At 45.6% G+C, this 57,671-nt stretch carries 46 protein-coding genes and 2 rRNA genes (1 of these 48 running past the window's edge); 21 read left to right on the top strand and 27 right to left on the bottom strand.

Annotated features, from left to right (window positions below; all coding sequences use genetic code 11):
- The first annotated feature begins 254 nt into the window (after window positions 1–254).
- The 3 genes from LDX50_RS29595 to LDX50_RS29605 all read left to right on the top strand — a co-directional run bounded on the left by LDX50_RS29595 (window position 255) and on the right by LDX50_RS29605 (window position 5,098).
- Window positions 255–3,147, top strand: a 23S ribosomal RNA gene (locus tag LDX50_RS29595).
- Window positions 3,148–3,266: 119 nt separating this feature from the next.
- Window positions 3,267–3,378, top strand: a 5S ribosomal RNA gene (gene rrf / locus LDX50_RS29600).
- A gap of 169 nt (window positions 3,379–3,547) precedes the next feature.
- The gene (locus LDX50_RS29605; RefSeq protein WP_225699924.1) at window positions 3,548–5,098 is read left to right on the top strand and encodes a M20/M25/M40 family metallo-hydrolase; all 1,551 of its coding nucleotides are present in this window, start codon (window positions 3,548–3,550) and stop codon (window positions 5,096–5,098) included.
- Window positions 5,099–5,227: 129 nt separating this feature from the next.
- Here LDX50_RS29605 and LDX50_RS30915 read toward each other — a convergent pair whose 3' ends face one another.
- Window positions 5,228–5,350 (bottom strand): hypothetical protein, encoded by a 123-nt coding sequence (locus tag LDX50_RS30915; RefSeq protein ID WP_255647453.1) that lies wholly within the window; start codon window positions 5,348–5,350, stop codon window positions 5,228–5,230.
- Window positions 5,351–5,464: 114 nt separating this feature from the next.
- Between LDX50_RS30915 and LDX50_RS29610 the strand changes: the two genes are divergently transcribed.
- Window positions 5,465–7,870 (top strand): ABC transporter permease, encoded by a 2,406-nt coding sequence (locus LDX50_RS29610; RefSeq protein WP_225699925.1) that lies wholly within the window; start codon window positions 5,465–5,467, stop codon window positions 7,868–7,870.
- On the opposite strand, the gene LDX50_RS29615 is transcribed toward LDX50_RS29610, so the two are convergent.
- Entirely contained in the window at window positions 7,871–9,292 is a 1,422-nt protein-coding gene (locus LDX50_RS29615) for a Gfo/Idh/MocA family protein (RefSeq protein ID WP_225699926.1), read from the bottom strand.
- A 17-nt stretch (window positions 9,293–9,309) separates the two neighbouring features.
- Complete coding sequence (locus LDX50_RS29620; protein WP_225699927.1) at window positions 9,310–9,966, bottom strand: ATP-binding cassette domain-containing protein; 657 nt, start codon at window positions 9,964–9,966, stop codon at window positions 9,310–9,312.
- Between the two features lie 502 nt (window positions 9,967–10,468).
- Between LDX50_RS29620 and LDX50_RS29625 the strand changes: the two genes are divergently transcribed.
- A complete protein-coding gene (locus LDX50_RS29625; protein WP_225699928.1) occupies window positions 10,469–13,219 on the top strand; it encodes a hypothetical protein in 2,751 nt (916 codons plus the stop codon).
- Window positions 13,182–14,804, top strand: a complete 1,623-nt coding sequence (locus LDX50_RS29630; protein WP_225699929.1) for a mechanosensitive ion channel family protein — start codon at window positions 13,182–13,184, stop codon at window positions 14,802–14,804. Before LDX50_RS29625 ends, LDX50_RS29630 begins: the two co-directional genes overlap by 38 nt.
- Here the strand turns inward: LDX50_RS29630 and bioA are convergent.
- Entirely contained in the window at window positions 14,796–16,067 is a 1,272-nt protein-coding gene (gene bioA, locus LDX50_RS29635) for an adenosylmethionine--8-amino-7-oxononanoate transaminase (protein WP_225699930.1), read from the bottom strand. The genes LDX50_RS29630 and bioA overlap by 9 nt on opposite strands.
- Window positions 16,068–16,240: 173 nt before the next feature.
- Here bioA and LDX50_RS29640 point away from each other — a divergent pair, with 173 nt between their 5' ends.
- From LDX50_RS29640 to LDX50_RS29655, 4 genes are read left to right on the top strand one after another with little or no spacing between them, the layout of a single operon-like run.
- Window positions 16,241–16,735, top strand: coding sequence for a nuclear transport factor 2 family protein (locus LDX50_RS29640; RefSeq protein ID WP_225699931.1), 495 nt, complete (start codon window positions 16,241–16,243; stop codon window positions 16,733–16,735).
- An 18-nt stretch (window positions 16,736–16,753) separates the two neighbouring features.
- Entirely contained in the window at window positions 16,754–17,203 is a 450-nt protein-coding gene (locus LDX50_RS29645; protein ID WP_225699932.1) for a DUF2214 family protein, read from the top strand.
- Window positions 17,204–17,224: 21 nt separating this feature from the next.
- On the top strand, window positions 17,225–18,511 hold the full coding sequence (locus tag LDX50_RS29650; RefSeq protein ID WP_225699933.1) for a DUF2157 domain-containing protein: 1,287 nt from the start codon (window positions 17,225–17,227) through the stop codon (window positions 18,509–18,511).
- The gene (locus tag LDX50_RS29655) at window positions 18,498–19,079 is read left to right on the top strand and encodes a GDYXXLXY domain-containing protein (protein WP_225699934.1); all 582 of its coding nucleotides are present in this window, start codon (window positions 18,498–18,500) and stop codon (window positions 19,077–19,079) included. Before LDX50_RS29650 ends, LDX50_RS29655 begins: the two co-directional genes overlap by 14 nt.
- Here LDX50_RS29655 and LDX50_RS29660 read toward each other — a convergent pair.
- Window positions 19,076–20,092: a metallophosphoesterase family protein gene (locus LDX50_RS29660; protein WP_225699935.1), complete on the bottom strand. Its 1,017-nt coding sequence runs from the start codon at window positions 20,090–20,092 to the stop codon at window positions 19,076–19,078. The two genes, LDX50_RS29655 and LDX50_RS29660, sit on opposite strands and share 4 nt — an antisense overlap.
- Window positions 20,093–20,204: 112 nt before the next feature.
- On the opposite strand from LDX50_RS29660, the gene LDX50_RS29665 reads away from it, so the two are divergent.
- The gene (locus LDX50_RS29665) at window positions 20,205–22,058 is read left to right on the top strand and encodes a DUF3604 domain-containing protein (protein ID WP_225699936.1); all 1,854 of its coding nucleotides are present in this window, start codon (window positions 20,205–20,207) and stop codon (window positions 22,056–22,058) included.
- A gap of 4 nt (window positions 22,059–22,062) precedes the next feature.
- Here LDX50_RS29665 and LDX50_RS29670 read toward each other — a convergent pair whose 3' ends face one another.
- The 3 genes from LDX50_RS29670 to LDX50_RS29680 are packed head-to-tail and all read right to left on the bottom strand — an operon-like array spanning window position 22,063 to window position 26,818.
- A complete protein-coding gene (locus LDX50_RS29670) occupies window positions 22,063–24,471 on the bottom strand; it encodes a CehA/McbA family metallohydrolase (RefSeq protein ID WP_225699937.1) in 2,409 nt (802 codons plus the stop codon).
- A complete protein-coding gene (locus tag LDX50_RS29675) occupies window positions 24,468–25,988 on the bottom strand; it encodes a M20/M25/M40 family metallo-hydrolase (RefSeq protein ID WP_225699938.1) in 1,521 nt (506 codons plus the stop codon). The genes LDX50_RS29670 and LDX50_RS29675 overlap by 4 nt, the downstream gene beginning before the upstream one ends.
- Before the next feature lie 50 nt (window positions 25,989–26,038).
- Entirely contained in the window at window positions 26,039–26,818 is a 780-nt protein-coding gene (locus LDX50_RS29680) for an SDR family NAD(P)-dependent oxidoreductase (protein WP_225699939.1), read from the bottom strand.
- Window positions 26,819–26,947: 129 nt separating this feature from the next.
- Between LDX50_RS29680 and LDX50_RS29685 the strand changes: the two genes are divergently transcribed.
- Both LDX50_RS29685 and LDX50_RS29690 read left to right on the top strand, forming a co-directional pair.
- On the top strand, window positions 26,948–27,667 hold the full coding sequence (locus LDX50_RS29685; RefSeq protein WP_225699940.1) for a hypothetical protein: 720 nt from the start codon (window positions 26,948–26,950) through the stop codon (window positions 27,665–27,667).
- Entirely contained in the window at window positions 27,667–28,377 is a 711-nt protein-coding gene (locus tag LDX50_RS29690) for an acetolactate decarboxylase (RefSeq protein WP_225699941.1), read from the top strand. Before LDX50_RS29685 ends, LDX50_RS29690 begins: the two co-directional genes overlap by 1 nt.
- Here the strand turns inward: LDX50_RS29690 and LDX50_RS29695 are convergent.
- The 8 genes from LDX50_RS29695 to LDX50_RS29730 all read right to left on the bottom strand — a co-directional run bounded on the left by LDX50_RS29695 (window position 28,371) and on the right by LDX50_RS29730 (window position 36,385).
- On the bottom strand, window positions 28,371–28,937 hold the full coding sequence (locus LDX50_RS29695) for a PepSY-associated TM helix domain-containing protein (RefSeq protein ID WP_225699942.1): 567 nt from the start codon (window positions 28,935–28,937) through the stop codon (window positions 28,371–28,373). The two genes, LDX50_RS29690 and LDX50_RS29695, sit on opposite strands and share 7 nt — an antisense overlap.
- Before the next feature lie 181 nt (window positions 28,938–29,118).
- Entirely contained in the window at window positions 29,119–29,859 is a 741-nt protein-coding gene (locus LDX50_RS29700) for a membrane or secreted protein (protein ID WP_225699943.1), read from the bottom strand.
- 57 nt (window positions 29,860–29,916) lie between these two features.
- Complete coding sequence (locus tag LDX50_RS29705) at window positions 29,917–30,753, bottom strand: maleylpyruvate isomerase N-terminal domain-containing protein (RefSeq protein WP_225699944.1); 837 nt, start codon at window positions 30,751–30,753, stop codon at window positions 29,917–29,919.
- 40 nt (window positions 30,754–30,793) lie between these two features.
- Window positions 30,794–31,732 (bottom strand): CPBP family intramembrane glutamic endopeptidase, encoded by a 939-nt coding sequence (locus LDX50_RS29710; RefSeq protein ID WP_225699945.1) that lies wholly within the window; start codon window positions 31,730–31,732, stop codon window positions 30,794–30,796.
- A 37-nt stretch (window positions 31,733–31,769) separates the two neighbouring features.
- A complete protein-coding gene (locus LDX50_RS29715; RefSeq protein ID WP_225699946.1) occupies window positions 31,770–32,234 on the bottom strand; it encodes a hypothetical protein in 465 nt (154 codons plus the stop codon).
- 4 nt (window positions 32,235–32,238) lie between these two features.
- Complete coding sequence (locus LDX50_RS29720; RefSeq protein ID WP_225699947.1) at window positions 32,239–33,414, bottom strand: hypothetical protein; 1,176 nt, start codon at window positions 33,412–33,414, stop codon at window positions 32,239–32,241.
- A gap of 6 nt (window positions 33,415–33,420) precedes the next feature.
- Window positions 33,421–35,745: an alpha-L-rhamnosidase-related protein gene (locus LDX50_RS29725; protein ID WP_225699948.1), complete on the bottom strand. Its 2,325-nt coding sequence runs from the start codon at window positions 35,743–35,745 to the stop codon at window positions 33,421–33,423.
- 169 nt (window positions 35,746–35,914) lie between these two features.
- On the bottom strand, window positions 35,915–36,385 hold the full coding sequence (locus tag LDX50_RS29730) for a hypothetical protein (protein WP_225699949.1): 471 nt from the start codon (window positions 36,383–36,385) through the stop codon (window positions 35,915–35,917).
- A 149-nt stretch (window positions 36,386–36,534) separates the two neighbouring features.
- Here LDX50_RS29730 and LDX50_RS29735 point away from each other — a divergent pair, with 149 nt between their 5' ends.
- The 3 genes from LDX50_RS29735 (at window position 36,535) to LDX50_RS29745 (ending at window position 41,570) form a co-directional block, all read left to right on the top strand.
- Complete coding sequence (locus LDX50_RS29735; RefSeq protein ID WP_225699950.1) at window positions 36,535–39,645, top strand: PVC-type heme-binding CxxCH protein; 3,111 nt, start codon at window positions 36,535–36,537, stop codon at window positions 39,643–39,645.
- Window positions 39,635–40,618: a ThuA domain-containing protein gene (locus LDX50_RS29740; RefSeq protein WP_225699951.1), complete on the top strand. Its 984-nt coding sequence runs from the start codon at window positions 39,635–39,637 to the stop codon at window positions 40,616–40,618. The genes LDX50_RS29735 and LDX50_RS29740 overlap by 11 nt, the downstream gene beginning before the upstream one ends.
- 202 nt (window positions 40,619–40,820) lie before the next feature.
- Window positions 40,821–41,570 (top strand): NUDIX hydrolase, encoded by a 750-nt coding sequence (locus LDX50_RS29745; protein WP_225699952.1) that lies wholly within the window; start codon window positions 40,821–40,823, stop codon window positions 41,568–41,570.
- Window position 41,571: 1 nt separating this feature from the next.
- Here LDX50_RS29745 and LDX50_RS29750 read toward each other — a convergent pair whose 3' ends face one another.
- Window positions 41,572–42,138 carry a hypothetical protein gene (locus LDX50_RS29750; protein WP_225699953.1) on the bottom strand — a complete coding sequence of 189 codons (567 nt, stop codon included), beginning with the start codon at window positions 42,136–42,138 and terminating at the stop codon, window positions 41,572–41,574.
- A 101-nt stretch (window positions 42,139–42,239) separates the two neighbouring features.
- Between LDX50_RS29750 and LDX50_RS29755 the strand changes: the two genes are divergently transcribed.
- Window positions 42,240–42,689 carry a PaaI family thioesterase gene (locus tag LDX50_RS29755; RefSeq protein ID WP_225699954.1) on the top strand — a complete coding sequence of 150 codons (450 nt, stop codon included), beginning with the start codon at window positions 42,240–42,242 and terminating at the stop codon, window positions 42,687–42,689.
- Here LDX50_RS29755 and LDX50_RS29760 read toward each other — a convergent pair.
- From LDX50_RS29760 to LDX50_RS29780, 5 genes are all read right to left on the bottom strand, one after another.
- Window positions 42,671–43,624, bottom strand: coding sequence for a S41 family peptidase (locus LDX50_RS29760; RefSeq protein ID WP_225699955.1), 954 nt, complete (start codon window positions 43,622–43,624; stop codon window positions 42,671–42,673). The two genes, LDX50_RS29755 and LDX50_RS29760, sit on opposite strands and share 19 nt — an antisense overlap.
- 39 nt (window positions 43,625–43,663) lie before the next feature.
- Window positions 43,664–44,026, bottom strand: a complete 363-nt coding sequence (locus LDX50_RS29765) for a hypothetical protein (protein ID WP_225699956.1) — start codon at window positions 44,024–44,026, stop codon at window positions 43,664–43,666.
- 284 nt (window positions 44,027–44,310) lie between these two features.
- Window positions 44,311–45,255: a nuclear transport factor 2 family protein gene (locus tag LDX50_RS29770; RefSeq protein WP_225699957.1), complete on the bottom strand. Its 945-nt coding sequence runs from the start codon at window positions 45,253–45,255 to the stop codon at window positions 44,311–44,313.
- A gap of 32 nt (window positions 45,256–45,287) precedes the next feature.
- Window positions 45,288–46,184 carry a phospholipase A gene (locus LDX50_RS29775; RefSeq protein WP_225699958.1) on the bottom strand — a complete coding sequence of 299 codons (897 nt, stop codon included), beginning with the start codon at window positions 46,182–46,184 and terminating at the stop codon, window positions 45,288–45,290.
- Between the two features lie 23 nt (window positions 46,185–46,207).
- Window positions 46,208–48,595 carry an LTA synthase family protein gene (locus tag LDX50_RS29780; RefSeq protein WP_225699959.1) on the bottom strand — a complete coding sequence of 796 codons (2,388 nt, stop codon included), beginning with the start codon at window positions 48,593–48,595 and terminating at the stop codon, window positions 46,208–46,210.
- A gap of 106 nt (window positions 48,596–48,701) precedes the next feature.
- Here LDX50_RS29780 and LDX50_RS29785 point away from each other — a divergent pair, with 106 nt between their 5' ends.
- A complete protein-coding gene (locus LDX50_RS29785; protein ID WP_225699960.1) occupies window positions 48,702–50,378 on the top strand; it encodes a glycosyl hydrolase in 1,677 nt (558 codons plus the stop codon).
- A 1-nt stretch (window position 50,379) separates the two neighbouring features.
- Here LDX50_RS29785 and LDX50_RS29790 read toward each other — a convergent pair whose 3' ends face one another.
- Window positions 50,380–50,814, bottom strand: a complete 435-nt coding sequence (locus tag LDX50_RS29790) for a hemerythrin domain-containing protein (protein ID WP_225699961.1) — start codon at window positions 50,812–50,814, stop codon at window positions 50,380–50,382.
- Window positions 50,815–50,895: 81 nt separating this feature from the next.
- Between LDX50_RS29790 and LDX50_RS29795 the strand changes: the two genes are divergently transcribed.
- Window positions 50,896–51,819, top strand: coding sequence for an SRPBCC family protein (locus LDX50_RS29795; RefSeq protein WP_225699962.1), 924 nt, complete (start codon window positions 50,896–50,898; stop codon window positions 51,817–51,819).
- On the opposite strand, the gene LDX50_RS29800 is transcribed toward LDX50_RS29795, so the two are convergent.
- Window positions 51,816–52,424: an alpha/beta hydrolase gene (locus tag LDX50_RS29800; RefSeq protein ID WP_225699963.1), complete on the bottom strand. Its 609-nt coding sequence runs from the start codon at window positions 52,422–52,424 to the stop codon at window positions 51,816–51,818. The genes LDX50_RS29795 and LDX50_RS29800 overlap by 4 nt on opposite strands.
- A gap of 200 nt (window positions 52,425–52,624) precedes the next feature.
- On the opposite strand from LDX50_RS29800, the gene LDX50_RS29805 reads away from it, so the two are divergent.
- Window positions 52,625–53,974 carry an OmpP1/FadL family transporter gene (locus tag LDX50_RS29805; RefSeq protein ID WP_225699964.1) on the top strand — a complete coding sequence of 450 codons (1,350 nt, stop codon included), beginning with the start codon at window positions 52,625–52,627 and terminating at the stop codon, window positions 53,972–53,974.
- Between the two features lie 61 nt (window positions 53,975–54,035).
- Here LDX50_RS29805 and LDX50_RS29810 read toward each other — a convergent pair whose 3' ends face one another.
- From LDX50_RS29810 to LDX50_RS29820, 3 genes are read right to left on the bottom strand one after another with little or no spacing between them, the layout of a single operon-like run.
- Window positions 54,036–54,557, bottom strand: a complete 522-nt coding sequence (locus tag LDX50_RS29810) for a hypothetical protein (RefSeq protein WP_225699965.1) — start codon at window positions 54,555–54,557, stop codon at window positions 54,036–54,038.
- 40 nt (window positions 54,558–54,597) lie between these two features.
- Entirely contained in the window at window positions 54,598–55,203 is a 606-nt protein-coding gene (gene bioD / locus LDX50_RS29815; RefSeq protein ID WP_225699966.1) for a dethiobiotin synthase, read from the bottom strand.
- A 39-nt stretch (window positions 55,204–55,242) separates the two neighbouring features.
- Window positions 55,243–55,776, bottom strand: coding sequence for a GNAT family N-acetyltransferase (locus tag LDX50_RS29820; RefSeq protein ID WP_225699967.1), 534 nt, complete (start codon window positions 55,774–55,776; stop codon window positions 55,243–55,245).
- 93 nt (window positions 55,777–55,869) lie between these two features.
- Here LDX50_RS29820 and LDX50_RS29825 point away from each other — a divergent pair, with 93 nt between their 5' ends.
- Window positions 55,870–57,671 carry the 5' portion of a transferrin receptor-like dimerization domain-containing protein gene (locus LDX50_RS29825; RefSeq protein ID WP_225699968.1) on the top strand. The gene runs 391 nt beyond the window's last position, so 1,802 of the gene's 2,193 nt are visible here — the first part of the coding sequence; its start codon is at window positions 55,870–55,872; its stop codon lies beyond the right edge, outside the window.

Raw genomic sequence — 57,671 nt, forward strand, 5'->3', positions numbered from 1 at the left:
AATGGCAGAAGCAGATTGGTTTTATCGAAAGAGTATTGGGTTGCCCGGAAGGGGTAACCGCATTGCGTTGCACCTGGCTTAAGGATCCTATGTGAGGGATGCTTGACCTTTGGTGGATAACGGCGCAAAAAAGTTCATTGACATGTTGTGAAAGAATTACGAGCCAGTAATACGAGAGTATTACTGAAATAGGTAGTAACGAAAAAGAAATCTAGGGTTGCGTTGAATTATGCAGACGCAACCGTAAGAAACTAGAGAAAGTAGAGAAGGGCGTATGGGGAATGCCTAGGCTCTCAGAGGCGATGAAGGACGTGATAAGCTGCGATAAGCTGCGGGGATTGGCACATACGAGTTGATCCGCAGATTTCCGAATGGGACAACCCACTTAGTTGAAGACTAAGTATCCGAGCAATCGGAGGCAAACCCGGAGAACTGAAACATCTAAGTACCCGGAGGAAGAGAAAACAAGAGTGATTCCGTCAGTAGTGGCGAGCGAACGCGGAACAGCCCAAACCCATTATGTTACGGCATGATGGGGGTTGTAGGACTGAAAAGAGTATACGTAATAGAACCTGAACCGGTTGGGAAACCGGACCAGAGAAGGTGAGAGTCCTGTAAGGGTAACCTTACGTATGCGATCAGTATCCTGAGTAGGGCGGGACAGGTGAAATCCCGTCTGAACCAGCCGGCACCATCCGGTAAGGCTAAATACTCCTGAGAGACCGATAGTGAACCAGTACCGTGAGGGAAAGGTGAAAAGTACCGTGAATAACGGGGTGAAATAGAACCTGAAACCATACGCTTACAAGCGGTCGGAGCCAGCAAGACTGGTGACGGCGTGCCTTTTGCATAATGAGCCTACGAGTTACTCCTCATTGGCGAGGTTAAGTCTTTTTAAGGACGCAGCCGGAGCGAAAGCGAGTCTGAATAGGGCGCATAGTCAGTGGGGGTAGACGCGAAACTTGGTGATCTACCCATGGCCAGGGTGAAGGTGCGGTAACACGCACTGGAGGCCCGAACCAGTACACGTTGAAAAGTGTTTGGATGAGCTGTGGGTAGGGGTGAAAGGCCAATCAAACTGAGAAATAGCTCGTACTCCCCGAAATGCTTTTAGGAGCAGCGTGGAGAGTGTTTACTAGAGGTAGAGCTACCAATAGGACTAGGGGGAGTCACATCCTACCAAATCCTGATGAACTCCGAATGCTAGTAAATGAATCTCTGCAGTGAGGGCAAGGGTGCTAAGGTCCTTGTCCGAAAGGGAAAGAACCCGGACCAACAGCTAAGGTCCCCAAATCTATACTAAGTTGAACTAAGGCGGTCCAGTTGCCGAGACAGCCAGGATGTTGGCTTGGAAGCAGCCATTCATTTAAAGAGTGCGTAACAGCTCACTGGTCGAGCGACAGGGCATCGATGATAATCGGGCATTAAGTATAGTACCGAAGCTATGGCAGTAGTAATACTGGGTAGGGGAGCATTCTATTTGCGGCGAAGCTGTGGCGTGAGCCATGGTGGAGCGGATAGAAAAGCAAATGTAGGCATAAGTAACGATAAGGCAGGCGAGAAACCTGCCCACCGATAGACTAAGGTTTCCTGATCAACGCTAATCGGATCAGGGTTAGTCGGGACCTAAGGCGAACCCGAAGGGGGTAGTCGATGGACCATTGGTTAATATTCCAATACTACCGTTAACAGCGATGGAGTGACGGAGAAGTGAAAGGCTCGCGTACTGACGGAATAGTACGTTAAAGGGTGTAGGTATTGGACTGGTAGGCAAATCCGCCGGTCTAGCTGAACCTGATAGTACCGCAATCCTTCGGGAGCGCGGATAGTGGCCCTAATCAGGCTTCCAAGAAAAACTTCTAAGTAATGTTAATGGTACCCGTACCGCAAACCGACACAGGTAGTCAAGGAGAGAATCCTAAGGTGCTCGAGTGATTCATGGCTAAGGAACTAGGCAAAATAGCCCTGTAACTTCGGGAGAAGGGGCGCTTCCTCTGTGCTTGCACAGAGAAGCCGCAGTGAAAAGGCCCAGGCGACTGTTTAGCAAAAACACATGGCTTTGCGAAATCGAAAGATGATGTATAAGGCCTGACACCTGCCCGGTGCTGGAAGGTTAAGGGGGGATGTTATTCTAATTTATTAGGAGAAGCATTGAACTGAAGCCCCAGTAAACGGCGGCCGTAACTATAACGGTCCTAAGGTAGCGAAATTCCTTGTCGGGTAAGTTCCGACCTGCACGAATGGTGCAACGATCTGGGCACTGTCTCAGCCATGAGCTCGGTGAAATTGTAGTCGCGGTGAAGATGCCGCGTACCCGCAACGGGACGGAAAGACCCCATGAACCTTTACTATAGCTTCACATTGACATTGTGTAAATGATGTGTAGGATAGGCGGGAGACTATGAACCGGCGTCGCCAGGCGTTGGGGAGTCGTTGTTGAAATACCGCCCTTTATTTATGTGATGCCTAATCCGGCAATGTCGGAGACAGTGTGTGGTGGGTAGTTTGACTGGGGTGGTCGCCTCCAAAAGAGTAACGGAGGCTTCCAAAGGTTCCCTCAGTACGGTTGGTAATCGTACGCAGAGCGCAATAGCATAAGGGAGCTTGACTGTGAGGCCAACAAGCCGAGCAGGGACGAAAGTCGGGTATAGTGATCCGGTGGTTCCGCATGGAAGGGCCATCGCTCAAAGGATAAAAGGTACTCTGGGGATAACAGGCTGATCTCCCCCAAGAGCTCACATCGACGGGGAGGTTTGGCACCTCGATGTCGGCTCGTCACATCCTGGGGCTGGAGAAGGTCCCAAGGGTTGGGCTGTTCGCCCATTAAAGTGGCACGCGAGCTGGGTTCAGAACGTCGTGAGACAGTTCGGTCCCTATCTGTTGTGGGCGTAAGAAGTTTGAGAGGATCTGACCTTAGTACGAGAGGACCGGGTTGGACTAACCTCTGGTGTACCGGTTGTGGTGCCAGCTGCACCGCCGGGTAGCTACGTTAGGAAGAGATAAGCGCTGAAAGCATCTAAGCACGAAACTCACCTCAAGATGAGACTTCTTTAAAGGGACGTTATAGACGATGACGTTGATAGGCTGCAGGTGTAAAGACAGAAATGTCAAAGCCGAGCAGTACTAATTACCCGTACACTTTCTCTGGGGCTACTGCCCTTCTTAATTCTTTCACAACACTGTCATGATTAAAAAATTGTCCCGGGTCTGACCCGGGCACCCTGTAGGTCCTGAAACAAGTTCAGGACGTTGCCAGGGCAACGCTTTATGGTGATTATAGCGTAGGGGTCCACCTCTTCCCATTCCGAACAGAGAAGTTAAGCCCTACAGCGCCAATGGTACTGCAGTAACATGTGGGAGAGTAGGTCGTTGCCAGATTTTATCAAAACCCTGTGAGGTGTTCCTTGCAGGGTTTTTTTATGCCCCGCCCTTTGATAGCACCCTTGGGCCAGGAGAGTACGTACCATCTTACCAACCACTTGTGTAATTTTCAACTGATGGAATCAGTCAATACAGTAATTTAAAGTGGAAATTAAATAAAACCACAATGAAGAAACTGTATACCCTCCTTTTACTCATCATTTTCTGGATCCCCGTCCTGGCACAGGATGCCGTCGTCGAATCAATCGTTCAGGAAGCAAATGAGAATTCACAACTGGAACGCCTCGCGCATGAGATGCTGGATGTGATCGGTCCAAGGCTCGTAGGTACCCCTGAAATGAAACAGGCCCATGACTGGGCTGTCGCCCAATATGGCAAATGGGGCATTTCCGCCGAAAATGAACAATGGGGCACGTGGAGAGGCTGGCAAAGAGGTATTACACACATCGACATGGTAAGTCCGCGACGTGCCTCACTCACTGGAACCATGCTTGCCTGGAGCCCTTCAACAGGTAAGAAAGGAGTAACAGGTGAAGTAGTCATCATTCCGGATCTTCCCGATTCAGCAGCATACGCAAACTGGCTCCCCAACGTGAAAGGAAAATTTGTGATGATATCGATGAATCAGCCAACCGGCCGACCCGATTATAACTGGGAAGAATTCGCTACCGAAGAGTCCTTTACCAAAATGAAGGAAGAACGTGAAAGCGCCGAAGCTAACTGGCGTTCACGAACCGACAAAATGGGATACGACCGCAGGTCACTTCCCAAAGCACTTGAGAAAGCCGGGGCCGCCGGTATACTCATGAGTAACTGGTCACGTGGATTTGGTGTGAACAAGATATTTGGTGCCTACACCGAGAAAATTCCAACACTGGATCTCGAACTGGAAGATTACGGCATGTTATATCGTATGGTTGAATACGGCGATAAGCCATCGATTCATGTCCTGGCAGAATCAGAAGATCTCGGAGAGATGCCAACCTTTAATACGATCGCTACCATTCCGGGATCCGAAAAACCAAATGAATACATCATCCTTTCAGCTCACTTTGATTCCTGGGATGGCGGTACAGGCGCCACCGATAACGGGACGGGTACCCTGGTCATGATGGAAGCCATGCGAATACTGAAGAAAGTATATCCTAATCCAAAGCGCACGATCATTGCAGGTCACTGGGGGAGTGAAGAGCAAGGTCTCAACGGATCCCGCTCCTATGTGGAAGATCATCCCGAAATAGTAGAGAATCTTCAGGCCTTGTTTAACCAGGATAATGGAACCGGCAGGGTTGTGAACATTTCCGGACAAGGGTATCTTCATGCCTATGAATACCTTGGACGCTGGCTAAGCGCTGTTCCTCGCGACATAACCCGTCATATTGAGACCAACTTTCCAGGGGTTCCTGGCGGTGGCGGATCCGATTATGCTTCCTTCGTTGCCGCAGGTGCTCCGGCATTCTCATTGAGCTCACTAAGCTGGTCGTACTGGAACTATACCTGGCATACAAACAGGGACACATACGATAAGATCGTCTTTGACGACGTTAGAAATAATGCAATACTCACTGCAATCCTGGCTTACATGGCAAGCGAAGACCCGGAAAGAACATCACGTGAAAAAAGCGTGCTGCCCGTCAATCCACGCACAGGTGAACAACGGGAATGGCCTTCAGCCAGGAAAGCTACACGTCGGGGTGGATTTCCCGATGAAGATTAATTGAAAATTCTTCTATCAAAAGCCGGTTGAACTTCAGCCGGCTTTTTTTGTCTTACCTTTATATACTCATCCTTTTTAGGACAATCCGTTCCTCACTGAGCGTATGCCGGATGATCCGTTTTACGCATTTTATACAATCCGGGAAGAAAGATGGTCCATATCCATAACGCCTGCCTGAGTGACATGATAGACTCTGAACTCAGAAATCTCGATTAGTACAGGTTCTACATTTATCCGTCCGAAATCAGACATGCTTGTTCATTTGCGGACAAAAATTATATCAAGACATCACTTAAATAATTGATAATCAATATGTTATATGTTTTGGCATTTGAATTGGGACTACTGCATTAAAATCCCGCCCTTATGCTGAAGAACTACATTAAGATTGCGCTAAGGAATATATCAAGATCCAGGGTGTACTCCTTCATTAATATAATCGGACTTTCCCTCTGCCTCGTAATTGGGGTATTAATATTGCTGTTCATAACCGATGAAACGGGCTTTGATCGATTTCATACTAATGGAGACCGGATATATAAAATTGTAACGCCTACTTCTGTAAACGGCGGTATGGAGACAAATTCATGGCCCGTTGCCTACAAATTGAAATCGGAATTCCCTGAAGTGGAAGAGGTTGTGTATACGCGACAGGCTTTTTCGTCGATGCTGGTTAACCACGAGGGAAAGCGATTTGAGCATAATCTTTATTTTGCTGACAATGCATTTTTCAATATGTTCTCATTTGAATTTATTGAGGGAACTCCGCAAAAGGCATTATCTGAACCTTATTCCATTGTAATGACCCGCTCCATGCGGGATCGGTATTTTGGAAGCGCAAACGCGTTGGGGCAAATTTTGACGCTTCGTGATTCAATGGAATTCAAGGTTACCGGCGTAGTGGAAGATATTCCCAAACAATCGCATATTCAGTTTGATGCGCTAATTTCATTTGCTACATATGAACAGCTGGATGCTGATTTCAATTACAGCGACGGGTGGGGAAATTTTAATGTCAGGAATTATCTGATGCTGCGGGATGGTGCTGATATCAATGAATTTTCGGCCAAGGCTGAAAATCTGTACCGTGAAAATATTGGTGAAATGATGGATAACCTGGGAGTTGAACTTTCCCTGGCTTTCATTCCACTTGAAAAAATATATCTCAATGAAACCTATTACAATGGTTTCGGACCGAACGGATCCATGGATCAGGTGTACCTTGTCGGCGCGATTGCACTGTTTGTAATCCTACTTGGATGTATAAATTATATAAACCTATCCACTGCCAGATCCGTTTATCGTGCACGAGAGGTTGGTCTGCGTAAAATAGCCGGCTCGTCGCGCAGTACAATATTCTGGCAATTCCAGGTGGAAGTTTTTGTGATCACACTGCTTTCCTTCCTGTTATCTGGAATTGTGCTGGAGTTCGCACTTCCTTTTTTCAATGATCTGATGGGTAAATCCTATACCCTTTCTTCCTTGCTGGAGCCAAAAATCATTGCCGGTGCCCTCATATTGATTTTGTTCATCACATTTCTGGCCGGATTCTATCCTTCGAGGATACTTTCTTCTTATCAGCCGTCAGATGTATTCAAAGTTCAGATGGGAAGAGACCGGAAAGGCGTTAACCTTAGGCGCATACTGGTGATTGTTCAGTTTTCTATATCAGGAATGCTGGTATTAGGAACGTTCATTGTACTCGAGCAACTGAATTTCATGAGGAATCAGGACCTGGGATTTGATAAGGAGCAAGTACTTGTACTCGACGTAACACGGGTTCCCAAAACTTCATCCCTCAATGTTTTGCAGAATAATCTGAAACAGCTTGCCGGGGTGGAACAGGTGTCATTCACCAATGCGCTGCCCGGCCGCCCCGGCTGGCAGGGCCAGTGGGCATATCCCGAAGGAGTTGAAGAAGCCGAAGGCAACCAGGTGGACACAGAATACATGGCGATTGATGAAAATTATATTGCTACGCTTGGTCTTGAATTATTGGCAGGAGAAAATTTTGATCAAAAGAATCCTGCGGCATTGTCGGAAGGTTTGATTATCAATGAAACCACCGTTAAGGAGATGGGTTGGGAAACACCTGAAAATGCTATTGGAAAACGGATCGTTTCTCCCTCCGGAACGCCGGCGGGCCTGGTGATCGGGGTGGTTAAGGATTATCATGGTGTCGGTTTGCAGGGTCGGATCTGGCCAAAAGCAATGGGTTATACAAGCAGTCGATACGGCCGTTACTTTGCCATTCGCTTTGTTACCGGCAACACATCTAACCTGATCAGCGATGTACAGAACTCATGGCAGGAAAATTTGGGTGACTATACATTTGAATTTTTTTTCCTGGACCAGGAATTTGATAAACAATATCGTTCTGAGGATCGGCTGATGAAGGTATTTACCCTCTTTGCTGTACTAACCCTGGTGTTATCTGCCATCGGTCTGTTAGGCCTTGTATCTTTCATGATCATTTCCAGAACCCGTGAAATTGGAATCCGGAAGGTTCTCGGAGCCAACACGATGGGACTGGTGACACTCCTTTCAAAGGAATTCATCTTCCTTGTATTTATTGCGAATATCCTGATTATTCCACTTGTCTGGTGGGCGGCTAATCTATGGCTCAACAATTTTGCCTATCATATGGAAGTCAATCCATGGATCTTTGCTGTAAGTATTGGTGCAATGGTCCTGCTCGCAATGGGAATTGTGTTTGTCCAGACGTTTACCGCTTCCAGACAAAATCCGATCGATACAATTCGCGTGGAATAGTTACCAGCCGGTTCTGTATTCCCGTTTTACAAAAGTATTGGCAGGTTCGAAATTAGTGATTTTCATATTCGGTCCGTCCCAAAGGAGGGTGATGTTCCGACCCGGGTACTGAATGTCATTATCTTTCTTCTCCTGGTAATCATAGCTTCGAAGCGCAAGGTTGCCCATGAGTACACTTTCTGTGAGCGGCCCGGCGATATCAAAATCGGAGCTGCACTCTTTTTTACCATAGCCTGCCATACATGCGTTTACCCACTGCAGATAATGTCCTTCAGGAACACGCGGAATCTCTTCCGGCACATTGATCTGTTCATTCCTGGAAAGGGGAATAAGGCGTGGATTTGCACCGTAGGTGCTGCACATCATCTTTCCTTCCGTTCCGATCATTAATACACCGTTACCGCCATCACCCATGATCTCATCGGCTTCAAGCTCTGATGGCCTGGCAGGCTGAATACCTCCATCCATCCAATGCATGGAAACTCCGGGTTCATCACCGCGTTCCGGAAATTCAAGGATGATATGTGAAGATGGCGGACAGCTATCCGGATAATATGCCCGCTGAAAGGGTCCGGTATAAACACTACCTACACTGCACTGTACACTGGTCGGGTAGCCCAGTTGCAGTGTTTTGAAAGCAGGTTCGATCAGGTGACAGGCCATATCACCCAGCGCGCCTGTTCCGTAATCCCACCATCCCCTCCAGTTGAATGGCACAACATTATCTACATATTCCTTATATGGAGCTGTGCCCAGCCAGAGATCCCACTTCAATTCAGCGGGTACCCCGGCAGTCTTGTCAGGCCATGCAATTCCTTGCGGCCATACGGGACGGTTGGTCCATACATATACGGTGTGTACCTTTCCAATCAGGCCGGCCCTGTACCATTCCTGCATCTGTCGTACACCGTCTCCCGACGCTCCCTGGTTTCCCATTTGGGTGACGACTTTATACCGGTGAGCGGCTTCTGTCAATTGCCGCGCTTCGTAAATATCATGTGTAAGCGGTTTTTGAACATAGACATGTTTTCCCATTTCCATCGCGGCCAATGCCTGGATGGCATGCATATGATCAGGTGTGGAGACGGAAACAGCATCAATAGAATCTCCTTCTTTCTCAAGCATTATGCGGTAATCATGATAGTAGTTCGCATCCTGGTGGTCTTTTATGGATCTCTCGGCCCTGCGATCATCCACATCACAAAGCGCCGCAATTTTTACATTCTTGCTTTTTGCAAATTCAGCGAGATCAGAGTACCCTTTGCCTCCTACACCTATTCCGGCAATCCTCAGTGTGTCTGAAGGTGCTACAAATCCGGAACCTCCAAGAACATGACGAGGGACAATACTGAAGGTGAGGCCTGTTGCGGCCAGTGTTTTGATAAACTTTCTTCGTGTACTCCGGTTTTCCTTCTTTTTCATCTTGCCGTATGCGTTAATTATTTCTTAGGAATATACCCCGATTTTCTCAAATCCTCCAAATTTTCAATCTCTCTAACCGCTCCGTTATAACATAAAAATACACGGTCGGAAATATCCGTTACTGTACGGTACTGATGATCGGTCACCAATATGGATTTTTTACTCTTTTGCTGATGTAATTCCTCACACAGAAGCTCAGTCTTTACGGGAGAAATATGTGCGAAAGGCTCATCAAGCAGTGTGAATTTTGTCGGGGAAAAGAGACATAAACAGACCTCAGTCAACCGGCGCTGTCCTCCTGATAACCCTTCGAGCTTCACAGAGGGATCAACACTGCAGATTTCCTGAAGCCTGCTGCTGTCTGCCTCATCGATCCGATATAATTCAATACAGTCCTTCAATGTGAGATATCCCGGCAAATGATTTTCCTGCGGGAGATAATTAATAAGCCATGGATCAGACGCCGGGTTTTGGATGTGGCTGCCGTTATAGCGAATGAACCGGTAGGACGCCTGCATCGAACCGGATAAGATTTTCAGAAGACATGATTTGCCGCTTCCATTTCTCCCGGCCAGTCCGGTAATGACCCCGCTCTCAAGGTACATGTAAACATCTGAAAGGATCACCCTGCCGTCAAACTCCAGGTTAACGCTGTCTATTTCAAGTTTTAACATAGATCAAATGGCTGATAAGAAAGCCTGCTACAAGTATCAGAATGTCAAGTATTATTGAGATTAAGAGAATCGTCCTCAGACGAAAACCCGCATTACGGATGGCAATAGCATGAATCCTTCGGAAATAATGAAAATATAGAATGATTCCGGCCCATGATGCTGCTTTTATCCCTGCCGAAGAAAGAATTGCCCGGGGTCCTGAATTGACATAAAGTATCATACAAAGTATGGTGGTAATCATGCTGAAGTTCAGGAATTCCCTGAAGATGATTTTTCGTATGGCTGTTTGCCGCGGCATGAGCTGTTTGGTTCAATTATCGTACCGATCTCGCCAATGCAACGATTAGGGGTAAAACGGAGTCTAATACAGGCAGGAAGACGTTTCGTAGCAGGGGTCTGTCAACAGGTGCTTCAAGACAGTCCGCAGGTCCGGAATGCTTCCTGTATTTCTGTAAATACTGATCACAAAAATTCTTTATCCTCCGTCATTTTAGCTTAATTTGTGCTAAAATTCGGAATCGGGGTGAAGAAAAGTGCATTATTAATAACCTTACTGTTGGTGGCTGCTGCGGCTGCCTATCTCCTGTATGATAAATACTATCAGCAGGAACCAACATCGCTCTGGCAACTTGTTCCTGCAAATGCAATATCCGTTTATGAATCCTCAAGAACGGCCACTTCGTGGGAACGTTTGCATGAAACTGTTATGTGGCCGTCACTCAATTCCCTTAAGGCCATCTCTGAGCTGGATAAACAGCTTCAGGCGATAGATACTATATCGGGACAGGCTGGCGGACTGGACCAGCTTCTTGGCAGTCCATTTTTGATCACGACCCATGTGGTTAAAAAGAATGCATTTGACCAATTGTTCCTGGTTGATCTGAGTAAAATTGAAAGTCAGCAGATCATCTCTACCCTTCTGTCAAGATATGAGAAGGACAGCCTGGTAAAACGCCGTACGCGCACCTATCAGGAAATGCAGATTAATGAACTGCAAAAAGGGGAGTCGGTATTTTCCTACCTCATTCATGATAATAAGCTTATAGCCAGCTATACTCCATTCCTGGTGGAAGATGTGATCAGACGAATTGCCGATCCGGAAGTTGAAGGATTTGCCAGTGAAAACGCCAATGTGCTTGCGATGCCGAAGCTGGCGCAGGATGATGGCAATCTGTACATAAATGTGAATAACATGGGCGAATTCATGGCTGCCTTTTCCAGTCCGGATCATGTGATGGAAGCCCGGGAAATCAGCCGTTTTGCACGTAATGCATTTTTGGATATTAAGATTGAGAACAACCGTGTGTTCTTCAACGGATTCACAAACAGCGGAGAAGATGGCAAGTTTCTCCATACTTTGTCTGACCAGGTTCCGGTAAAAATAGATTTTAAATTCAGGGTTCCGGTGAACACTGCCATATTTCTGCACTTTTCATTTTCAGACGCAAGTGCCTGGCATCGCAGAGCTATGACCTTCTGGGAAACAGAAGAAAAGTCATTTGTTGATGAGCGCACAGAGCAATTCGGGTTATTGAACTTTGAGATTGAGAATTTTTACAATGGCATTGGAAGTTCTGTATCCCTCATGAAACTGGAGGTTCCCGGTTCTATCGGGTTTATACCTGTGGCCATGGCAGAAACACGCGATACCAATGGCGTGATGAGCATGCTCAACCGGTTAGGGGAATCCATTGCACGGGCTGAAGGCGATTCTACCTATGTAGAACGATACGATACCTTTGAAATCAGAGAGTTGGTGATTGATGAATTTCCCCGTCAGTTGTTCGGGCCGATGTTTTCCGGTTTTGACCGAACCTATTATGCCTTTGACAATAGCGTACTTTACCTGGCACCGGATCTTGTAACTCTAAAGGAGGTTCTTTCATCCGTCCAGTCTGAAAACACCTGGGGCAGATCAGTGCTTTATAATCAGTTTGTAGACGATCTGTTGAAGGAAGCCAATCTTACCATGGTCGTGAATAACCGGAAAGCCTGGGAGAACCTGCTCTCGAAGAGTGACCCCAAATGGGAGAATTTCGCGCGGGATAATGCGGGAATGCTGAAAAATTTTGGTTTGATGGCATTTCAGTTCAGCAAGCTGGATGATTACTTCTATACCAGTATTTCGCTGCTGCATGACGGAAAAAATGTTGAGATAGTCCGGCAACCGCAGGTTGACATAAAGATGCGGGCTATGGCCACCTATCCGATTGTTACCAAGCCCTATGTGGTAAGGAATCATACCAATAATCTGTTGGAAACCGTTATTCAGGATTCTGCCAATTATTTCCATCTGGTTGGAACCAGTGGAGAAATCGTCTGGTCAAAGCAGCTGAATAGCAGGCTGACTTCAGATGTAACACAGGTTGATTTTTATCAGAATGGAAAACTACAGTATTTCTTCACGACTGAAAATGCGATTCATATCATCGACCGGTTGGGTAATTATGTAGAAGGATATCCTGTAAGCCTGACCCACAAGGCCCGCCATGCTACTGTCGTTGATTATGATAATAGCCGTCGGTACAGGTGGCTCATTGCCGATGAATTCGGCAACCTGTATCTCTATAACAAGACGGGAGTTGTTCTGGAGGGCTGGTCACCCCGTACTACCGGAGGAAGACTGTCATCAGATCCGTTTCACCTCCGGATACGCGGTCGTGATTGCCTGGTGGCCATTGAGGGCAGCGGAAAGATTCATGTAATGAACCGCAGGGGTGAGTATTACCCCGGATTCCCGCTGGACCTGGGTGTGCGAATCGAAACCAAACCGTTTGTTCAGCCCGGCGCCAATTTCAGCGAAACCCTGTTAACCGTGATTGATAAGGATGGCAAGCTGGTAACAGTAAATCTTGCTGCCAGGGTTCTTCGTTCAGAACAGCTCTATAAGCCGACAACAGATACTGAATTCCAGTTGATTCCGGATATGTTGGGTAAGACCTATATCATTGCCCGCTATGATCGCAGGCGACTGGTATTGCTCAACAGAAATCAGGAAGAACTGATGTCGAAAGACTACCTGGAAGGAAATGGTCTGGATGTCCAGTACTATGATTTTGGAAGTGATGTACAGGTATATGCAGTGGCTGATGCAGCCCAGGGTTTCACCTTCCTGTATGGAAATGAAGGAAAAATGCTCGGTGCCAGACCCCTGGACAGCGGAAAGGAGATCGCGTTATTATACTCTGAATTGAATAAGGTATTTACCATATATTATGTATCAGGAAAACAAGTCGTTGTACAAGCTTTCTAAGTATCTGTTCGTCAGCATTCTTCTTCTCATGCCGGTGGTTTCCTCGGCGCAGGACTCGGTAAATCTGACTTCACCCTATTTTACGGTATACACGCATCTGGACAATCTGCAGGAGGATAATTACTTTCCTGAAGTTGCAGCCAGGACCCTGCATCCGTCAATTCAAGATGACAGGCAGGAACTGGCCATTAAGCTTAAGCAAGTGCTCGATGGAAGCGGCATCATTATCGACATGGACGAATTGCCGCGTAATCAGGATTATTATGATTCCGCTTCGAGTAAATATCGCTACTATCTTACCGATAAATACCCGGATCTTTACCTGGAGAAATCGGGAGATAAATGGTATTATAGTGAGAAATCAGTTCGTAAGATAACCTCCTGGCATAAGGAAGTATTTCCGTTCGGCATCGATCGCCTGCTGAATGTTCTGCCAAAGATTGGTACCCGGTCTTTCCTGGGTCTTCATATCTGGCAGCTGGTCGGAATACTCCTTTTAATCATCTCTGCATTTATTCTTCATCTTGTCTTTTCATTTCTGTTTGAACGACTAATCTACCAGGTATTGGTCCGCTTTGGGTACAAGGAACTGGCTCACAATGTGGTGATGCCCATTGCGAAACCCATCAGCTTTCTGGTTATTTTCCCGCTGCTGATCCTGTTTGTTCCGGTTTTACAGCTGCCCATCATCCTTAATAAATACGTAATTCTTATCCTGCGTGCAGTATGGCCAATTTTCGCCATTGTGTTTTTCTACCGGCTTGTGGATGTCATCAGTATGTATTTTTCGCGGCTGGCGGAAAGGACTGAAAGTACCCTGGACGACCAGCTGGTTCCGCTGCTGAGGAAGGTGCTGAAGACCTTCGTTGTGATTGTTGGCGGTATCTTTATTCTGGATAACCTCGAATTTGATATTACCGGATTGCTGGCGGGTATATCCATTGGTGGTCTGGCATTTGCGCTGGCAGCCCAGGATACGATTAAGAATTTCTTCGGATCTCTGATGATCTTTGTTGACCGGCCTTTCCAGGTAGGTGACTGGATTACATCGGGTGACGTGGACGGGACGGTGGAAGAGGTTGGTTTTCGGTCAACGAGAATCAGGACTTTTCGGGATTCGCTGATGTATATTCCAAATGGCCTCATTACAAATCAGACGATTGATAACCATGGCCTCCGGAAATATCGTCGCTTTATGACAAGAATTTCGGTGACTTATGATACGCCGCCCGACCTTATCGAGGTATTTGTTGAGGGCCTGAAGAAATTGGTTGATCAGCATCCTGAAACCCGGAAAGACTACTATCAGATTCATTTCAATGATATGGGGGCTTCGTCACTCGATATTCTGTTTTATATATTTTTCGATGTACCCACCTGGACAGATGAGTTGCGCGGCCGGCATGAAATCCTGTTATCTGTCGTAAGGCTGGCCGATGAACTGGGAATCAATTTTGCCTTCCCCACACAGACCCTGCATGTGGAAACTTTTCCGGAGAAACTTGGTAATTCCCCGCGGTATGGAAACAGTAAGGAAGAGCTTCGTAAGAAACTCGATGATTTCTTCAGGGAATCCTCAGAGTGATAAGTACGCCTCAATCGCTGTATAAACAGCCTCAAGGTCCTTATCTGAAGTGACATAAGGAGGAAGCACATAAATCAGATTTCCCAGGGGACGGAGCAGAATATTTCGCTCCAGGAAGAAAGGGTATAGGCTATTTCGCATTTCACTCACATACGAACTGTCCTGATCCGTGTAAAATTCAAGGGCCAGAATGGTTCCCATGGAGCGAATATCCTTCAACCGATCATTTCCAGCATGTTTCCTCACAAAATCAGAATGAGACTGGGCAATGCGTTTTATATTTTCCAGGCAATCATCCGTTAACAGTAATTCCAGACTGGCATTGGCGGCCGCGCATGCCATAGGATTCGCGGTATAGGAGTGACCGTGAAGAAATGCCTGTCGCAGGTCGGCAGTAAGATAGGGCCTCATGATTTCGGCGGTGCAGGCCGTCGCTCCCAGGGGAAGTGCCCCACCGGTAAGTCCTTTTGACAAACAGATCAGGTCCGGGGAATGGGCCAGGAATTCGCATGCGAAAAGTCGGCCCGTACGGCCGAAACCGGTCATAACTTCGTCTGCGATACAGATAATTTCATGAGATTTAGCGATCTCAAGTAACCGGTCGAGTGTTTTGGCCGAATACATCCGCATACCGGCAGCACCCTGAACAAGTGGCTCGAAAATGAAAGACGCTACCTCACCGTCGGATATCAGGCGTTCAAATTGAGTAATAACTTCCGAATCATTCTGCCCGTCGGGTAATGGGATAAATTCTACATCAAACAGGTAGGGGAAAAAGGGTTTTGTGAAGATGCTCCGCTCACCTACAGACATGGCTCCAAATGTGTCGCCATGATAGGCGCCGTCCAGTGCAATGACCCTTCTTCTCGGCTCTCCCCGGTTTTCCCAATATTGAAAAGCCAGCTTGAGCGCCACCTCAACGGCTGTACTCCCGTTGTCGGAGTAGAAGATTCGCTCAAACGGACCAGGAAGGATTTTTAATAGGGATTCTGCCAGCTCAATAGCTGGTTTATGTGTGAAGCCTGCGAAAATCACATGCTCAAGCTCACCGGCCTGTCGCGCAATGGCTTGCTGAATATGAGGATGTGAATGTCCGTGGAGGTTTACCCACCAGGAAGAGATCGCATCCAGGATCCTGCGCCCGTCATTCGTAAATAAATACGGTCCTTCAGCCCTGGTGATCATCAGAGGTTCCGCAACACCCATTAACGGGGTGAACGGGTGCCAAACTGAATTCTTGTCCCTTTCCTGCCATTCGTTCATAAGAATACGAAATTAAGGCAAGGGTGCCCAAAATAAAAAATACGCCGGGAATAAGGATCAGAATAAATAAGGCGTAACCGTCGTCCATTTAACAATAAAAGTTTCCGTTTGACAGTTTTATTGTTGGAGATAAGCAGATAAACGATAATTTATCTTAAACATTAAATCAAAGGTTGAAAACTTGTCTGATCATAGTGCTATTCAGTTTGACCGCTGCGCTTGCCAATGGGCAGAGTAAAAAAGCAGAGGTCCCTGATAAGAAATTTGAAGAGCTGCTTTACCGGATCGACATGCTGGATTTGCCGCTGGATCTTTCAGGAAACAGCCTGGGAAAATCAATCCCGGAACAATTGGTTCAGACCCAGAACGAGGGTTACAACAACGGAGACCTTAATAATTTTATTCAGCCGTATCATGACGAGGTAGAACTCTATGTGTTTCCGGATCAGCTGATATTGAAGGGCAAAGAAAATCTTCTGCAATACAGTGCGCGTAAGCTGGATTTGTGTGAACAACAGTCCGTTGAAGTAATTAAAAGAACTGTCATGGATAATACGGTGATCGACCAGCAGCGGATTACCAGCCTGTATAACGGTGAAGAACGGGAAGAGATCGTGATATACAGGATCAGGGATGAAAAAATTTTTCAGGTGTACAAAATCCAATAGAATCGTATATTGAAGTCCATGATAGTATCTGCACTTCTTGCGTATGCCCACTACCTTTCAATTTTACTGGTGATCTCATCCCTGGTGGTAGAGGCATTTGTTTTCACAAAGGAAATGGGCCTGCGGGAAATGAAAATTTTGCAGCGTGCCGACACGTTGTATGGAATAGCGGCGCTGCTGGTTTTACTCACCGGGTTTGTACGGGTTTATTACTACGGAAAAGGTTCGGAATACTATTTTGGAAACGCAGTATTTCTCACAAAACTGAGTCTTTTCATCGTCGTTGGGTTATTATCTATCTATCCGACGGTCGCCTTCCTGAGGTGGCGTAAGCTTGATAAGCCTGAGGAGGGGATTAAATTGCCTGACAAGGAATACAGGAAAATCAGGCACTTTATTTTGCTGGAAGTAATACTGGTGCTTACCTTACCTTTACTGGCGGCGCTGATGGCGCGGGGAATAGGTTAGTTGACTTTCAGTCTTTGAAATATGGGTATTAAAAAGGACATAAGAGACCTGGTAGATAACGGGGTTATCAATGAGGATGCCGCAGAGCGGATCAGGCGCTATTATGATTCAAAGACAACTGCGAATTCCCAAAACCGGCTTTTCATCATATTCGGAATATTCGGCGGCTTGTTGGTAGGACTTGGGATTATCCTGATCATTGCGCATAACTGGGATCAGTTTAGCCGGGGGGTTAAAACAAGTTTTGCATTTCTTCCTCTTATAATCGGGCAGGCACTTTGTTTTTATACGCTTTTCAAAAGAAATGCAAGTGTTGCATGGAGGGAAACAAGTTGTGTAGTACTATTTTTTGCCGTTGGAGGAAGTATTTCACTCATTAGCCAGATCTACAATATTCCAGGAAATCTGACGAATTACCTGATGGTCTGGATGATGCTTGTACTTCCCCAGATTTATTTATTAAGGTCTTCTGCAACCTCGTTATTGTCGCTGATTGGCATAACCGCATTTGCTTTTCAAAGTGACGGACCGGGTTTTTCTGAAAAGAGTTATTTCTACTGGCTGTTTCTTGCATTTATTTTGCCCTTTTACCGCTCTCTGATCCAAAGAACCCCGGGTTCTAATTTCACTCATTTTCATCACTGGTTCATTGCTCTCTCTATTACGCTGTCACTTTGGGTTTTTGAAAGTGGAAATGGTGGTCTGCTCTATATGAATTATCTACTGCTGATGGGATTGTTCCAGTCTTTCGGGTACTGGCTGCAACATCATAAAGGCATTCATGAATTTAATGGAATGCGAATCGTGGGATCCGTCGGTACGGTTATCGTTCTTATTATTTTGAGTTTTGACGGGGCATGGCGCGAAATGAGGTTCAATGAATGGAATTTGGATTTGTTTCTGTTATCACCGGAATTTCTTGTGTTCCTGTTCATTGCAGGCCTGTTTGTAATACTCTATGTGAAGGTACGGAAGGATGGAATCCCCGACAGAGCGGCTATACCCATATGGGTGTATGGTGCTTCTCTTCTGGTATTTGTTAGTTCATTTTACTGGAACTATCCGGCTGTTCTGATAAATCTCCTGGTCCTGGCGGTTGGAATTCTGAAGATACGCGAAGGGGCAATGCGTGACCACCTGGTAATTTTAAATTTTGGTATGCTGATCATCGCATTACTGATCACATGCAGATTCTTTGACACCGATTTAAGCTTCGTGGTGCGCGGAATCCTTTTTGTCCTGGTAGGGGCCGGGTTTTTTGCAGCCAATTATTTTACAATAAAGAGGAGGAAGCATGTCGGCCAATAGAATTTATATCGGACTATTTATTCTGCTGGCAATTGCCCAGCTGTATGCTACCGGAGGAATGATCATACAGCATGACAGGGTCCTTCGGGAAGGTGAAGTGCATAAATTCCTGATCGAACCCATCGATCCATCCGATCCCTTCAGGGGTCAATACCTGATACTTGGCTTTGTTAATGATCAGGTCCTGATGAGTGATTCAGTGATGTTTGAGGAAATGGACGATGCCTATGGTATCCTGGGTGAGGACGAAAATGGGTTCAGTTACATTTCCGATCTTCAAATGGACGAGCCGGATTCCGAATATCTGAAGTTAACGATCGATTATTTATCGTCAGGAAATGATTCACAGACACGTGTGTTTGTCAAGTTTCCTTTCGACCGCTATTACATTTCTGAAAAGAAAGCCCTGCCTGCGGAAAAGATTTTGCAGGAAGCGCTTCGTGATGGCAATGATCAAAAACCATTTGCTTTAGTTCGTATCCTGAATGGTGAGGCTGTACTCGAAGATATTGTGTTGAATGGCCGTCCGATCAGTGAGATTCTGGAGGATATGGATCAGGAACCTTAGAAACATCTGCTTGCCTGAAAGCACAATGAATCACCTCCCACCGGGATATGTCCGGTTTTATCCAGTATTCCGTCGAGGCGAAGATTCAGAATATCCGGTCCGTTCTCTGTTACGGTAATGTACATGATATGATCGAAGGCTGAAGGATCATCGGCGCTTTGGGCTCCACTGGTCGTTCCGAGTATGATATGATCCCGGTTATTTTTGGTGGTATGCGCATAGGAATGAAAATGACCGTTTATGACCGTATATGGCCTGCTTTGTAACTTGTTTTCTATCGTTTTCCAGCCTTCGGCGTTTTCGCGCGACCATACAGGTTTGTGCATGAATAAAAATGTCCATCGAACATCCGGGTATCGAGCCAGTACTTCGCTGAAATATTCAGCCTGGGCGGATCGGATTTCTCCTGTCAGACGCTCATCCATATTCCAGTATTCTGTATTCACTACCTGTTCGGGGGTGTCACTCTCCAGTACTTCGATGGACCTGAGTCTGGCCAGGTGAATGTCCTGCATGCGTTCCGGATTAAAATCCTCGCTGTCCAATACCAGGAATAAGACGTTCTTGTAAACAAAATGATAGTAGCGGGCCCCGTAGCGCTCTTCCCAGAAGTTGCGCATCGTTACATTCGTGAGATCATGATTTCCCCCCGTATAGAAAAGCGGGGCGGTGAACTTCTCTGCACGCTCATCGAACCGATCCCATTCCCGAATCAGTTGAACCGTGTCTTCTGTGCCGCCATCGATCAGATCTCCAACTGTTAGAATCAATTCCGGATGCAACAGATTAACCTGTTCTATGGCTACATCAAAGATGCCGGGCCGTTCCCCGCCATACAGGTCGGAAATCACCGCAAAACTGAATTGATCCGGATGCCCATCAAAGTTTAAATGGGTCCATGGCTGATTTTCCGTGCTAAATTCATGATGGAAAATGGCCGGGGAATCTGCCTTGCGACAACCGAAGGTATTCGCAATTATCAGGAGAACAAGTATTCGGAAAAGTAGATGCATTGGTGATCTTCTGTTGAGATTGATGTTTAATATTATATGCTGATACAATATACATTTGTTTGCTGTGGGATTTACTTCCTAATTTATAATGTATTACTAATACTTTGCTGCCATGAAATATCCCCGATTACTTCTTATACTCTCTTTGTTTGCTCTGTGTGGATGTCAGAAACAATCAAACGAACAGGTATCCTCACCGGAAGATCTTTCAGTGACTGAAGAGACTGAAATCCCCCGCAATCCTATGAAGAATGCCTATTTCGGAGAAACGCACGTTCATACCATGTACTCCATGGATGCCTTTATCGGCGGCAACCGTCTGAGTACCGAAGATGCCTACTTATTTGCACAGGGCAAGGAGGTGGAGGTTAATGGTGGAAAATTGAAACTGAAAAGGCCTCTTGATTTTTGTGCGATTTCAGATCATGCCGAATTTCTGGGTGAGACCTACACCTTGACGACGGAGGGAGCTCCTGGGTATGATGATCCGGTTGCTGAAGCCATGCGAAATGCCAGGGATGATTATGATCAGGCCTTGGAATTATTTACAAAGTATGTAGTTACGGCGATGAGGACGGGTGGAGGACATCCGGAATTTTACCAGGGAATTGAATCTACCATGGCAGGCTGGAAAAATAACATTGAAGCAACGGAAGCGCAGTATAAACCAGGTAAGTTCACTACATTTCATGCTTTTGAATGGTCGGCAGCACCCCAGGGGGGAAATCTGCATCGAAATGTGATATTCAGGGATAATGTTGTCCCCGATTACCCTTTCTCAGCTATTAACAGTTCAGACCCGAGGGATCTATGGAAATGGATGATGGAAATGGAGCAAAAAGGTTCAAGGCTATTGGCCATTCCTCATAATTCAAACGGAAGTAAGGGAATGATGTTCCCGGAGAATGACCTGGACGGGAATCCCCTGTCTTCCGAATATGCCAGCATAAGGCAGCGGATGGAACCGTTGATTGAGATCATGCAAATAAAGGGTAACTCAGAGGTTTATCCGAAATTTTGGACAAATGATGAGTTTGCAAACTTCGAAAATGCAGAAAGCATTCAGAATTTCAGTGGGCGTACCTTTGAAGAAAGAAACTTCGTGCGCTCCGGGCTGAAGGAAGGACTTCGGAAGGAGCAGTCACTTGGAGTCAACCCATTTAAATACGGATTTGCGGGAGGTACCGACAATCATAACGGCACTCCAAGTAATGTCGAGGAAGACAATTACCTGGTTGGCAGTCATGGGTTAGCTGATAAAACAGCGGAAACACGCGTAACCAGCATAATTGATGGATGGGCTAATGCCTATGACATTAATCCCGGGTCACTTATGGGTGTTTGGGCTGAGGCCAATACGCGCGAGGATATCTGGGATGCTATGAAGGCCCGGGAAACTTTTGCTACCAGCGGCCCGCGGATCCAGGTGCGTATGTTTGCCGGATATTCGTTGGATGACAGCTATGCCAGTTATGCCGATATGGTATCGTCTGGAATGACGAAAGGCGTTGCAATGGGTTCTGATCTGCCGGGTTCTACCGGAGAATCTCCAAAATTCGTGGTTTGGGCTATTAAGGATCCTATGGGACCGAACCTCGATAGGTTACAGATCATCAAAGGTTGGGTTGAAGACGGTGAGGTGAAGGAAAAAATATTCAATGTAGCTGTTTCTGACGGCAGGATGGGTTCCGATGGATCGGTTATTCCAATCGAAGCGCCGGTTGATAAGGAAACCGGCGCTTTTAATACGGAAAAAGGTTCGGTGGAGTTTCTGACGGTCTGGACGGATCCTGATTTTGATCCGAATGTACCCGCTTTTTATTATTTACGGGTAATTCAGTTGCCTACCGCACGCTGGACTCGTTGGGATGAAATAAGAGAAGGCGTGACTTATCCGGAAAATCTTCCCGAACAGATACAGGAACGTGCCTGGGGTTCGCCTATATGGTACCGTCCTTCTAAATAATCCTCTATTTAGCCTCTATCAATGTATTAAGTTTTTCCCGGGCCTTGCCGAATTGTTTTAAATTATTCTCCACAGGATTATCTCCATAGCGGTTTTTGAGCATGACCTCGGCCGCATTTAGTGCGTCCAGTAATTTAACCGCTGCTGCCCTTGCAGCCTCCGGGTCTGCTGTGCCAGGCGAAGAAATCCAGACCGGACTCGATTCAGCAAAAGGATAACTATCCATAACGGGCCATACTGTCGTACCGCCATAAACCCGTGCGCTGATCCAACCGTTTTCCGGGACTGAGATTTTGCCTTTGTATGAATGTGATCCAGCCTCGACAAATCCCTTTTTTGATACTACCACTTCACCGTTTACCAGGATCTCTACCTTTTCACAGGGTACGGGTGAATGAATATCGAGTGTCCAGGAGACCTTATTCCCCCCAGAGCCAAGAACATCACCAGGCCTCATGCCATTTACCTCAAATTCAATCATCGGACCATTACTCACAAAGCTTCGGCCTTCCTTCAGAGCTTTGAGATAGTACTCCTTTGACAAAATTCCATCTGGGCGTACGTAAACGCGGGTTGCGCCGACAGCCATCGTATGATAATAATCGGTCATTACATCGCTGCCAGCCGAGGCTGCCATGGGTATTCCAAGATTTAAAAATTGATGCCACAAAGTACCGGTTCCGATCTCATCAGTCCAGAGACACGCCACCTCCAGCCAGTCGGCCTCGCCGAGAACACCGTCCGCCACGAGACTTACGGGAATTCCTGTCATGCCCTCTTCAGTAAATGGGTCTTTATCTGCTACAGGATGAACATATCCTGCCAGTCCGCCCTTATCTTGTGCGAAATGAAGGACTTCTGAATTCAGCCGGTCATCAGTGCCATAAACCTGGTAGCCTGGTCCCCAGATCCATGGCCAGAACAGCTCACTTGTTCCGATAAGACCGAGGTGGCCCAGGAAATGGGATCGTACTTCCTGACCATAAAAGATCATGGGTCCTTTTGTGTATTCCTGTCCCCAGAGGTCCTGTTCAAGGAACCTGTTGTGAAGGTTTGCAAGTAAAGGGAAGCCAACATCGAGCTGCTCGCCTTTCATCGGGAGTACCAGGTCTTCCGTGTCAAGCTGATAAGTGCCTCCATAGTTCAGGTGGAAGTGATTATCACCGGAATACCATCCGTTGGCTACTGCACTCCAGATACGATTCAGATCCATGGCAACCGTTGAGTTTTCTCCTGCCTTCGTAGTGAAAGATTCTGTTTTTGCTGTAGTTTCAAAACCCTGAACAATCGTTACAGATCCGTCACCAGCGGGCATTTCAAGGGTTATTTCCTTATCAGCATAGAAGAATACCATTCCGTTTTGTCCGTCGAACCGTACGGCTCCTTCCTCAGGGATAATGGGATGTCCGTTGGAATCTGTCACACTCATTCTCACCGGGGCAGGATTTCCATCTACAGAAGTTTTCAATGTGATCTTCCCGGTCGGGGTATTCCAGTCCCATTTCGACGGCATATATAATTCGGGCTTTCCGCCATTGAGCGAAATCCTTTTCAGCTCGGTTCTTTCCTGTGAGTTTGTTTCAGAATAATATATCCATTGTCCGTCCGGACTGAAAGCAGGCGCCATGGGCAGTCCATCGCTTTTGGTGAGCAGAATATTGGACGAGGGTATATTGATATCCATGAGCCGTAACTCGTAGTCATCATCCTGCGGCCATGTATAGGCGATATAACGTTCATCAGGAGAAACGGCAAGATCCGTCTGTGATGTGATCCAGTCCTCTGCGAGAATCGATATTTCGCCATTATTCATTTGCCTGACAATTCTGTTGGATCCGCCTTTGGCAAGGTAAACAACCGACCCGTCGCTTAATGCATATGCTTTACGCTGAACACCCCGATCCCTGGTTATTGGCTGCGTCCCTCCGGTTTCCGAATGTTTCCAGATATTTAACGGTCCGTTCTTTGCCGAAGTGAAAAGAATATCTCCCGATACAGAAAAGCTTGGATCCAGTTCCAGCACAGCCTCGTCGATGACCATGGTTTCACTGAGCGTTTCGGAATTGATTTTATAGATTCCGGTATCGTCGCCGCTGTCACGGATAAACACAATGAATTTGCCGTCGGCGGACCATTGAGGACGCGAATCCATTCCTCCTGAGGAAGTAATGCGCTTTGCGATTTTCGATTTTGTATCCATCAGCCAAAGCCAGCCTTTTGCTGAAAAGGCAATGGTTGATCCATCAGGTGAGATGGCCGGATAATTAGGTCCTGAATTTAAGACGGGCAGTTCAAATCCTTCCAGGTATACATGGTGACCGAATCCATCAACTTTCGGATAGTGATTGGTCCATTGGGCAAAACTTTCAAAAGTGCAGGCCAGAATTGCCAGCAGGAACAAACTTTTTTTCATTCTTTGGTAATTTTTGTAAGGGGTTCTGTTAAAATGGCCAGCATGGTCTGAATGCCTTCCCGGTAATTTCCAAGGCGTAGATTTTCATTCGGACTATGCTGATTATTATCAGGATTCACGGTGGGAACAAGTACCGCTGGAACATTTAGCGCATTAATGAATGGAGCAATGGGAACGGAACCGCCAGACATGCGGATAATTACTGGTTCATCCTCAAAGGCCCGCTGCATTGCGCTGCGCAGCCATATACCTGTTTCGCTATTTGGGTCCGTCCTGAATGCCTGGTACGATATTTCATAGTTGAACCTGGCTACTTTTTTATGCTGAATACGTTCTTCCTTCGTGGGATCATGGTCCACAATATAATATCCAAGTTCTTCTATATGTTCCTTTACCAAACGCACCAGCTTTTCAGGATCCGATTCAGGTACCAGGCGGATATCAATTTCTGCACGGGCCCAGGCCGGAACGATGGTGCGGACTTCCTCATTAATCCATCCGGATTGCATTCCGCGAATATTCAGTGATGGATACTGAATGGATTCCTGGTAGTAAGAACCCACTTTGTCGGTGCGGCCGAGTGCCAGCTGATTCATGACAGTAGCCTCATCATCTGGAACTGAACGAAGGATTTTCTCCGTTTCTGTGTCAATAACAACTCCATCATAATAGCCCGGCAGTGTCACCCGGCCATCATCATCCTTCATGGATGCAAGGATTTTAGCCAGTCCGAACGCCGGATTCGGTGCATAGTTGCCGTAGTGTCCGCTGTGTTGCGGTTTCGCCGGTCCGTACGTCGTTATTGTAACAGTAGCGATGCCCCGCGCGCCGAAGCTCAGACTTGGCTGATTGCTGGAATGACGGGGACCGTCAAGGATTACCAGTCTGTTCGAACTGAGTAAACCGACATTGCTTTTAACAGCAGCCTCCAGGTTGGGAGATCCGGCCTCTTCCTCAAAATCCATGATTACTTTTATGTTGTATTGTGGATTTATCCCGGCATCATTGAGCGCATCCAGGGCGGTTAACAGCATCACTGCGGGACTTTTGTCATCCGATGATGATCGGCCGAATATACGCCAGTCGTCCTCGTATTTGTCAATGTCATCCCAGGGCAGGTCTGTCCAGGTATCTTGATTCACAGGTTTTTTCAAAACCGGTAAATAGGGGCTTTTCTGATCCCATTTTGATGAATCTACCGGCTGACCATCCAGGTGGAAATAGAATAGCACCGTCTCTCCCGCACCGGGCACGATTTTGGAAGCCAGCAATAGTGGCGCAGCGGGAGTTGTGAGACGACGGGTTTCAAAGCCGCGTTTTTTAAAAGCAGCCTCTGCCCATAGCACATTTTTTTCAATTTGCTCCGGGTATAATGCGTCATTTGGCAAGCTAAGTACTTCCTTAAGTTCGGGAAAGGAACGTACTGTATAATCAGCAGCCATATTACGCAGCATTTCAGAAGTAGGCTGACTTAAGGAAAGAACCGGGATCAGCAGGAATAGGAGGGTAATTCGCATATCTGTTAAGTTACCCCTCAATATACGCTTTTGGAGTGATTTTTAATTTACTATTTCTTCTGACCGGACATATACTTATTAACCCTGCGGGTAATGCTGCGAGGTGTAAACCTGGGAGTCTGGGTGATGATTTTGTTCATTAATCCGGGAATTATAATGTCTTTTCCCTTCATCATACCATCTACCCCCTGCCTGGCTACCTCGGCGGCATCCATCTGCTTAAAGCCCTTGTAAGAATTGGATTTAAGCATTTCTTCTGTTGTAAATTCAGTATCAGTAGGTCCCGGACATAGTGCCGAAACAGAGATGCCGGTTTCAGATAATTCGGCCCGTAAAGATTCTGAAAATGAAAGCACAAACGCCTTCGTTGCCGCATAGACTGCATAATTCGGGAAAGGGAAAAAGGACAGTATTGATGCAACGTTCAGGATTCTTCCCCGATTTAATGTAACGGCATCTTCAAGAAAAAGCCTTGAGAGTGCCACCAGTGATGAAATGTTTACAGAGATCATATCAAGCGAGCGGTCCATCGGCAAATCTTTGAACTCCCCGTAATCCCCGAAACCCGCATTATTAACAAGCATGGAGACGTTAATTCCCTCGTTTCGGATTTCGTTGAACAATTCTACAGCAACCGCCGGGTTAGAAAGATCGCGATCATAAACTTTAACGTCGGTTTGATATCGGTCTTTTATTTCTTTCTGAAGCTTTTCAAGATTCGTCCTTCTTCTGGCAACAAGAATGACATCATGGTTTTTTGAAGCCATGTACCTGGCGATCTCAAGTCCGATTCCTGATGATGCGCCTGTAATGAGGGTAAATTCTTTCATGTATTGAGCCGGATCTTTTCCCGGGTATTTGACTTATGAGTAGAACAAAACATGCTGTAAATAGTTGGCCCCACAAACGAATTTGCATTCCGTACGTATATTTCCATAAATGCGATATAAAAAGGTTCAATGAAGAAAGTCTTTTGTCTGTTCTCCGTGATATTTTTGATCAGTGCTGGTTATGGTCAGGAGGTACGGACTTATTCAGATCAGATTACCACGCTGAAAATATTCTCTAACGGAATTTTTCATCTTGAGACAGTGGATCCCATATTTCCGGTATCAGGTGAAGTTTACCAGAGTGAGGGGAACTGGATTGAAACTGATGCAGGAATTCGTCTGAACCCGCAATTCGAACCACGAATCCCGGAGGTAGCGCTGCGTGTCCTTGATTCGACGAAATCCGACACGCTTGAATTGTATTTGGATTATTCTGTAACACTGTATCGGGAGAATGAAGCAGTTTCTTCGGGGGAACAAAATTTTCAAATCATCACTATCTATATCAATGGAAAGCCCTACAATCTGGTGAGGGACAACATAATACAGCATTGCGCCTGGGCGCCTAAAATTCGGAACCAACTGGTCATCGGGGAATCAAATGTTGTGCGTATTCCTGTTAAGCGAATCAAAAAATTTGAGGTGATGACCTACGGATTCGAAAAACGACAAAGGATAAGAATTGTACAAGACAGTTTTTCAAAAGCCACTCTTTCTATCGGGCTCTTTGTTGATGAGGAACGCATGCCACGTAACAGATTGGTTTTGGTTAAAAACCAGAATGCCTATTTTTACCAGGTGACCGGGAAGCCATCAAAATTTTTAACTCCACTTCAAAAAATTAAGTAATGAGGTTTTGCTTGTTGTTTCTCATCGTTGGTCTTCTGCAACCTGTTATGGCACAGAACTGGAATGGTAAAGTATATTATGCCGGTGCTTTGCGAAAGACCATGCAGGAAGGATTTACCGGTGTTGCAGCACAGCTGGATTCGGTAAGCGGGGGTGAGGACTTGTTCGGACTTGGGGCAGTCGACGGATTGAAAGGCGAATTTATTGTGATGGCTGGAGAAATTACCAGGAGTTACGTCGCCAATGGTAGTATCCGAACCGATCCTTCTTATGCCGGGGGCGTCACCCTGCTGGTTTACACAACCGTACGAGAATGGAAAGCAGTCCCACTCACCGATTCCATTGAAACCCTGGACGATCTTGAATCATTCGTGGAAAGATCCGCCTCCGGGATGGGAATCGATACTACAAAGCCGTTTCCTTTCTTGCTGGAGGGAAGGTTTGAATCTGTAAACTGGCATATCATTGACTGGCCTGAAAATGATCCTGTACATACACATGAGAAGCATAAATCATCCGGTTTGAATGGAGCACTGAACAATGAAGCGGCAAGAATGCTGGGATTTTACTCAAAACATCATAAAGGAATCTTTACGCATCATACCCGTTTTATACATATTCATGGGTTACCGGAGTCGCTTAAAGCAGCAGTACATGTCGATGACCTGGAAGCAGACGGTCGGGTCATACTCTTTCTTCCGGCTCAATGATTGAGACGGCGCATGCGTTTGGGGCCATACCAAAGCCAGAAGCCTGTGACCGTAAATGTGAGCAGCGCGAGCCCTGTAAGTGAAGTGTAAAATAGTTTGAAATATCCGCCGGGAATAATTTCAAGGTTATCAATAACCGATCCATCATGCAGGCTTTCGATAAAATCTGATCTTCGTCTTTCAACCGTCAATAATTTTCCTGTGGCCCCATCAAGCTGCACTCCCCAGTAGTGATCCTTAAATCGGATTTTCACTGTTCCTTTGTCTGGCCGTACATCAAACCGGTCAATTTCACCAGATAGAGTTGAGTCCACTTCCTGATGTAAATAAAAGACAGCCTGTGTTTCCAAAGAATCAAATGAAACCCATTTGCTCAGGTCGGTAGACGAGCCTTTCTCCGTATCGGCCAGAATATAACCTCCGCTGTTCTTTTTCCAGCCCAGCAATAGTCCGGAAATCGATATCAGGAAAAAGAGGATAAATAAAGCAGCACCGGTCCAACGGTGTACCTTTCTGAAGGTCCGAAGAACTCTTGCTTGCTGTTGACGGTTAGTTGACATGGAGCAAAGATAGGATTCCGGGTCGGTTCAGTTGAGTCCGCTCATCAAAATGAGCGGTAAAAAAGCCAACCACTGTGAGATGTCCGCCAACCCATTTATTTTACCCCCAAATAAAGGGGTTTGGGGTGGACCGTGTTTCCAGGCATGGCTAAAAACCTATATGCTGATACGGAAATTCACTTTAATCCAGGTCAGCCCTGCTCGTCCATATTTCATAAATCGGTTCACCCTTACTGCTTAGTCCGCTGTGGTGCCATTCTCCATCTTTGATTTCATATTCGAACCGAAGTGATCGGCCTACTCTTGAATTATCCCGGGAGAAGAATTCAATATTTTCGGTGTATTTCCCGTTTTCTGTGGTGTAGGTGCCTCCTCCTGTGCCAAAAAATTCTCCGGTATCTGTATTATATGCGATCCATTGAAATCTTGTGCCGGAAAGAATCTTCATGGTCTTTCGGGCACCGGGAGTGCTCCGTGAAATCTCCCCGTTGCGCTCTCGTCCTGTAATCAGCCAGGCGCCGTATAGTTCGCCCGGATTGCCATCATCGATTCGGTTCCATTCCATGTCTTCGTATCCTTCGAAGGTCAGAACATCATCATTGAGGTGAGCCGTTAACGTTTCTGATGTACCAACCTTTTCTTTTTCCGCCAGATTAAACTCATAGGTCATCTTGAATGCATTTCCAGACAATTCAATAAGACCGCCATTTGTATTTTCGAATGAACCGTCGTCGGCGCCAAAAGCCGTTGAAGTATAATATCCGTCGGAAACAATAGCCACAATCCGGATAGCCTTGCCATTGTCATCGACATAATTAGCTTCCCAGGCGCCATTCAGAGCTTCGGTATCAACCAGTAGTGGCTCCGCATTATTCATAAGATTCAAGCCGGCGAGTGTGAGGATCAGGATTACGAAATTCATAATTGGAGAGATTAGTTTGCATAATATAATCAACAATTGGCAAATCTGCCAGCTTCATCATGCCATTACGCTGATCATATTAATGATCTTTTCACCGATATTTTTCTCGCCTGTTATTACCAGATTATCATTAAGATGTGCAGGACGTAATGATTTGCTGAATAGTTTCCATGCTGCATTTGAAGGTAATCTCACTTCTGTTCGGATCCTGCCAGCCGTACTGGAGAATTGCCAACTGGAATCCTGATATTGTAAAATCCATGCTTCCTCAACTGCCCCGGTAGTTTGCAGGATAATCGTATCCCCTGATTTCAAAGAAGTATCCCTGAGTGTATGGGGAATCCCGAGCATGAAAGTCATAATCAGCGGCCTGTATAACTCAGGAGTCAGCACACCTCTGCGCCCGGTTGCATCTGCGATTTGTTGCTGATGATGCCATTTTTCAGAATATTCCCTGGACAGGTGCATCCAGTTCAGACTTTTTTCCTCTCCGGCCCATTGAACAGAAAATATGGCCTCGGCCATTGGATCCAATGACTCATAATACTCCGTTACCACTGGTCCGGTTGTTTTATGGAGCATGATAAGCACCTCTGGACTCATTCTTTTGGCGGCATGGACCCAACTGGCATTCAGTTCGTTCAGCCATTGCACGACCGTGCCAAAATCATTTGATTCGGGCGGTTTTTCGCCGAAGTGCAGGTCACGCTGTACGGAGAGTGTGCGAATGTCTCCATCAAGTAAGTGCGCAACTACGTCTTTGACCCTCCATTTTGAGGCAACGGTTGGGGTTTGCCATTCATCACCTGCCAGATCTTCAAGTAATCGAATCAGATTGTCGTGCAAGGTTGCGAAATATGGACGGGTATCTAATTGTGGCGAAGAGAAATACATTGAATTATAGTTGTTCAGTCTTCCGCGGTAAAAGGATAAGTTAGATGGTTCTGAACAGATATCCAATAAATTCCATGAGCCATGCGATACCGACGTGGATGAGGACGCCACCCCAGATAGTCTTACTTTTTAGGGAGATCACTCCTAAAATGTACCCGCCAAAAAGGGAGCTGATGGCTTCAGTCATGGGTTTCCCAAAATGAAGAAAGCAATAGGTGGCAATCATGGGAAATACGACGTACGGACCGAAGTAACGGACAAAGCCGTAAATAAGAAATCCTCGGAAGAACATCTCTACGGAGATAAAATCGGTTCCGTAGGCCAGCTCATAGACCAACACATTTAGCCAATCAGGAATTTCATGGCGCCTGGCGAAAGCTGTTCCGCCCAGTTCAAGATAACGGGGGTAGTAATCCTGGATATCTCGGAAAAATCCGCCGATAACTATTCCTATTCCGGCAAGAGAAAGAAGAATGAGGTAGGGGCGAACGTCAAATCTCTTGACTATCAAACCGTACCCGCGCCCGGGGATTGATTTTTCAAAGAATAAGGAGATAATGTATAGCGGAAATACCAGGGTAATCAGACTCAGAATGCGCTTGGAAAAGCTGTATAAGAATGACCAGTCGGCAATGTCTATATAGCTTGAAAGCAACTCACGAAACTGAATGGATCTGTCGAGTGCAAGTAGCCCGAACCCGATGAAAATACGGAGCCAGAAGCCCTTTGTTTTGTACCATGATTTGTTTTCAATAAAAGGAGCAATGATGAGGACCGTTAAGAGATAGGGCACCAGGTGAAACAAAAACATCGCCGGAACCCGGTAATTGAAAGGCAGGGTATCAACCATGCCATCCTCGAAATCCAAACGGTAATTGAAGTAAATAAAGGCCGTCATGACCATGAATATCATCACCATTACAGACCACCGAAAGGTGGAACGGAAGTGGTTGATTACCTCAATTAAAAGTGATTTCATTTAACTTGTTGCGGATTGGTTCCCGCATTCCGGTAGATTAATTTTTTCGCCCATAACGAAGTTTAGCTTCCAGGCCTTCAACATATCGCCTGTGTCCGGTGACCTCCATATATAGGGGTGTTCTGATGATCTTCACGATTTCTGTGCCGAACCAGTCGTTGAGCATTTGGTATATCTTACGGGTAGATTGCATCCTTATGCCGGCGACATCTTCATCTACTGTCATGAGATTTTCTGAAACGAGATACTCCATAACATAATCCTCAAGTTTATCCATAGCCACCACCGAATCGATGCGAAGCGTAAAAGGCCGCGAGCTAAAGGTTAGCGCAACAGCCAGCACAAGTGGAAGCATAAAAAAGATGTAGTAATAGGAAATGGGAAGGTCATCTGAGAAAATGGCGATCAGCAGACCAACGAAAACAAATGGAATAATAAACAGTCCGAAGAAATTCAGATACACATTAAATTGAGGATGTTTTGTCTTTATCTCCAGATTCATAAGCTCAGAGTTTTGTGAAATGAAAGCTGTTGATCACAGCAGCACGATTATCGAATATGCCGGTGAAATTCGCTGCGACTGTTAGTTTGTCGGAGGATAATTCGTCAATAGAAACGAATCTGCTGACACCGGATTCAAAAATCAATTCGATATAATGTCCGTCTGCTCCCCATTTCCATTGACCATTTTTCTCGTACAGCATCTGTGCTTCTTCTACAGGATGCGTTGATCCGCTCAATTGTTGAACAAATGTGCCATTATTTAAAAACTGGATCGTCAGCGTGGTCTTGAATACTGAGTCCGCTGCCGCACTATTTCGGAAAGGGTTGTCTGAACTCGACCATTCGCCAATGAGCAGCTGTCGGTCGTTAACCGAGGATTCATCGTGCTGCTCCTTGCTCCAACGAATGCCGGCTCTTGAACTTCTTTGATCCGGTTGTAAATAGACTGGCTGGTAAATCCGGCTTTTCATTTGGTCAGGTGAGACTGATTCCAGGAGATGTACACCGAATACAGGTTCCGGCAGGGATTCGGAAAGAGAATAGAAAGAAATAAAATACCGGTCATTAATTTGCTGTATATTCCACGGGCCTTTTCCAACAGCTGAAATATCCCTGCCCCTGACCCTGATGAGGCAGGAATCCGCAGAAACAAAGGAGATTTCCGTGACGTTGCCCCCTTCCAAATGCCAGTGTGTGCCAGCCAACGATGCAGGATCCGGCACTCCCTCGGTAGGCTGGGTAGGATGGAAATAAGTCTCAGAATAGGTTTTCCCTCTTTTTTTGGAAAGAACAAGTGAATCTCCCGGCCGACGTATATACGCTAGTGTATCGTTAAAGTCCGGAATACTGATATACATATTTCCATCATCTTCAAAGAGTGACGCATTAGCCGTAAAATCGGGAAAAGTGAAAACAGTGAGGTTGTTGCTTCCGTCGGATGATATCACGAGACTGGAACTATTATAGGCTGTATCGTAATACGGATTCTCTACTGGTTGTTTGGCGAAATTATTTAAACCCTCACCGAGTATGGAAACAGAATCCACGTATTCAATGAATCGTTCCTGTGATGCCATCCATACGTCACTGTTAGTTGAACCAGTTTGCGTTTCTGTTTTCGGGGATTCACAACCATACAGGAACAAAGCCACTACAACGATTACGGAAAGGTTTTTCATTTTCTCTTATTTTGCCTTTAACTCAAGTACAATTTGTTCAGTAGTACCAACTTCAAAAGTAAAAGTATCAGTATTATTTTCAATAGCAGAGATTGGCTCTCCATTGATCAATACCTGCGTATATACGTCCGAAGGCAGGGTCAATTGAATATTCCAAATCTCCGCCGACCTGATATTCCAGATCTCTGTTTTGCCCTTCCGCTCAAATTCGAAATCCATTGAATTAGAACCCATGTGAACCTGCCCAAGTGCGGCCTTGTTCCATGCCAGGGGCATCTGTGGACTAAAATCAAGTTTTTGTTCATAGGCATCTGGTTTTATGCCAAAGAATTGTGAAACGACCGGAACCGCAAAACTGTAAATATTCCAGGCCTGAACGATCATGCCGTAGTCGGGTGAAACCTCGTACATCGATCCAGGAAGTGCATAGCTAAATGTTTTGGTCATTCTTTCCAGGTAGTTGAGGGCCTGATCGGGTCTTGCATAATTATTTTCAGCAACAGCCTGTACTCCAGTCGGCAGGGTCATAACTGCACCGATATAGGAAAAAATCTTTTTATTGGTCTGAAAGGAGCCCTCCTCATCTCCGGCAGATTCGTCACGGTCTATGCCGGTTACAAAAACACCAAACGGGTTGACAAATTTACTCCCTGTTTCCAGGGCCCGAATGGCCTTTTCCGGATCGGCGACTCCGGTTTCCATCGGTGTATTTACAACCCAATTATGATGCAAAACGAACCCCTGTTTGCTATTTTTTGGAAGTGTTCTGATCTGCTCACGGGTGGCTTCCAACTCCCCGACCGCCCAGGGTTTTCCAAGTGAATCTGCCCTGTGAATCGCATCGTCGATCAGGCTCAGAGCCTGTTCGGGGGTCCCGACGAAATCTGCGAAGGAATTAAAATCGTCTACCCAAAATTCGTTGTTGATTATGCCTGCAAGACGTTCCGCTTTTAACTTGAAATCTTTTTCATCATCAGCGTATCCCAGTGCGGCAGCCATTTTGGCTGCATCCGCAAATGCTTTATGGGAATAGGCGGCAACATCAATCATTTCGCTGTCGAGCCCATGAATTTCCATCATTCCAAAGCCATCCGGCAACATGTTCCCGTCGACATCTGTCGTGAGAAGCCATGCCAGTCCCTCCTTTACAAACGGGTAATATTTTTCCAGAAATGTGCGGTCGCCGGTCCACCGATAAATTGTCCAGACAAGTGAAGTGAACTGTGGTGTTTCATTGATATTTCCCGGATTAAAAACAGCCCCGTTTGAAGAGACTTCGTGGACTACCCGTCCATTGCCATTAACCTTTTCTGAAATGGAATGTATGAGATCAATGGTTTCATAAACAAGATCTGTTCGGCCGGTCATGATGGCGCCCTGTAACGCATATTCACTATCCGCTCCAAACCACCATGGATAATCAGGGATTCCGGCAGTTAAACCGCTGCCGACGTCAGGGACCGTCTGCCTTAGCCATTCTGTATTATACTTGGTCCACCTGAAAGCCCTTTCCATTTCCTTATCGGGAAGGGTTAATGAGGTTAGTTCTGCGATTTCTTCGTAATGGTTGATCTTTTTCCTGAGTAATTCGGCGGCAGTGCTGTGCATCTCGCCATAAACAGATTCAGCCTGCGCCTGGGATTTATCGGAACCGGCTATGAAAATCGGAAGGTAAGCCTGTCCGTTCGCCGGAACGTTAATGATCCACGTGATGGATCCGTTCGTTCCGGTACCTCTTCGGTCAAATAAGCATGTGGTTCCTTTCAGATCATAGCGAAGATGTTTGCTGGGCGATCCGAACATGACATACCAGGGATTCAGACTGTCCTTGGCAATAAAAGCCTGCCGACGGCTTTCCCAAAATATCTGATCCGGTGAATCCTTGAGTCCTGTCTGTTCCCCAAGCCAAACCGGCCGGATATCCGTCATGCCATTAAACTCGAACAACAATTCGATCGACTGATTTGTAGGATTATGAAACCCGTATTCCAGAATGACTCCCGGTGTATTTTCCGGGACAAATTGAAAGCGTTCGACCCGGATTCCGAAAGGGTTATTGTACACATGTTTGTTGGCGAACGGATAATTGATGAACGTATCTGCTTCGGCAAGGCAAAGCGTTTGATTTCCTGAGATCAGGGCTGCGGAAAATCCATCCATCAGTTTCAGGGGATGCATCCAGATTCCGCCCATTTCCCCGGTTACATGCCATCCCAGGTCGGGAAACGACCCATCCTGATGTCCCACCATGTAAGCCCTGTTACCCGGGGTAACATAGGGTGAGTGAAGATAGGATGCGTTGCCAGCAATGAACTCGGAATTGTTGGTCATGCTTGCTAAGGATACAACTTTATCAGTGTTGTCTGAACACCCTGCAGCGATGAGTGCGATTAAACAATAAACGAAAATACGCGACGTCATAAGGTGACTTTGAATTTTTGAAAATATACAGAATTCACAGATGAATCAATATCAGTATTATTCCATCGGTAAGCCTGGTTCAGGATGCGACCGGACTCCCGTCTTCCTTTTTGATGGATAGAATTTTCTTGCCGAGAGGTGGTCCGAAGAAGATTGATGCCATAGCCGCTGCTGCCACAGTCGGTATCAAGCTGCCGAGAGACTCCATTCCATCCAGGATCTGGGCGGTTGTCATTGGAACCAACCACCAGAGAAATGTAAAAATCATTCCCCTGGTCAACTTGTTTGAGGCATTGACTCCTTCAAGTAATTTCGAAGAAGTGGCAAATGCCAGCAGCAAGGGGGACAGGATCACGAAAATGAAAGTGATCCATTGCCATCGTTCAATGGAAATGCCAACTGCATAACCACTTTCCTGCATTCCCTGGAAAGGGACAAAGCTAATGGTATACAGGAATGTGAAGAGCCCAAACACAAGAAGAATGATTACAAAGTAAAGTTGGTATATCACCGACGCCTTCCTCGCCTTTGATTTTTGTTCACTGGTCATGTATTCGATTTATGAACCAATATAAAAATAACCGTGGGTATTTAAATAATCCCGCTGATCAGAACTTGAGCTCAAATATGCCCGATGGAATATAAAAATTTGTATTTTGTTGTGTGCTTACAAATCAATCAACAATCCGAATTTTAATTATGGCTGTCCTCCTGGCATTTATCACGGGCTGCGGGGGTGAAAAGGAGGGATCGATTTCCCTGAATAAGAGCCAGCATATTGTTTTAATTGGAAATAACCTGTGCTCCAGGATGCTGAATTTCGGTTCATTTGAAACTGAAATGCATATGCGGTTTCCCGGTGACCGGTTGTTCATCCGAAATATGTGTGACGGTGGAGATACACCCGGTTTTCGTCCGCATTCCGGGCGAAATGACCCCTGGGCATTTCCGGGAGCTGAAAAATTTCAAACGGATCTCGCACAGCCGTCGGGAAGCGAAGGACACCTTGAAAAACCTGATGAGTGGCTAACCCGACTGAAAGCAGATGTAATTCTTGCTTTTTTTGGTGCGGCCGAATCGTTTAATGGCGAGGAAGGAGTGGATAATTTCAGGGGTGAGCTTGATGCTTTCGTTAAACACACACTTTCCCAAAACTACAATGGCGTAAATCCACCCCAATTGGTCCTTGTTTCGCCTGTCGCATTCGAGGACCTGTCCGATAAATTTGATTTACCCAATGGAGAACAGGAAAACCGTAATCTGGAACTCTATGCTTCAGTAATCCGCGATGTGGCACAGGCTAACGGGGTTCCCTATATTGATGTTTTTCACCCGTCTGTTGAATGGATGGACGGACCGGATGATCTAACCATTGACGGCTATCAGTTAAATGAAGCCGGGTATATGAAATTTGCATCCTTTATCACGGATCAAATTTTTGGAGGTGCTGTGAAGAGTACGGCCAACCGGCCGGAGGTGCTGGCGGCCGTACATGAAAAGAACTGGTTCTGGCATAATGATTTTAAGATCCCAAATGGGGTACATGTCTTTGGAAGAAGATATGAGCCCTTCGGTCCGGATAACTATCCTGCAGAGATTCAGAAAATCAGGGAAATGACAGCGAATCGTGATACAGCTATCTGGTCGGTCGCAAACGGAGAAACGTATGACCTGGTTGCCGCGGACGCGGGTACATCTGTACTCCCTGACGTGGAAACAAATTACACGGAGGTAAACGGGACCGGTAGTGTGGAATATTTATATGGCGACAAAGCACTGGCATCGCTTACCCCTGCGCCGGGTTATAAGATAGAATTGTTTGCGTCTGAGGAGGATTTTCCCGATCTCGCCAACCCGGTTCAGCTCTCATTTGATAACAAGGGCCGGTTGTGGGTCGCGGTAATGCCCACCTATCCGCACTGGAAACCGGGTGATCCGAAGCCTGATGATAAAATATTAATCCTGGAAGATACCGACAAGGACGGCCGGGCAGATAAGCAAACTGTTTTCGCAGACGGTCTCCATTTGCCCGTAGGATTTGAGATTGCACCGGAAGGGGTGTATGTCTCACAGGGAACCAATCTGAAATTGCTGATTGATGATGACGGTGATGATCATGCCGACAGGACAGAAATTCTATTGAGTGGATTTGATGATCATGACACCCATCATGTGATCAGCGCATTCTGTGCAGATCCTTCCGGGGCGATCTATATGGCTGAGGGAGTATTTCTTCATACCAATGTGGAAACTCCGTACGGTCCGGTTCGCGCTACCAACGGCGGTTTTTATCGCTATAATCCTCAACGAAAGAGGCTTGAGCGCACAGCTCAGCTGAGTATTCCTAATCCATGGGGGATTGCATTCGATGACTGGGGGCAGCCGTTTTTTGCAGAAACTTCAGGGCCGGATGTTTTATGGATGATGCCGGGAACTGTAAAATCCCGATACGGGATCGCCACACCGAAATCAAGGAACCTCATCGAGGATGCGCATCGGGTACGGCCTACATCCGGACTGGAATTTGTTTCAAGCAGGCATTTCCCTGACAACGTTCAGGGCGATTTACTAATAAATAATACAATAGGTTTCCTTGGAACCAAGCAACATTCAATGAACGATGAAGGAACCGGGTACACAAGCCGGCACAGAACGGATTTGATCACATCAAGTGACAGGAACTTCCGGCCGGTCGATATGGAATTTGCGCCTGACGGGTCGTTGTACCTGGTCGATTGGCACAATGTACTTGTCGGACATATGCAGCACAATGCCCGGGATCCGCTTCGTGATCATGTACATGGCAGAATATACAGGATCACATATCCGTCGAGACCATTGGTGGAACCGGCTAAAATCGATGGGGCATCCATTAGTGAGTTGCTGGATAACCTAAAGTTACCTGAATACCGGACTAGATACAGGACACGGCGGGAACTTCGCGGCCGAAATCAGCAAGAGGTTTCTGAGGCGGTGAAATCATGGACTCAAAGGCTTGATCCCGATGATACAAGGTATGAGCATAACCTTCTTGAAGCCTTATGGGTGACCTGGGGTCTGGATCGGGTGGATGTTGATTTGCTGAAGACATTGCTGAATGCCGAAGATTACAGGGTGCGGTCTGCGGCGGTTCAGGTACTTCGTTACACGGGGCACCAGGTTGCTGATCAGGCAAGTTTACTTCTGAGGGCGGCCAATGATCCACATGGGAGGGTACGACTGGAAGCCATCGTGGCCGCGAGCTGGCTTGGCAGGGAATCGGGACTGGAAGTCCTGAAGACAGCTGCTACGATGCCACTGGATGACTGGATGCTGCCGGCGTATGAGGCTTCACTGGCCGTATTTGGTGTTGAAACCAATGTGATCGAAGAAGAAAAGAAAATTGATGTAGCACTCGAGGGGGATGCGCTGCTGGCATTTAATGCTGGTAAAGAGATCTATGAACGGGAAGGATTTTGTATTACCTGTCATCAGCCCGATGGTAACGGATTGCCGGGGAGCGGATTTCCTCCGCTTGCAGGCACAAAATGGGTGAACGGTCCGGAGGATCGCCTGATCAAAATTATTTTGAAAGGTCTCATGGGGCCTATTGAGGTGCTCGGACAGGAATATCCGGGACAGGTACCCATGACTCCCTATGAAGGAATGCTGTCTGATGAAGAGGTGGCCGCCGTGGCAACTTATGTGCGAAATTCATTTGGCAATACTGCATCGCCGGTGGAAGCCGCGAAAGTAAAGGCAATTCGTGCAGAAATTGCAGATCACAAGGGCTTTTATACGCCACAAGAACTACTCAAAGATGAAAATTAAACACATTCTTCTCCTGGTTATCATTTTTGCAGTTTGCATGGCTGGCTGTAATAAGTCACAAACAGCTCAGATTGAAACTGTCGAACAAGACCCGCTAAATATCGTATTCGTCATCGGTGATGAGGAGTACAGGTCGGAGGAATCCATGCCTATGCTTGCCGCAATTTTAAAAAGGGAACTTGGAGCTAACATTACCCTATGCTATTCGGTGGATTCGGCGGGCTTCATTGATCCTAATCGTTTGGACCATATTGAAGGACTGGAAGCCCTTGAAAATGCAGATCTAATGATCATGTTTACGCGATTCAGGGCACTTCCTGAAAACGAACGAAGTTATATAACAGAATATGCTGAATCAGGCAGACCCATGGTTGGTTTCAGAACATCAACCCATGCTTTTCTTTACCGGGATGATTCAACATTGGAATATATGAACAATACCTGGCCGGCACGTGTATTCGGACAGCAATGGATTACCCACCATGGTCATTTTGAGGATGGGAACAGTCCGCTCACTGAAGTAACCAGGGTAGAAGGAAATACCTCACCCATCCTGAATGGCGTCAACCCTTTTCAGGCTTATTCCTGGCTTTATCATGTCGATGGCGGTGACTGGAAACTACAGGGAAACAGCAAACCGCTGCTCGTAGGGCGGTCGTTGAGGTCCAATCACGAGGCAGAAGGCCGGCTTGACAAATTTCCGCTCACCAATCCGGTTGCATGGACCAAGACATATACCGGGTCTGAAGGAACGGCTGCGAGGGTATTCTTCACAACACTGGGCCATCCCTATGATTTTCGCGAGGAATCTATGCGGAAACTTGCCTTAAATGGCATTTACTGGGCACTGGGTAAAGAGACCGATATACCGGATAACGGTGTGAATGCTGATATCGTGGGCACTTATGATCCTAATAATTCAGGATTTGGCGATGTGTACAAACATGGTATGCGGCCGGTTAAATTCGATTAATAGTGGACGCCATTCAGAAATCTGATCATCCGGTCGATTGCCTGAGGGCCACGTCCTTTTCAATTGAAAAGGAGTGATGGGACCGGGCCTGTGAAATGCACTGAAGCAAAATGGAATCGATCAATATCTTTTTCATAAACGATACCAATAAGTTTTAATTAGAGTATTTTTGGGCTTTTTATTCATAAATATGAAATAAAGAATGGCCTCCTTTTCAGATGAAAAATATCATCCTGGACTATCGGTAGACTGTGTGATTTTCGGTTTCAATAGTAATGTTTTAAAAGTATTGCTTTTGAAGCTTAAAGGCACAGACACCTGGGCATTACCGGGAGGGTTTGTAAAATCATCCGAAAACGTGGATGATGCGGCCATTCGTGTACTTCGTGAACGTACGGGTCTGGAAGATATATTTTTAAGACAATTTCAATTGTTTGGAAGCCTGGAACGGCATGATCGGGCACATACAGAAAAAATGATTGAAAAAGGAATAATTAATAAAGCAGATATTCCCTGGTTCAATCAGCGTTTCGTGACACTCGGATACTATGCCCTGGTGGAATATTCAAAAGTGAATGAACCGACAGCGGATTATATTTCAGAATTTTGCCAATGGTATCCCATCGATGAGGTGCCTGAACTTATGCTGGATCATTCGCAAATCCTCGCCAGGGCTTATGAAGAATTAAAGGAGCAGGTGAGTAATCATCCGGTTGGATTGAATTTAATGCCGGCCCAATTTACAATGCCCGAATTACAGTCGCTGTATGAAACAATTCTGGGCAAGTCCCTGGACCGGAGAAATTTTCAGCGCAAAATGCTCAGCTATGGTATTCTTCGTAAAACCGGAAAACGTCAGAACGGGAAGGCACACAAAGCACCATGGCTTTATGAGTTTGATGAAGAGAATTATGCATCGGCCCTTCAGGCCGATAATTACCGGGGAATTTAATTCAGAACATACGCACTACGCCTAAACCAATATTCCAGGCGTCATACGCATCCCAGCGGATATCATAGGATAAAGGAATTACCAGTTCCCATTTGTGATCGATGTGTGTACTCCATTCGTAACCGATGCGTGTAAGAACAAGGGTTTCCTCAGGTGCGTACTCGAATCCGAATCCAAGTTCAAAGCCGGAATGGCGCGTTGGCCTGAAAAGACCGACGATCGTGGGTGCGATGGGTTTCTGGCGAAGTAAAATTTCTTCGGATTCACCCTTTCCAAACTGACGTTCGACTTCAAAGTCTTCCAGGATCATATCAACATGAAAACCAATCCCCCATTTTTCATTGAATTTGTAATTGTACATCAGTGCCCACGAGGGAAGAATTTCAAATTTTTTTCCCTCTGCAGTAATCCCTCGTGAAATGTGTGTATGCCCAATCACAATTCCCAGCTGATGCTTTTTGAACTCATGTTGTTCCTCATGCGACACTTCATGGTCCTCGTGATCCTGTCCTTTCAGACATATAGGCAGGCTGATCAATAAAAAGAGCACTATAATTCTTGGGCGCATGACTTGTGGTTTAATACGAATCTATCATTAAGTTAGTTTTTTAAGAAATTAATTCACACTGAGATGTTTCAAATGACTATTTTGAGACGTAAAATCCAATCATGACTCATCATCAGCATTATAGAAAGCTTGAACAGATGTACCTGAATGCGCCAGTCAATATGGACACATACAGGAATTCATCCATTGAAATTGGAGCTGGCCGTGCTACGATTCAATGGCCGGTAGAGATTAATTTTTATCATGCACTGGGTGCCCTGCACGGTTCAGCCTATTTTAAGATGCTTGACGACGCGGCTTTCTTTGCTGTACAATCTGAAGTAACGGATTTCTTTATTCTTACTACGTCATTCAATATTACTTTTACAAGACCCGTAACAGGCGGTATTCTTACTGCCCGCGGCACAGTGAGATCACGTTCAAAAAGCCTTTTTACAGCGGATGCTGTTCTGGTAAATGATCATGAAAAGGAAGTGGGATTCGGGACTGGTCAGTTCATGAAAAGCTCCAGGCGTTTGGATGACGTTGCGGGCTATTCATTACCTTCCTGAGAAGCGGTAATTAATTCAAGTGCAGATTCAAGCGCAAGCTCTTTAGCTACACGAACATCTGGCGTTACACCTGTTCCTTCCCAGTTGGTGCCTGTAATCGGGTTAACGGCGCTTCCGGTTGGGACCGACATTTCAAGATCTTTGTTAATACGCATTACCCTGCCGGGGTTTGCACCGCCACCTGTAGTTTCACCGATTAGTGTTGCTCGATTGCGCGTTTGCATGTTATAGCAGAATTCTTCGGCACCCGAAAAGGTATAGGAACTTGTAAGAATATATAATGGCAGATTCGGTTGTTTTTTACCATTCACTTTTGGAAGCGTCCAGAATTCTTCTGTATGATTTCCAGCACGCCAGTACAGGCTGTTCAGAAGTAGGTGTTCGTCGAAAAAATAGCTGCATAGATATTGAACCATATGGGGTGATCCGCCGCCATTTTCCCGTAAATCAATGATCAGGGCACGGGTACCGAGTACGGTCTCCATGGCATTGTCAGCCGCCGGTTTCCCGAATCGTGGATCGGCAAAACCATTGAGCTTTATATAGCCGATATTGCCGTCCAGTACTTTGCTTTCCACAAAGCCGCCCTGCCTTTCACGTTCAGCTCTTGATTCTGTGGGTGGTGTAGGTACGCGCATGGGAAAAATCCGCATGTGCTTGTCGTGGTTTATAGACTGAACCGCCTCCGTGAGTGCAGTGGCTAATTCATTTATATTCTTAAACTGATCGAAATATCCGTTTTCCTGTAATGATGTTAGATGTGCTGCTGTTTTTTCTGCTACATCGGGAAAAACATAGTTTTCTATGATCAGTTCGTTGATGCGACTGATGGTCTTTGATTGGTCTGACTTTTCAACCAGCTGCTGACCGCAGGACCCTGATATAGCACTAATGATCAGGAGAAAAGTGAACCGAAGGTGTTTGCCGGGTATCATTACATAAACTTTACGTATCCCGGCGATTTAGGTTTTGAATTACATTTCGGAAAAAATAATATCTCCCTCTACCTCGATTTTACTGATATGACGTATTTTTTTATTAGGATCGAGGATTGTCCAGTAATCGGGGTATTTAATTATAACTTCCTTACCAACCAGTTCGTCACGCATCGCTTTGATGTCCAGTCCCTGGTCAACACCACGATTGATGTAGTATTGCTGTTCGGTCCCCTCGAGTTGGAATACAATGTCCTTGATGCCGCCTTCGAAAATTTGTTCGATTTTTCCTTCCGTGATCAGAAGTTCGTTCTCCGGGGGCTTTGGTACCGGGCGGAAGATTCCGGCTCCCATGGTTAAAAATATGCCAACAACAACTAAAATTAAATATCTCTTTTTCATGGTAAAAAATGACTTATTGCAGTGGTACCAGATCCGGCGGATATAACTGTTAAAAAATAACGCCGATCGGTTTAAAACATTGTATTCAAAAATTACTTCCCGTATTACTAAAAAATCATTTAAAACATATTGGCAGAAGGGCAACCAAATACCTCGGGAAGGACTGGCAGTGATTGGACCTTCATCAGGATAGGAATTAACATCAAATGTTTATTTTGAGCAAGTATAAGTACCTTTTTCAGAGAATCTTAACCAAAATAAAGGCGTATTTTTTCCATGCACAGTTATTCAGACGAAAAAGCCAGAGAAACGATACGCCATTCACCCTGGTGTTTCATTAAGGTGAACAAGTCGGTACCTGTCCACTCATTGAGGTTTTCTTCCGATCCGAATCGTGCTTCATAGTTCACCCATGCAGTGGCCAGATTACCCTGAATTTCAGTGGTGATATAGGTGGGTTTTTCTTCAAATATCGGTTCACTGTCAGGTCCCTGCGGAGTCTGACGGATAAACGCATCGATCGTGTTCACGAGCACTTCTGGCAGGGAGTCCTTAGGTGACTGCCAGATCGTTGTAAGCGTAGCATCCTTCCAGAAAAATTCGCGGTATACTTCCCAGTCCCGGCTTGACATCACATTGTAATAGTCATACAGAAACTGGTGAATTGTTTGCGTTGTCTGAACCTCGGATTTACTTGATGCACTGGAACGGTCGTAAATTATGTCGAGATCAGGGTTTTCCTTGCGCCAGGCCTCCATAATTTCCTTATCAAAATAATTGCCTGTAATGGAAAGTTCCCGCAGGGAGGGAAGCTTTCGGAGTTTTTCCATTTCGCTGTTGATATCAAGGCGGTTCATGGTAAGGTTCAGCGTTTCCAGGTTCCGGAGATTGCTGAAGCACTCAGGCAACTGCGTGTATTCAAGGCCAGATATCGACAGTACCTTTAATTGGGTGAGGTCACAAATTGATCCTGTAAGTACTTTTTTTGGAACATCGGAATTTAATCTGGCAGACATGGGCGGATAGATTATCCATCCTTTTTGTCCGTCGGGTCTCACCGTAAGGGATTCAACCCGTGTAAACCGGTTAATATCTTCCGGCACATCAGTAAGGCCAAAATCCGAAAGGATAATTTCCACCATGGTGGCATTCAGCTGATTGTTATACAAGGATTGTCGGTTACAGGCACTGAGTAATCCCAGCACCGCTAATAAAAGGGATACTTTCATCTCTGCACTTGATTGTAATTAATAATACAAAATTATCGCCATTCCACCAGTGAAAGACCCGCGCCAATGACAAACTGGCGGTGATTGTAATCGATGAGCGTTTCCCCGTATCCTTCAAATATTTCGATGCGCCCGCGCAAAAATCCTTCTATAGGGAACGCCCAGTCTATGCGAATACTACCACGGTTATTGTTGCCAAATCTCATAGAATGGGTAGCGTCCAGTGTAAAGAGATGCTCCCTGTAACGCCTGGAAACAATGGCCTGCATACGACCGTAATAGTCAGTGATACGGGGATTTTCATCATCTTCATCATTGAGCCTGATCCATGGCTTCAGGTAAATCTGCCAATATTCCCGTTCAAGTGCCATGTGAAATACGATCCTGTTCCAGCTCCTGGAAAGGGGAAGAGACCGTCCGTTGGATTGATGGTTAAAAGCGATCCCGGCGACCCTTGCCCGGAACCCAAGAATTGGCAGATTCATTCGATAGTTCAATATCAGTTCGGGTTCATAATTCGTTTCCCGGAAAGGCCTTGATAATTCTCCGTTGTAAAGCTGCCAATGCGATTTTTGTGTATATGCAGCCCAAATATCCAGGTTTGGTAAAATGAAGCCGCGGACTATTTTGGTTTTAAGACTGATCTGAAATTTCAGTTCGGTTGCATTAATAGGTATTTCTTCCTCCAGTGAATATTCAGGGTTCAGACTGGTTGGCATCCTGTTCGGGTTGGAGCTGAACCTGGCAAGAAGAACGTAGATAGGCTGATAGGGTGTAATTCTGAAGTTACCAAGTACATCGGAGGTATCTATTTCCCATCGTTCGGACAGGGATTTGAATAGTTTATAGTCATTGAATATGGGTTGATCCTGACCTGAGGATTCAATAGCTAAAGTCATTAGGAGAAGGAACGAAAGGACGTAGTTCATTCCCTCAATTTAGTCAGAATTGACTAATGATCTTTCAAATTCTTTGCTGACGTTCGCACTTCTTCCATCAGCTTGGTATTTTGTTGAACCCAGGCGGCTACTTCCATGCGGAGTTCTTCAACAATGGCATCATTTTCAGATGCAATATTGTTGGTTTCCCGGGGGTCTGAAATAAGATCGTAGCATTCCGCAATGCCCGTTGTTTCATTAAAGATAATTTTCAGGTTTTCATTTCGCATGCCAAAGAGAAAATCAGACCACGGCGCAAAAAAGAATGTTTTATTTTTCTGAAGACCAGCCAATAGACTGCTGCCCTGCCATTCAGCGGGCGGAGTGCGGCCTGTAAGATCCGTAATTGTTGGAGCCAGATCTATCAGTCCTCCTATTGTTGAATATCGCTGTCCGTTAAATACATTCCTGTTGATCAGCATCAGGGGTATATGAACATTTTCCTCATAAATACCATTCCCATGCCCCGACTGTTCATGTTGGCCGAAGGCTTCACCATGATCACCAACTACAACGACCAGTGTCGAATCAAGAAGACCACGATTTTCAAGGCTATCCAAAACTGCTCCTACCACCATGTCGTAATGTTCAATTATGTTCAGGTATTTATTTTTGAATATGTCATTATCCACATATTCCTTTTCTTTACCGCTGAAGAAGTAAGGGTAATGCCCCTGGTTGGTCCAAAGTATGCTCAGGAAAGGCGAGCCGGGATCCGCATCAATCCAGCTGCTTAATATCGGCGGTAAACAGGAATCATCAATTCCAATTCCATAGCCTTCACCGAAGCTTTCCAGCTTAAATTGTTGTGTGCATGGAATGTCTTTGTAATCTGAAATTAAGTCGAAACCCCTCTCTTTGAGAAAGGTCCTGCTATTCTGAAAATCCAGATCAGAGGAAGAGAAAAATGAAGTTCGGTACCCTGCTTCAGAAAAAATCGAGGTGATTGATGGCTGCATTAAATCAGGCACTTCCTGTGTTAGTGAATTATAAGATATCCACGGGTAAAGAGAGCAGAGGATTGACACCATCGATTTATTTGTGGCAGGCGCATGGGCATAAATGTTTTCGAAGACAGCCGCATTTTCGAATTCCATTTGCATTCTTGGTGTCACGTTGTATTCTCCGCCGTAAATATCCATATAATCTGCTCCGGCAGATTCAAGTATGATGACAACCAAATTTTTAATTACAGGATTGAAAACGAATTCGTTGAGTTTGGGCGCTTCAGGCTTGTTTAACGGAACATCCATTGTGAAAAGACGTGATTCACCCTGTGCAGTAAAGACAGAACTGATGAAATAGGCAACTGGATTTTTCAGTTTAAAGGTCTCAACTGAGGGTATCCTGGAATAACCAACTATTCCAAGTGTACTAACGGCAAGAATAATCGAAATAATGATATGTTTTGGTCTGATCGCAGATTTGGCCATTATGAAGTTTGCGATTACCATGAATGAATAATAGCATATCAAAAAAGCGATAATGAGTACCAGTGTCTCATACAGGATGAATGAATCAACATTTGCGAGGATTGCACTTTTCGCTTCGGTGCTGCTTAAAAAGTCAGAATAGTATAACCATTGATAATTAAATGGATGCCCAAGTTCGTGGACAATATTGATGTTTGTTAGCGCAAACAGGGTGGAACCTAACATGATAATGAGAAGGACAGAAAGAAGATAACGCCTTTTCCCGGGTGATTTAATCCACAGGGCGGACAAGAGGAATATCACTGTAATTATTGTGAGGTAAAGAAGATCAAACGACGCGACGCCAATCGACGAGGGGGAAAGGTAGGAGAAGCTCCACTCAAGCAGTCGGAACCTGATCCCTACATGAAAAACATAGGTTAGGGCAAATAATACTGCTGCAGCCATTACATAATGATCAAATAGTCGGGTGAGTTTAAAGTGTAGGCGTAGAAAAACAGCAAAAACAAAAAGAAGGGTTATTACCGTGCCAATCAGCCATTTGTGTTTTTCAAGAAATGACCTCGCATCTGGTTCCGGATCATGTTGAAAAATATCACCTGAATCACCAGCTATAGCATAATATCCCTTGCCAGCGTTTGTGTCCCAAATATCCATCAGGTTGCCATCATGACTTTTGGTAAGCCAAAAATTAATATTGATTTCAGACCCTTCAGGTACATTAATTTTTGCTTTGTGGATACCGTTATTATGGGTCATCGGACTATAGTATAACCCGTTGATGGTTTTTGTATTATCAGATAACAGGGAATCAGGAATGTGCTGCCAGCCATTAACACCCCACACTAAGTATACCTCAGTCGCCTCATTGTTCAAATATTGAATTTCCTGGGAGACAACATTCTGGCCGACGCCAATATACGGGCATAGAATGAATAGAAATCCTGAAAGTATTTTCTTTAAGTGCATAGATTAAAGCAGGTGATGAATAAAGTTATGGAAGAATTTATTTTATTCAGCATGGAATATTAAGTGCGACCATTTACCAGTTGCCAGGAAACCATATTAAACAGGTATGAAAAGGATCGTTATCCTCTTATTGGTTTTGTGCATGCTGCTTGTTCTGTATACAGTGGTGTTGAAGCATGGTAACCTGACAAATGATTACACGATAGTGTTGGACGATAAGGAGCAGCAAATCGTTGCCATATTTGATTCCGGAGGAATTGAACCATCCTTTGAAACTATTGATAATGAGCAATTTAAGCATTTTAATTTGCGAATCGGTCGTTCTCTTTTTGCTGGTCTCAATAGTGCTGCACTTGATTCGGTTCCTGCTGAGGATCCTGTCCTGCTTACGATTGAAACATGGGAGCCTCATTTTTATCACAGGAATACACATCAGTCACTTGTGGAATTGTTCAAAGGCGATTTCGATGCCCTGATAATTCAGCTTTGTGAAGAGGTTCTTTCAAAACGTCATAATATGTTTCTCCGCTGGAATCCGGAAATGGAAGTTCCTGCTGGTCTGTATCCATGGCAAAACCGGCCGTATGATTACATCAGGGCCTATCGTCACCTGGATTCCATTGTCGGAATTTATGCCCCGGAAACAAAAATGGTTTGGGCACCGGCGGGATATCCCGGGGCAGCAGAATTCTGGCCGGGTACGGAATATGTAGATATGGCCAGTATAACCCTGAATAGCAGTTCTGAAGCAATGATGACCACATATCCAAAAGAAGGTTCATCGCTCATGGAACTTAAAAGGAAACTTCACCGGTTGAGATTTTTTGATGTTCCCGTGATGATCCTCAGTAATCAGGAATTTCCTCAAGGTTCATCGGAGCTGATTCGGGAAAGAAAAAGTCTGAGTTCAATTTATGAAATTCAGGGAATTCCGACGGAAAGGAAGATTCTCAGAACGGGGAAGGTTATGATCGGGTTGTACGATCCGGCAAAGGTGCTGGTGGATAATCCTGCATTGAATGTCGAGCATTTATTTGTGGACTTTGAGCGAATTTCAGATGGTAGATTCAGGGAGGCTTATTCAGGAGTGGTTGACAGAGGTCATGATGTAATCGTGACCATGGAGCCGATGTATCCCACTGCGGATGAGTTGGATAGGTCTGTTCTGCAAAAAATTGTCGACGGAAAATATGACTCGTTATTTCATATGCTCTTTCAAATTCTCAATACTTCAGAACAGAAGATTTATTTGAGGTTTGCCCATGAGATGGAGATCCCGATTCTGCGTTACCCCTGGCAGAGCCAGGATCCGGTGCTTTACATCCAGGCCTTTCGCCATTTTATGGAGCTGGCATCTCAAAATATTCCCGCTGTAATTAAGGTATGGGGTCCTGCCGGAGACCGTGGATCGCTCGAATGGTGGCCGGGTGACAAATATGTTGATATGATCAGCATTGCTGTTTATGGATTGCCCGATAAGAATATAACGGATCCATTAAAACAGGAATCTTTTGAGACCATCTACAACAGAAAGATCAGAAGGATGAGATTTGTGAACAAGCCAATTTTCATTACTGAATTCGGAGTAAAAGGACCTGAAGAGTATCAAAATCTCTGGCTTGAAGGAGCTGCCAACGTTATCCGTGAACATCCGGAAATTATGGGAGTAAATTATTTTAACATGGTCGATAACCCGGAGGTCTGGGGTGAAGGAATGAAGCCCCCTGACTGGAGTATTACACAGGAATCTTTTGAGTTGTTTATATCAGTACTTGATCGTTGAATCAGTTAGCCAGGACTGATTCTATCCATGCGAGGTCATTTTCATCGGCGACGGATTGAATTTGCTGAAATAGCTGACGTTCTTCTTTTCGAACGTGCTTTTCAAGCAATGGGCCAAGGGCGAAGAAATCAGTTTCAGAACCTTCCAGGGATAACGAACGGAACAATAAATTGATTTCATTTCTTTCAGCCTGAAGTTCATCGATCAGAGGGATAAGTGCAGGATGTTTCATTCGGACATACTCCCAAATTTTACTTTCCTGTTTAAAGTGGGACTGCAGTTTCTCAGAATAGAAATTAACAGCAAAACGTATGCGGTCATCTACCTTTTCCGGATACCCCTTAATCACGGGCGCATTTTCCCGTGCAATAAGTGCAAGGAATAACATGCTCCTGTGAAATCTTGATAGGGGAATCAGGGCAGGGTGTCGTTTCATTTTGAGCGGTAGTGATTCGATTCTGAATTTTTTCTTCTTCTAATTTAGTATATTGATCTTCAATCAACTAATAAATCAGCCATGCCGAAAATGCACGTTGAGCGAACAATTCGCATTGATGCACCCGTTGAAAAGGTGTACAGAACCGTAAACGATTTTAATCACTGGACCGCATGGTCTCCCTGGCTGATTATGGAGCCGGAAGCTTCTGTTACCATTGCCGATGATGCCAGGTATTATGAATGGGAAGGTGAACGCGTTGGAAGCGGAAATATGAGGATCACAAATGAAAAGCCCTATGCCGTAGTGGATTATGATCTTACGTTTCTGAAACCCTGGAAGTCTACGGCAAAAGTTCGTTTTGAAATGCATGGCCACGGCGATCATTCGCATGTCACGTGGTATATGGATAGCAGCCTTCCTTTCTTTATGTTCTGGATGAAGAAGTCTATGGAGGCATTTGTAGGGATGGATTATGAACGAGGATTGAACCTTCTTAAGGATTATGTAGAGTATGACAAGGTCGGCTCGAAACTTGAATTCAAGGGATTTAATGAATATTCCGGATGTACCTATGTGGGTATCAGGACGGCGTGCACGCGTGAATCATTGAGCAGTAATATGAAAAATGATTTTGAAAGATTGTGGAGCCTGGTGAAGAATAATGAAGGGGTATTGGCAGGCAATGCGTTTTCCATATATCATAAATGGGATATGGTTGGAAATAATATTGATTATACCGCTGCAATACCTGTAAAAGATCTTGACGCAAAACTGCCTGCAGGTACATTTTTAGGTAATATTCCGCCCGCGAAGGTCCATACCATCCGCCATATCGGATCTTATACCCACCTGGGAAATGCCTGGACTGCTCAATACAGTATGAAGCGATCCAAATCGTTCAAATCAGCCCGTAAAATTGATCCGTTTGAAGTGTATGTGAATATGCCCGGGGATGTTCCGGATGATCAGCTGATCACGGATATCAATTTTCCCGTAGTTTAGTTATTCAATCGCCAGGTAATAATGGGTTCAACCCATTCATCGAGTGGTCTGAATAGAAATCCATGGTCCAGTCCGGTATTGATGGCGACTTCAGAAAAGCTTGCCCCAAGGTTATTTTCAAAGAGTGGGGCACATGATCCCCTTGAATCGGAAAGTTCATAAATCGACAAAAATTTACCCTTGAACTTATTTTTAGATTTTAAAAAATAATTGATGCCCGATTCTCCGCACAGGCCAAGGGTAACATAGCGGATCTCCGGATTGTCGAGAAGCAACGAAGCTTCCAGTGCTATGTAAGCCCCCATTGAGGCTCCCAGAATCGTTATTTCTGAGGGCTTTGCACCTTTTTCGATTAATTCCCGGACCTGTCTTTGGACTTTCACAGCATAACTTCCGATTTCAGCATCTTTTGGACGTACCTCGGAAATGACCTGAAACCCCTTATTTGTAAGGGAGTCAAGTATCGTTTGGTAAAGGTATGGCCCGAATTGTTCACTTACCGCTTCCGGTCCCTGCTGCTGAACAATAGCACCATGAAGGTAGATCAGATACCCCCTGCTTTTATCCGATTGGGAGCTTCTTTCTTCTGAATTGCCACAGGCCATAATGCAGAGATTTATTAACGATATAATGAGTACGCGGAATTTCAATTCGATGGATTCAATTCTTTCTCAAAATACTCATTTCCGGTAAAAGTTCCCGGTTATTACGAATACTTAATCATGCATTGCCATGAACTTTATCATTCTATTCCGACCGCGTTCCAACTAATTTTAATGCATTAATTCACAAAGAAACATTAATCATGAAAACGTACTATTTACAATTGATTCTGATGATGTTTTCGACCCTGGCCTTCTCCCAATCTGGTCATATTATGCAGGGAGTTGGGGCCGTTAACATGTCAATGGGCGGGGCAGCTACCGGGCAGCCCCTGGATATTTCGGGAGCAATTCAATGGAACCCGGCTTCCATTTCAGCCTTTGACTCTAAAATAATTAAACTTGATGTTGGACTGTTCTTTTCTTCGCCGAAGTTAAGTTCATCACTTCCGGCCGGTATGCTTGGACCAGGCGCACCGGGTGTAAGCGGTACAACCCAGGATGATCGTGGTGTTTCACCCATGCCTGCATTGGCAATGCTATGGGGAAAAGAAGACAGCCGGCACACATTTGCCGCTTCAGCCTTTGGTATCAGTGGATTTGGAGTAACTTTTCCCGAAGAAAGCAATAACCCTCTGAACCCCGCTTTCAATCCTATGGAGAACTCCAACCCGATCAACTATCCTCAGCAAGCCATGGGCTTTGGCAGGATTGAATCTGATTACGGATTATTCCAAATGGGTTTTACCTGGGCGTATGAAATCACTGAGAAGTTCAGTATAGGTATTCAGCCGACATTCAATTATGCCACGCTTGAATTAATGCCCAACCCTACTGCAAACCCTTCCATGGCAGGATATCCTTCCACTGACAAGGCCTCTTCCATCGGTTATGGCGCGCAATTCGGTTTATTCTTTGATTCCGGTTCAGGGTTAAAACTTGGAGCATCCTACAAAACCGTTCAGTCGTTCAGTGATTTTGAATTCGACAATACCTACCTTGATAATTCAAAGGCAAAGAGCAAGTTTAACATGGATTATCCGTCCATCCTGTCATTTGGTGTGGGTTATACAATGGGTAAATTTGACCTTGCTGCCGATTACAGGCTGGTCAATTATGAAGGCACAGATGGATTCAATGAATCCGGCTGGACACAGACCGCCAGCGTGAAGGGATTCGGATGGGAAAATATCAATATCATATCCGCCGGATTGCAGTTCAGGGGCATATCAATGGTTCCGCTGCGTGTTGGATACACCTATAACTCCAACCCGATCAACAGTGAAATGGCATTCTTCAATGTACCCGCGACTGCGATCATCAAAAATGCGTTCCAGGTTGGTTTCAGCGTGTTGGCAAGTGATTTCATTTCGATTGATGCGACATATCATCACGGATCGAGCGGAAGTGATGCAACAAGTGGCCCGATGTATAGTCCTATGATGATCAATTCAGAAAATCCTCTGGGAGCGATCCCGGGCTCTAATGTATCCTATGAAATGACCACCGACCTGGTTATGGTTGGATTCAGTTACAGGTTCAAGGGTAAATAAACGTTTAGAGTCATGCTGGCTTTATTCGAGGGCGTGATCCGCAAAGGACACGCCCTTCCTGTTACAGCTCTCTTTCCGGCTGATAAATATCTCCCAGTTTTTCTAAATACTTTTTAACCCGTGCTTCAAGATCCTCCTGAATCTTGTCGGTATCCATATGAACCTTCTCGCCGGTATTCAATTTCATGAAGGCTTTATATAATTTATTCGTGCTGTCATATCGCATCGCTGCCCGCGTCGTATAGGTCGTTGTTTCCTTTACCTCGTTGATATAAATTTTCGTGATGTGTTCAAATCTTTCTGGTTTGCCCGCCTTAATGAATGGAATTCTGGTGACGACGGTGTATGTCCTGTCCTTCAGATCGATTTGCAATCGGTAGTGGGAATAAAAAATAAACGCTCCTAAAATACCCAGTAGAGGTGCAAGCCACAGCAGCCAGTCGTAGGTTCCGGCAGTCAGCAACAGGTACAGGCTTAACGCTGTTCCGACAGTGCCCAGTATGAGGAGGAATAACCCCAGAATCCGGATATGAAAGGGTATGAGGTATTCCTGTTTGATATCGATCTGCGTTGCGTTTCCCATGTTTCTGTTTAAAATCTTTATTCAAATAAACCCTTCATTTTTAAAACTTCACCTGAGAAGCATAATGCTCAATGCTTTGCCCGGACAGATTATCAATTTTCCGAACCCGCAGTAAGACGGGCCACGGACATTTTTGTTCAATAATGGATTCGGTAGAGCGTGTTTCCGGACCATTGAAAATAATACCTGCTACATTAGCATTTCGGTTCTTCAGGTATTCAATACTGAGCAGGCTGTGGTTGATACTTCCGAGGTAAATGTTACAAACCAGGATGATCGGCATATTCCACTTTAATGGCAGATCAATAACAAGGTCATCGTCGTTCAGCGGAACCATAAGTCCGCCGGCACCTTCCACAATCAGGTTTCCTGTCGAGGGGAGTTCAAAATCATTCAGTGAAATCGTGATTCCTTCTTCTTTTGCGGCAAGGTGGGGGGAAGCAGGCAATTTTAGATGGTACCGCTCCGGATGGATGGTGAGTGTATTTCCTGTGAGCCTTGCAACCTCTTCGGAATCACGTGGATCACCTGCCTGAATGGGTTTCCAATAATCTGCGTTGAGGTGGCGTGCAAGGATCGCACTGATGAGTGTTTTACCACTATCGGTACCTATGGCTGAAACGAAAAATTGTTTTGAAGTAATCATGCTTCCGAAGTTAAACGGACTTTTCCTCAATCAATAATTCTATTCGAAAAATGCCCTGGGATATACTACGGTTGATGGTGTTTTAGGCATTTTTAAGGCATCAAGGATATAAACCATCCCATTCTCATCCGGAATTTCAAATGGAAAATGAATGTTGTATTTGCTCGTTCGCTCGTATCCAAACCGGGGATAATAATCCTCATGTCCCACCAGGAGAATGCATGCCGCTTCCGTCTTTTTCGCTATCTCATGCGCTTTAAGTATAAGTTCTTTACCGATCCCCATTCGCTGAAATTCCGGAAGCACACTGATCGGTGCCAGTCCGAGTGCCGGAACACGTATACCATCCTCTGCCTCGAGCTCAAGTTTAGTGAGAAGAACATGCCCTGCCGTCCGTCCGTCTGCCTCAGCTACCAACGAAAGTTCCGGAATAAAAGCTTCAGATTTTCTCAGTCGCTTTACGAGTATGTGTTCGGTTTTGTCACTGATCAGCAAATCGGCAAAGGCCGCGCAGATTATTTTTTCCACATCGGTATGATCTGAAAGAGTTTCCTGCCGTATTTCAATTTTCATGGCTGGCAAATAATTTCTGAATCTGTTTTAATGAACATAGTATGTCTGAAAATAACTATTTTTATTAAGTCACTGAACTTAAACAAACCTGTTATGCGAATTCTCCTTTTTCTTTGTTCACTTCTTTTTATTCATCCTGTCTTTGGTCAGACCGTCACGGGTTTCAGCGAGGAGGGCGCTGCCGCTCAGCTGGAACTGGAAAAGAAATTTGACAATCTTCTCAACCCTGAAAATCTGGATGTATGGATGCAGAAGATGGCAGCAAGGCCTCATTATGTGGGTACCGACTATGGCAGACAGAATGCGGAGTGGATGGCTGAACAATTCAGATCCTGGGGGTATGATGCGCGCATTGAGACCTACCAGGTATTATTTCCCTATCCCAAATTACGTTTGCTGGAAATGACCGGGCCACAGAAGTACAAGGCTAAATTGTCGGCTGTAGCGGTGGAGGGAGACGGGTTTACCCGGCAGGGTAAGGAGCTGTTGCCATCGTACAATGCGTTTTCAGCAGACGGGGATGTGGAAGCCGAACTGGTCTTTGTGAATTATGGTGTTCCCGCTGATTATGAAAAGCTTGAAGAACTTGGCATCGATGTAAAAGGGAAGATCGTAATTGCCAAGTATTATGGATCCTGGCGCGGAATCAAACCGAAACTGGCAGCGGAAAAGGGGGCCATCGGATGTATCATCTATTCAGACCCGAAAGATGACGGATATTACCAGGGAGATGTGTATCCCAAAGGGGCGTTTAAGAACAGTACGGGCGTCCAGCGTGGTTCGGTAATGGATATGCCCACCTATCCCGGAGACGTGCTTACGCCAGGATATGCAGCGACGGCGGATGCAGAGCGGCTTGATCGCAAAGACGCGCCAACAATTACTGCCATTCCTGTTTTACCCATTTCATATGAGGATGCAAAGCCGTTGCTGGAGGCACTTCAGGGACCCGTTGCGCCGGAAAACTGGCGTGGCGCGTTGCCTGTTACCTATCATATTGGTCCCGGCCCTGCCCGTGTTCATCTGAAACTCGAATTTGACTGGCAATTGAAACCGGCCCACAATGTAATTGCTGTGATGCCGGGTTCGGAATTACCCGACGAATGGGTCATTCGGGGGAATCACCATGATGCATGGGTTCATGGAGCTTCTGACCCGGTAAGTGGCATGGTAGCTTTAATGGAAGAAGCCAGGGTGGTAGGAGAGCTGGCAAAAGCAGGAAACCGTCCTAAACGCACCATGATCTATTGTGCCTGGGATGCGGAGGAACCCGGACTCATTGGGTCAACCGAATGGGTTGAAGATCATATGTCGGAGCTTCAGGAGAAAACCGTGATCTATGTAAATACCGATGGTAACAGCCGCGGGTTTTTATCAGCCGGAGGGTCTCACACCCTGGAGACAATGGTGAACCAGGTGGCGGAAAGCGTGACGGATCCCCAGACCAACGTTTCGGTTGCCGACAGACGCAAGGCAGCCCTGAAGGTAATGGGAGAAGATGCGGAGTTTAAATTGAGTGCACTTGGGTCCGGTTCAGACTATACACCTTTTCTGCAGCATGCGGGAATCACTTCGCTCAATATCGGATTCGGAGGGGAAGGTTCCGGTGGTGAGTATCACACAATTTACGATACTTATACGCATTATAAAAGATTCAAGGATCCTGACTTTTCATACGGTATCGCGCTGGCAAAAACAACCGGAAGGATTGTTTTGCGGATGGCGAATGCCGATGTCCTCCCGCTTACATTCAAACCATGGTACAGGACGGTATCCACCTATCTTGACGAGATCATGAAACTTACGGATGATATGAGGGAGAAGCGTGAAAAATATAACGAAATGGTAGAGAGCCGGGCATTTGAGCTGGCCGCAGATCCAACAAAGCCTTTTGT

This window comes from Fulvivirga sedimenti (assembly GCF_020328055.1).

Coding starts and splice junctions, on each gene's coding strand:
- LDX50_RS29800 (WP_225699963.1), bottom strand. CDS start 52,424: ATGGCCTGTGGCAATTCAGAAGAAAGAAGCTCCCAATCGGATAAAAGC.
- LDX50_RS29615 (WP_225699926.1), bottom strand. CDS start 9,292: ATGAAAAAGAAGGAAAACCGGAGTACACGAAGAAAGTTTATCAAAACA.
- LDX50_RS29650 (WP_225699933.1), top strand. CDS start 17,225: ATGGGTATTAAAAAGGACATAAGAGACCTGGTAGATAACGGGGTTATC.
- LDX50_RS29820 (WP_225699967.1), bottom strand. CDS start 55,776: ATGAAAATTGAAATACGGCAGGAAACTCTTTCAGATCATACCGATGTG.
- LDX50_RS29720 (WP_225699947.1), bottom strand. CDS start 33,414: ATGAAAAACCTTTCCGTAATCGTTGTAGTGGCTTTGTTCCTGTATGGT.
- LDX50_RS29775 (WP_225699958.1), bottom strand. CDS start 46,184: ATGAACTACGTCCTTTCGTTCCTTCTCCTAATGACTTTAGCTATTGAA.
- LDX50_RS29790 (WP_225699961.1), bottom strand. CDS start 50,814: ATGAAACGACACCCTGCCCTGATTCCCCTATCAAGATTTCACAGGAGC.
- LDX50_RS29645 (WP_225699932.1), top strand. CDS start 16,754: ATGATAGTATCTGCACTTCTTGCGTATGCCCACTACCTTTCAATTTTA.
- LDX50_RS29780 (WP_225699959.1), bottom strand. CDS start 48,595: ATGCACTTAAAGAAAATACTTTCAGGATTTCTATTCATTCTATGCCCG.
- LDX50_RS29730 (WP_225699949.1), bottom strand. CDS start 36,385: ATGACCAGTGAACAAAAATCAAAGGCGAGGAAGGCGTCGGTGATATAC.
- LDX50_RS29715 (WP_225699946.1), bottom strand. CDS start 32,234: ATGAATCTGGAGATAAAGACAAAACATCCTCAATTTAATGTGTATCTG.
- LDX50_RS29680 (WP_225699939.1), bottom strand. CDS start 26,818: ATGAAAGAATTTACCCTCATTACAGGCGCATCATCAGGAATCGGACTT.
- LDX50_RS29785 (WP_225699960.1), top strand. CDS start 48,702: ATGAAAAGGATCGTTATCCTCTTATTGGTTTTGTGCATGCTGCTTGTT.
- LDX50_RS29670 (WP_225699937.1), bottom strand. CDS start 24,471: ATGAAAAAAAGTTTGTTCCTGCTGGCAATTCTGGCCTGCACTTTTGAA.
- LDX50_RS29675 (WP_225699938.1), bottom strand. CDS start 25,988: ATGCGAATTACCCTCCTATTCCTGCTGATCCCGGTTCTTTCCTTAAGT.
- LDX50_RS29770 (WP_225699957.1), bottom strand. CDS start 45,255: ATGAAAGTATCCCTTTTATTAGCGGTGCTGGGATTACTCAGTGCCTGT.
- LDX50_RS29700 (WP_225699943.1), bottom strand. CDS start 29,859: ATGAATTTCGTAATCCTGATCCTCACACTCGCCGGCTTGAATCTTATG.
- LDX50_RS29765 (WP_225699956.1), bottom strand. CDS start 44,026: ATGAAAAAGAGATATTTAATTTTAGTTGTTGTTGGCATATTTTTAACC.
- LDX50_RS29725 (WP_225699948.1), bottom strand. CDS start 35,745: ATGACCAACAATTCCGAGTTCATTGCTGGCAACGCATCCTATCTTCAC.
- LDX50_RS29660 (WP_225699935.1), bottom strand. CDS start 20,092: ATGCATCTACTTTTCCGAATACTTGTTCTCCTGATAATTGCGAATACC.
- LDX50_RS29605 (WP_225699924.1), top strand. CDS start 3,548: ATGAAGAAACTGTATACCCTCCTTTTACTCATCATTTTCTGGATCCCC.
- LDX50_RS29610 (WP_225699925.1), top strand. CDS start 5,465: ATGCTGAAGAACTACATTAAGATTGCGCTAAGGAATATATCAAGATCC.
- bioA (WP_225699930.1), bottom strand. CDS start 16,067: ATGAACGAATGGCAGGAAAGGGACAAGAATTCAGTTTGGCACCCGTTC.
- LDX50_RS29630 (WP_225699929.1), top strand. CDS start 13,182: ATGTATCAGGAAAACAAGTCGTTGTACAAGCTTTCTAAGTATCTGTTC.
- LDX50_RS29665 (WP_225699936.1), top strand. CDS start 20,205: ATGAAATATCCCCGATTACTTCTTATACTCTCTTTGTTTGCTCTGTGT.
- LDX50_RS29705 (WP_225699944.1), bottom strand. CDS start 30,753: ATGTATTTCTCTTCGCCACAATTAGATACCCGTCCATATTTCGCAACC.
- LDX50_RS29805 (WP_225699964.1), top strand. CDS start 52,625: ATGAAAACGTACTATTTACAATTGATTCTGATGATGTTTTCGACCCTG.
- LDX50_RS29620 (WP_225699927.1), bottom strand. CDS start 9,966: ATGTTAAAACTTGAAATAGACAGCGTTAACCTGGAGTTTGACGGCAGG.
- LDX50_RS29735 (WP_225699950.1), top strand. CDS start 36,535: ATGGCTGTCCTCCTGGCATTTATCACGGGCTGCGGGGGTGAAAAGGAG.
- bioD (WP_225699966.1), bottom strand. CDS start 55,203: ATGATTACTTCAAAACAATTTTTCGTTTCAGCCATAGGTACCGATAGT.
- LDX50_RS29690 (WP_225699941.1), top strand. CDS start 27,667: ATGAGGTTTTGCTTGTTGTTTCTCATCGTTGGTCTTCTGCAACCTGTT.
- LDX50_RS29745 (WP_225699952.1), top strand. CDS start 40,821: ATGGCCTCCTTTTCAGATGAAAAATATCATCCTGGACTATCGGTAGAC.
- LDX50_RS29655 (WP_225699934.1), top strand. CDS start 18,498: ATGTCGGCCAATAGAATTTATATCGGACTATTTATTCTGCTGGCAATT.
- LDX50_RS29685 (WP_225699940.1), top strand. CDS start 26,948: ATGAAGAAAGTCTTTTGTCTGTTCTCCGTGATATTTTTGATCAGTGCT.
- LDX50_RS29760 (WP_225699955.1), bottom strand. CDS start 43,624: ATGATACCCGGCAAACACCTTCGGTTCACTTTTCTCCTGATCATTAGT.
- LDX50_RS30915 (WP_255647453.1), bottom strand. CDS start 5,350: ATGTCTGATTTCGGACGGATAAATGTAGAACCTGTACTAATCGAGATT.
- LDX50_RS29810 (WP_225699965.1), bottom strand. CDS start 54,557: ATGGGAAACGCAACGCAGATCGATATCAAACAGGAATACCTCATACCC.
- LDX50_RS29795 (WP_225699962.1), top strand. CDS start 50,896: ATGCCGAAAATGCACGTTGAGCGAACAATTCGCATTGATGCACCCGTT.
- LDX50_RS29740 (WP_225699951.1), top strand. CDS start 39,635: ATGAAAATTAAACACATTCTTCTCCTGGTTATCATTTTTGCAGTTTGC.
- LDX50_RS29750 (WP_225699953.1), bottom strand. CDS start 42,138: ATGCGCCCAAGAATTATAGTGCTCTTTTTATTGATCAGCCTGCCTATA.
- LDX50_RS29755 (WP_225699954.1), top strand. CDS start 42,240: ATGACTCATCATCAGCATTATAGAAAGCTTGAACAGATGTACCTGAAT.
- LDX50_RS29710 (WP_225699945.1), bottom strand. CDS start 31,732: ATGAAATCACTTTTAATTGAGGTAATCAACCACTTCCGTTCCACCTTT.
- LDX50_RS29695 (WP_225699942.1), bottom strand. CDS start 28,937: ATGTCAACTAACCGTCAACAGCAAGCAAGAGTTCTTCGGACCTTCAGA.